This window comes from Desulfosediminicola sp. (assembly GCF_048381775.1).
Taxonomy (GTDB): domain Bacteria; phylum Desulfobacterota; class Desulfobulbia; order Desulfobulbales; family Desulfocapsaceae; genus Desulfopila; species Desulfopila ganghwensis.
Window position 1 is genome coordinate 1 of the sequence record NZ_JBLXGE010000019.1, and the last position, 57,671, is coordinate 57,671.

The 57,671-nt window shown below is 49.1% G+C and carries 46 protein-coding genes and 2 tRNA genes; 15 read left to right on the plus strand and 33 right to left on the minus strand.

The window, feature by feature from the left end; genetic code table 11:
• Nucleotides 1–226: 226 nt before the first annotated feature.
• The 3 genes from ACN5NT_RS22275 to ACN5NT_RS22285 all read right to left on the minus strand — a co-directional run bounded on the left by ACN5NT_RS22275 (nucleotide 227) and on the right by ACN5NT_RS22285 (nucleotide 2,277).
• Nucleotides 227–715, minus strand: a complete 489-nt coding sequence (locus tag ACN5NT_RS22275) for a TRADD-N-associated membrane domain-containing protein (RefSeq protein ID WP_419176939.1) — start codon at nucleotides 713–715, stop codon at nucleotides 227–229.
• A gap of 579 nt (nucleotides 716–1,294) precedes the next feature.
• Nucleotides 1,295–1,819 carry a rhodanese-like domain-containing protein gene (locus tag ACN5NT_RS22280; protein WP_136799890.1) on the minus strand — a complete coding sequence of 175 codons (525 nt, stop codon included), beginning with the start codon at nucleotides 1,817–1,819 and terminating at the stop codon, nucleotides 1,295–1,297.
• Entirely contained in the window at nucleotides 1,816–2,277 is a 462-nt protein-coding gene (locus ACN5NT_RS22285) for a MauE/DoxX family redox-associated membrane protein (protein WP_419176940.1), read from the minus strand. The genes ACN5NT_RS22280 and ACN5NT_RS22285 overlap by 4 nt, the downstream gene beginning before the upstream one ends.
• A gap of 644 nt (nucleotides 2,278–2,921) precedes the next feature.
• Between ACN5NT_RS22285 and ACN5NT_RS22290 the strand changes: the two genes are divergently transcribed.
• Entirely contained in the window at nucleotides 2,922–3,251 is a 330-nt protein-coding gene (locus ACN5NT_RS22290; RefSeq protein ID WP_136799892.1) for a hypothetical protein, read from the plus strand.
• A gap of 150 nt (nucleotides 3,252–3,401) precedes the next feature.
• Here the strand turns inward: ACN5NT_RS22290 and hypD are convergent, their stop codons facing one another.
• The 9 genes from hypD to galE form a co-directional block, all read right to left on the minus strand.
• Nucleotides 3,402–4,457 (minus strand): hydrogenase formation protein HypD, encoded by a 1,056-nt coding sequence (gene hypD, locus ACN5NT_RS22295; RefSeq protein WP_136799893.1) that lies wholly within the window; start codon nucleotides 4,455–4,457, stop codon nucleotides 3,402–3,404.
• Between the two features lie 183 nt (nucleotides 4,458–4,640).
• Complete coding sequence (locus tag ACN5NT_RS22300) at nucleotides 4,641–4,898, minus strand: hypothetical protein (protein WP_136799894.1); 258 nt, start codon at nucleotides 4,896–4,898, stop codon at nucleotides 4,641–4,643.
• 348 nt (nucleotides 4,899–5,246) lie between these two features.
• Nucleotides 5,247–6,599 carry a Ni/Fe hydrogenase subunit alpha gene (locus ACN5NT_RS22305; protein ID WP_136799896.1) on the minus strand — a complete coding sequence of 451 codons (1,353 nt, stop codon included), beginning with the start codon at nucleotides 6,597–6,599 and terminating at the stop codon, nucleotides 5,247–5,249.
• A 1-nt stretch (nucleotide 6,600) separates the two neighbouring features.
• Nucleotides 6,601–7,548 (minus strand): methyl viologen-reducing hydrogenase, encoded by a 948-nt coding sequence (locus ACN5NT_RS22310; RefSeq protein WP_136799897.1) that lies wholly within the window; start codon nucleotides 7,546–7,548, stop codon nucleotides 6,601–6,603.
• Between the two features lie 10 nt (nucleotides 7,549–7,558).
• A complete protein-coding gene (locus ACN5NT_RS22315; RefSeq protein WP_153305574.1) occupies nucleotides 7,559–7,978 on the minus strand; it encodes a hydrogenase iron-sulfur subunit in 420 nt (139 codons plus the stop codon).
• A gap of 55 nt (nucleotides 7,979–8,033) precedes the next feature.
• Nucleotides 8,034–11,081 (minus strand): FAD-dependent oxidoreductase, encoded by a 3,048-nt coding sequence (locus tag ACN5NT_RS22320; RefSeq protein ID WP_419176941.1) that lies wholly within the window; start codon nucleotides 11,079–11,081, stop codon nucleotides 8,034–8,036.
• Between the two features lie 98 nt (nucleotides 11,082–11,179).
• Entirely contained in the window at nucleotides 11,180–12,628 is a 1,449-nt protein-coding gene (locus ACN5NT_RS22325) for a 4Fe-4S dicluster domain-containing protein (protein WP_419176978.1), read from the minus strand.
• A gap of 18 nt (nucleotides 12,629–12,646) precedes the next feature.
• On the minus strand, nucleotides 12,647–13,138 hold the full coding sequence (locus tag ACN5NT_RS22330) for a hydrogenase maturation protease (RefSeq protein ID WP_136799907.1): 492 nt from the start codon (nucleotides 13,136–13,138) through the stop codon (nucleotides 12,647–12,649).
• A gap of 796 nt (nucleotides 13,139–13,934) precedes the next feature.
• A complete protein-coding gene (gene galE / locus ACN5NT_RS22335; protein ID WP_419176942.1) occupies nucleotides 13,935–14,948 on the minus strand; it encodes a UDP-glucose 4-epimerase GalE in 1,014 nt (337 codons plus the stop codon).
• A gap of 291 nt (nucleotides 14,949–15,239) precedes the next feature.
• On the opposite strand from galE, the gene ACN5NT_RS22340 reads away from it, so the two are divergent.
• The 3 genes from ACN5NT_RS22340 to ACN5NT_RS22350 are packed head-to-tail and all read left to right on the plus strand — an operon-like array spanning nucleotide 15,240 to nucleotide 17,883.
• Nucleotides 15,240–15,428, plus strand: a complete 189-nt coding sequence (locus ACN5NT_RS22340) for a tautomerase family protein (RefSeq protein WP_136799901.1) — start codon at nucleotides 15,240–15,242, stop codon at nucleotides 15,426–15,428.
• 5 nt (nucleotides 15,429–15,433) lie between these two features.
• Nucleotides 15,434–17,443 carry an NAD-dependent DNA ligase LigA gene (gene ligA / locus ACN5NT_RS22345; RefSeq protein WP_419176943.1) on the plus strand — a complete coding sequence of 670 codons (2,010 nt, stop codon included), beginning with the start codon at nucleotides 15,434–15,436 and terminating at the stop codon, nucleotides 17,441–17,443.
• 5 nt (nucleotides 17,444–17,448) lie between these two features.
• Nucleotides 17,449–17,883, plus strand: a complete 435-nt coding sequence (locus tag ACN5NT_RS22350; protein ID WP_419176944.1) for an MGMT family protein — start codon at nucleotides 17,449–17,451, stop codon at nucleotides 17,881–17,883.
• 169 nt (nucleotides 17,884–18,052) lie between these two features.
• Here ACN5NT_RS22350 and ACN5NT_RS22355 read toward each other — a convergent pair whose 3' ends face one another.
• From ACN5NT_RS22355 to ACN5NT_RS22365, 3 genes are all read right to left on the minus strand, one after another.
• Nucleotides 18,053–18,964 (minus strand): DMT family transporter, encoded by a 912-nt coding sequence (locus ACN5NT_RS22355; protein ID WP_419176945.1) that lies wholly within the window; start codon nucleotides 18,962–18,964, stop codon nucleotides 18,053–18,055.
• Between the two features lie 467 nt (nucleotides 18,965–19,431).
• Nucleotides 19,432–19,632, minus strand: a complete 201-nt coding sequence (locus ACN5NT_RS22360; RefSeq protein ID WP_419176946.1) for a hypothetical protein — start codon at nucleotides 19,630–19,632, stop codon at nucleotides 19,432–19,434.
• A gap of 112 nt (nucleotides 19,633–19,744) precedes the next feature.
• Nucleotides 19,745–20,692 (minus strand): radical SAM protein, encoded by a 948-nt coding sequence (locus tag ACN5NT_RS22365; RefSeq protein ID WP_419176947.1) that lies wholly within the window; start codon nucleotides 20,690–20,692, stop codon nucleotides 19,745–19,747.
• A gap of 98 nt (nucleotides 20,693–20,790) precedes the next feature.
• Here ACN5NT_RS22365 and ltaE point away from each other — a divergent pair, with 98 nt between their 5' ends.
• Nucleotides 20,791–21,813: a low-specificity L-threonine aldolase gene (ltaE, locus tag ACN5NT_RS22370; RefSeq protein WP_419176948.1), complete on the plus strand. Its 1,023-nt coding sequence runs from the start codon at nucleotides 20,791–20,793 to the stop codon at nucleotides 21,811–21,813.
• 135 nt (nucleotides 21,814–21,948) lie between these two features.
• On the opposite strand, the gene ACN5NT_RS22375 is transcribed toward ltaE, so the two are convergent.
• From ACN5NT_RS22375 to ACN5NT_RS22430, 12 genes are all read right to left on the minus strand, one after another.
• Complete coding sequence (locus ACN5NT_RS22375; RefSeq protein WP_136799655.1) at nucleotides 21,949–22,641, minus strand: orotate phosphoribosyltransferase; 693 nt, start codon at nucleotides 22,639–22,641, stop codon at nucleotides 21,949–21,951.
• Nucleotides 22,638–23,942, minus strand: coding sequence for a hydantoinase/carbamoylase family amidase (locus ACN5NT_RS22380; RefSeq protein WP_419176949.1), 1,305 nt, complete (start codon nucleotides 23,940–23,942; stop codon nucleotides 22,638–22,640). The genes ACN5NT_RS22375 and ACN5NT_RS22380 overlap by 4 nt, the downstream gene beginning before the upstream one ends.
• A 39-nt stretch (nucleotides 23,943–23,981) precedes the next feature.
• Entirely contained in the window at nucleotides 23,982–25,286 is a 1,305-nt protein-coding gene (locus ACN5NT_RS22385; RefSeq protein ID WP_419176950.1) for an amidohydrolase, read from the minus strand.
• 100 nt (nucleotides 25,287–25,386) lie between these two features.
• A complete protein-coding gene (gene dcuC, locus ACN5NT_RS22390) occupies nucleotides 25,387–26,634 on the minus strand; it encodes a C4-dicarboxylate transporter DcuC (protein WP_419176951.1) in 1,248 nt (415 codons plus the stop codon).
• Nucleotides 26,635–26,973: 339 nt separating this feature from the next.
• The gene (locus tag ACN5NT_RS22395; protein WP_136799658.1) at nucleotides 26,974–28,284 is read right to left on the minus strand and encodes a TRAP transporter large permease; all 1,311 of its coding nucleotides are present in this window, start codon (nucleotides 28,282–28,284) and stop codon (nucleotides 26,974–26,976) included.
• Between the two features lie 66 nt (nucleotides 28,285–28,350).
• On the minus strand, nucleotides 28,351–28,755 hold the full coding sequence (locus tag ACN5NT_RS22400; protein ID WP_167495910.1) for a TRAP transporter small permease subunit: 405 nt from the start codon (nucleotides 28,753–28,755) through the stop codon (nucleotides 28,351–28,353).
• A 126-nt stretch (nucleotides 28,756–28,881) separates the two neighbouring features.
• On the minus strand, nucleotides 28,882–29,931 hold the full coding sequence (locus tag ACN5NT_RS22405; RefSeq protein ID WP_136799660.1) for a TRAP transporter substrate-binding protein: 1,050 nt from the start codon (nucleotides 29,929–29,931) through the stop codon (nucleotides 28,882–28,884).
• Between the two features lie 457 nt (nucleotides 29,932–30,388).
• Nucleotides 30,389–31,801: a sigma-54-dependent transcriptional regulator gene (locus tag ACN5NT_RS22410; protein WP_419176952.1), complete on the minus strand. Its 1,413-nt coding sequence runs from the start codon at nucleotides 31,799–31,801 to the stop codon at nucleotides 30,389–30,391.
• The gene (locus ACN5NT_RS22415; RefSeq protein WP_419176953.1) at nucleotides 31,779–33,569 is read right to left on the minus strand and encodes an ATP-binding protein; all 1,791 of its coding nucleotides are present in this window, start codon (nucleotides 33,567–33,569) and stop codon (nucleotides 31,779–31,781) included. The genes ACN5NT_RS22410 and ACN5NT_RS22415 overlap by 23 nt, the downstream gene beginning before the upstream one ends.
• Nucleotides 33,570–33,757: 188 nt before the next feature.
• The gene (locus tag ACN5NT_RS22420; protein WP_419176954.1) at nucleotides 33,758–35,116 is read right to left on the minus strand and encodes a protein kinase domain-containing protein; all 1,359 of its coding nucleotides are present in this window, start codon (nucleotides 35,114–35,116) and stop codon (nucleotides 33,758–33,760) included.
• A gap of 9 nt (nucleotides 35,117–35,125) precedes the next feature.
• Entirely contained in the window at nucleotides 35,126–35,863 is a 738-nt protein-coding gene (locus ACN5NT_RS22425; RefSeq protein WP_419176955.1) for a metallophosphoesterase family protein, read from the minus strand.
• On the minus strand, nucleotides 35,864–37,702 hold the full coding sequence (locus tag ACN5NT_RS22430) for an ABC-F family ATP-binding cassette domain-containing protein (RefSeq protein WP_419176956.1): 1,839 nt from the start codon (nucleotides 37,700–37,702) through the stop codon (nucleotides 35,864–35,866).
• Between the two features lie 318 nt (nucleotides 37,703–38,020).
• Here ACN5NT_RS22430 and ACN5NT_RS22435 point away from each other — a divergent pair, with 318 nt between their 5' ends.
• Both ACN5NT_RS22435 and ACN5NT_RS22440 read left to right on the plus strand, forming a co-directional pair.
• Nucleotides 38,021–39,019, plus strand: coding sequence for a peptidoglycan DD-metalloendopeptidase family protein (locus ACN5NT_RS22435; protein WP_419176957.1), 999 nt, complete (start codon nucleotides 38,021–38,023; stop codon nucleotides 39,017–39,019).
• Nucleotides 39,020–39,090: 71 nt separating this feature from the next.
• Nucleotides 39,091–39,507 carry a bactofilin family protein gene (locus ACN5NT_RS22440; RefSeq protein WP_228721457.1) on the plus strand — a complete coding sequence of 139 codons (417 nt, stop codon included), beginning with the start codon at nucleotides 39,091–39,093 and terminating at the stop codon, nucleotides 39,505–39,507.
• Nucleotides 39,508–39,554: 47 nt separating this feature from the next.
• On the opposite strand, the gene ACN5NT_RS22445 is transcribed toward ACN5NT_RS22440, so the two are convergent.
• On the minus strand, nucleotides 39,555–39,785 hold the full coding sequence (locus ACN5NT_RS22445) for a hypothetical protein (protein ID WP_176360011.1): 231 nt from the start codon (nucleotides 39,783–39,785) through the stop codon (nucleotides 39,555–39,557).
• Nucleotides 39,786–39,808: 23 nt separating this feature from the next.
• Here ACN5NT_RS22445 and ACN5NT_RS22450 point away from each other — a divergent pair, with 23 nt between their 5' ends.
• The gene (locus tag ACN5NT_RS22450) at nucleotides 39,809–40,594 is read left to right on the plus strand and encodes an ATP-grasp domain-containing protein (RefSeq protein WP_136799669.1); all 786 of its coding nucleotides are present in this window, start codon (nucleotides 39,809–39,811) and stop codon (nucleotides 40,592–40,594) included.
• A gap of 202 nt (nucleotides 40,595–40,796) precedes the next feature.
• On the opposite strand, the gene ACN5NT_RS22455 is transcribed toward ACN5NT_RS22450, so the two are convergent.
• Complete coding sequence (locus ACN5NT_RS22455; protein ID WP_136799670.1) at nucleotides 40,797–41,117, minus strand: TusE/DsrC/DsvC family sulfur relay protein; 321 nt, start codon at nucleotides 41,115–41,117, stop codon at nucleotides 40,797–40,799.
• A 547-nt stretch (nucleotides 41,118–41,664) separates the two neighbouring features.
• On the opposite strand from ACN5NT_RS22455, the gene ACN5NT_RS22460 reads away from it, so the two are divergent.
• Together ACN5NT_RS22460 and ACN5NT_RS22465 are read left to right on the plus strand one after the other, a co-directional pair.
• Nucleotides 41,665–43,560 (plus strand): peptidylprolyl isomerase, encoded by a 1,896-nt coding sequence (locus tag ACN5NT_RS22460; RefSeq protein ID WP_419176958.1) that lies wholly within the window; start codon nucleotides 41,665–41,667, stop codon nucleotides 43,558–43,560.
• A 362-nt stretch (nucleotides 43,561–43,922) separates the two neighbouring features.
• A complete protein-coding gene (locus ACN5NT_RS22465) occupies nucleotides 43,923–48,092 on the plus strand; it encodes a DEAD/DEAH box helicase (RefSeq protein WP_419176959.1) in 4,170 nt (1,389 codons plus the stop codon).
• A 121-nt stretch (nucleotides 48,093–48,213) separates the two neighbouring features.
• Here the strand turns inward: ACN5NT_RS22465 and ACN5NT_RS22470 are convergent, their stop codons facing one another.
• The 4 genes from ACN5NT_RS22470 to ACN5NT_RS22485 form a co-directional block, all read right to left on the minus strand.
• On the minus strand, nucleotides 48,214–49,788 hold the full coding sequence (locus ACN5NT_RS22470) for a hypothetical protein (protein WP_419176960.1): 1,575 nt from the start codon (nucleotides 49,786–49,788) through the stop codon (nucleotides 48,214–48,216).
• A gap of 749 nt (nucleotides 49,789–50,537) precedes the next feature.
• The gene (locus tag ACN5NT_RS22475) at nucleotides 50,538–51,002 is read right to left on the minus strand and encodes a cereblon family protein (RefSeq protein ID WP_419176961.1); all 465 of its coding nucleotides are present in this window, start codon (nucleotides 51,000–51,002) and stop codon (nucleotides 50,538–50,540) included.
• A 111-nt stretch (nucleotides 51,003–51,113) separates the two neighbouring features.
• Complete coding sequence (gene cobA, locus ACN5NT_RS22480; protein ID WP_419176962.1) at nucleotides 51,114–52,673, minus strand: uroporphyrinogen-III C-methyltransferase; 1,560 nt, start codon at nucleotides 52,671–52,673, stop codon at nucleotides 51,114–51,116.
• Between the two features lie 282 nt (nucleotides 52,674–52,955).
• Nucleotides 52,956–53,636, minus strand: a complete 681-nt coding sequence (locus tag ACN5NT_RS22485) for an adenylate kinase (protein ID WP_136799884.1) — start codon at nucleotides 53,634–53,636, stop codon at nucleotides 52,956–52,958.
• A 390-nt stretch (nucleotides 53,637–54,026) separates the two neighbouring features.
• Between ACN5NT_RS22485 and ACN5NT_RS22490 the strand changes: the two genes are divergently transcribed.
• From ACN5NT_RS22490 to ACN5NT_RS22510, 5 genes are all read left to right on the plus strand, one after another.
• Nucleotides 54,027–55,331, plus strand: coding sequence for a homoserine dehydrogenase (locus ACN5NT_RS22490; protein ID WP_136799883.1), 1,305 nt, complete (start codon nucleotides 54,027–54,029; stop codon nucleotides 55,329–55,331).
• 12 nt (nucleotides 55,332–55,343) lie between these two features.
• Nucleotides 55,344–56,561 (plus strand): cofactor-independent phosphoglycerate mutase, encoded by a 1,218-nt coding sequence (locus ACN5NT_RS22495; RefSeq protein ID WP_136799882.1) that lies wholly within the window; start codon nucleotides 55,344–55,346, stop codon nucleotides 56,559–56,561.
• Between the two features lie 6 nt (nucleotides 56,562–56,567).
• The gene (locus tag ACN5NT_RS22500; protein WP_136799881.1) at nucleotides 56,568–57,014 is read left to right on the plus strand and encodes an acyl-CoA thioesterase; all 447 of its coding nucleotides are present in this window, start codon (nucleotides 56,568–56,570) and stop codon (nucleotides 57,012–57,014) included.
• 64 nt (nucleotides 57,015–57,078) lie between these two features.
• Nucleotides 57,079–57,155 (plus strand) — tRNA-Met (locus ACN5NT_RS22505).
• A 382-nt stretch (nucleotides 57,156–57,537) separates the two neighbouring features.
• Nucleotides 57,538–57,614: transfer RNA gene (locus ACN5NT_RS22510), tRNA-Met, on the plus strand.
• Nucleotides 57,615–57,671 lie beyond the last annotated feature (57 nt).

The following is a 57,671-nucleotide window of genomic DNA, read 5'->3' on the forward strand; positions in this document are numbered from 1 at the left end:
TTTTCAAATCCTGGAAACACCTCTGGCTTTGTTTTATAGACGCCAATAAATTTTCTATTATCATTTGCGTATACAGTAACACTTAGCAATAGCGTTAGTGTGAAGACGAGATATTTCATTTGTAGTGATAACGTGGATATAACCGGCGAGCTTCAGCGAGTCCGTGTTTATAGTTTTGTTAGCTTCATATATTAATATTATCTTTAGAGACAATATTGTACTGATGCTATTTCTTGGTTGCCAAATGTTCATTGAAGTTTTTCATTATTGCCCTTAAAATTTCGCGCATTTCTAAGTAGCGAAGTTCATTGTTTCGTATATCTACTACTGGTAGTTTTTTTGCCTCATTGTATGCCTTATTCATGTTATTGCACAATAGAAGCTTGAAGTACTCACTTGAAACGTTGTTAAACGTCTCTTTGTATTGTTTTATAAATATGTTACCTAACAACTCACATAATAACCCAGAGATAATAACTATAGACCCTGCCTCAATTGACTTCTTGAAGATTGTTAAATAAATTCCAATAAGAACTGTAATGGCAGCAAGTGAACAGAAACCGACGTTTATGTAAAATAGTATATTTAATTGTTTCTTGATTTTTGTATAATAATCTTTCAGATCTCCTTCATCTAGAAAATTGATATCATCCCTTTTTGCGAATTCTCTATCTGCTTCATTCTCATCTCTTTTTTTGGTTATATCTTGCTGCACTTACTTCTCCATAATTTTTTCAATAGCTAACGTGTAATATGGGACTAGTCCCTTTTTGGGGCAGAACCCCACTCTGTTCGACTCATTTCATCGTCAAAGATTGCGACTTCCTCATAACCTCCCCAAGCAACTTCGCTGCTTCGATAACCGCTATGTAATCGGAATGGCTATGCAAATCTCATCATATGCCACAACACAAAAAGTTACAATAACAAACCTGCCACGTCATAAACGTCCTATAATGCGTAACTATCCGTGATATAGAACTAGTCCCATATCATGCAATTCTGATATTTTCATCAATTTTGAATGTGAGAAAACCCTGCAAATTGGCAGTTAACGCTGTCTTATAATACGCTATATCTCTTGATATAGGACTAGTCCTAATATGTACAGCTATCCAGACATCCTCCAGTTTCCCATGTATTTTCGGCTCCTCTAACTGTCCCATTTTGGAAGCATTCTTTAATTAGCATCTCACGTTGCCCATATTGACTCACTGCAAACAAAAAAGCCACATCCCGCAAGGGATGTGGCTTTATCAACTTTTATCGCAGTGAACCTGAATCAGGCCTAGCCCTACTGCACCTTGGCTACATCATACTTCGCACCTTTCCAGGCAAAAATCCCGCCCGGGTGACGAAGTACGTTGGTATAACCAAGTTTGGCCGCCCACATTGCGCCATTATGACTTCTGGTGCATTTGACGAAGCCGCAATAAACGACAATCTTCTTATTTTTGTCAGGGCCAAGGAGTGCTTCATAGTCAGCAATCGATTTCCCATCTGTTTCTTTAGTATCCCATTCGTTCATGTCCGGAATCGGGAAGAGAAACTGCTTTGCTCCAGGAATATGATTCTTTTTATAGCTGGCCTCATACGGCATGGTATCTATAATCAGCAAATCTTCATCAGCTTCAATGGCCTTTTGCAGCTCTTCAGTGGTAATTACGTCGTAGCCTCCACGCTGAACCTCTCTCGAGAGTTTTACTGCTGAGGCCTCTGTGGTAACCTCTTTTGCAAACTTTGACGTACCAAAAGCAAATGCGTTACTGCAAAAACACAGCGGAACAACTACCAACAGTGCACATAAAATCTTTTTCATGGTCTTTCTCCAAATAAATTAGGAAGTAATCGATATGAATGCCAGAAGCAGTAGGTCATCGGAACACAAAGGAGCAGATCGCGGAGCAGTGCCACTCTAAGACCTGAAAAGGCTTTATGCTCAGCGTCTTCCGGGCCAAAACAACCGCAATCTATATCCAATCCGAGCCAGATACCGTATGTAAGGACAGCTATAAACACAATCATGAGCAGGGCTGTTATCCAAAGACCAGCATTTTCCCCCTTGACCAGGAGAAACGCCGCTACCAACTCCATAACAGGAAGTATAATAGCTGTCGGTAGCAGCAGAAAATCCGGAAGCAGGCCATAAGCCCCAATGATCTCTGCAAACGCAACAGGATTGGCCAGCTTGGGTACTCCGGCCAAAATCATTACTCCGGCCAGCAACCAACGCGACAGTCTATATACCCAGAGGTTGATTCGCTGATACTTTGACATAATTTTTTTGCTCTATTCCCCCACTCACCAGGAAATACTTCACAAAGTACTTTTCTATATTTTTCATACATTTAATCCTGATCTCAATGGCAATATCCCAAAGGTTTATCTATTTGTCAAATCGTCTTTTCCTATTTTAACATGATCAAAGATCAGCCTTTTCTATAGAACTTAGAGGCAACCGCATCCCTCTACTTTTTCGTTATCTGCAAATACCTTTCATCCAGACCCCTATCAACTCCATTCGTTTCCAACGATACCCCATTGACGCAGAAAGTCGGTTAACGGTTCATCCATAAGCCGTATAGAAGGGGAAGTCACTAATACCCCTAAAGTACCTGATTCGTAACCAAACCGATGAGTACAGGTATTCCACCAGGATCAAACAAACCGCTTAGGCCAACCAACACCGAACTGGCATGCGTTTTTATCTGAATTTTCAGGCTCGCTAGCCAATTTTGATCATTTTTCCATTTGGCATTCAGAACCCATAAAGCCTAAAATGGAGGGAGGAACTATGCGGCATCAGGAAGTCCGCAGAGTGGTAGAGAAGGAGATTAGATGTACCCGCCAGCATCCGGCTCTCGAATTTCACACCATCGCGTCGGAATCCTGGCTTCCTCAACTGATTGGCAGGTGGACTTATGGACAAACGTAGATATCAGCGAATCTCCGTTCAAGGCTTGAGTGCGGACATTTCAGACGGGAAAGGTTTTTTTTCCGGCACAGTATCCGATATCTCCCAACTGGGTATATCTCTCAACCATATATCCAGGCATCTCGACAGAGACGCACACATCCTCTCGGTAATAGTTGAAGGCAAAGGCGCCCATTTCAAACTGCTGGTTACACAGAAATGGGAATCAACCAATGGAGAATTCAAGATAATAGGAACCCAGATAGAGACCAGCCCCTGGGACTGGACCGACTTCGTCAGCCAACTCGAACCGGAGGAAGATGACGTCAGGAGTTGATCGGATGGGAGTTCAAAAAAAAACCGGCAGACGGAAAGTTCCGCTGCCGGTTTTTCATTGTCTCTGGATCACCGCGTTTAAAATGCCTGCTGACATATCCTGCCCGGCAGGGCAATCATATCCAGGCTTTTAAATAGCAGGAAATGCAGGTTACAGATTGTATTTAAAATAGGATGCGCAAATCCCCTCACTGGAGATCATACATGGTCCGATCGGGTTCTGCGGAGTACAAGCCATACCAAAAGATGGGCAGTCTGGCGGCAATCCGCGGCCGGAGATGATCATATCACAGTGGCAGGCACAACGTTCCTGCCCTTCTGAAAAGCGTACATTAAAGCGCCTGGTAGCGTCATAAAGCGCCAATTCATCACGAATGATGAATCCACTTTCAGCGATGGTACCAAGGCCTCGCCAGGCTGTATCCACGGCAAAGAAGACCTCCGACACCATTCGACGCGCATTCTGATTTTCTTCAGATGAATAGATTACTGCAGAACTGTTGTCAAACAATGAAACCCCGTGTTGAATCTGGGTCACCATGGCGATCAGACCACGAATAATGTCACTCTCATCAAATCCTGCGATACAACAGGAGAGATCATGCTTTTTGGCGAGCGCTGCATACGCTTCAGTATCAGATATGGTGGTGACGTGATCAGAGCAGAGCAAACCATCGAGATCCAGATCAGGGTCGCGGAGGAGCGTATCTATGGTTGGTGGAAGCAGACGGATGGATGGGATAACGCAGAAATTGTCTATCCCCTCGCTGGCTGCCTCTAAAATAGTCTCTGCAACGGATGGTGCAGTGGCCTCAAAACCTACCGCAGGGTAAACAATCGTCTTATCAGGCTCTGAACGGGCGAGTTCAAGACACTCCCTGGGCGAAGTTATGACTTCTACCCTGGCACCCTTCTCCCGGATGGAAGCCAAAGATTCACGACTACCCGGGACCTGCAATAAATCTTCGCAAGCAGCTGTAATTACATCGCGTTTAAGTGCAACTTTTACAAAAGCATCTATATGGCCTGCCGGCATTACACATACCGAGCACCCGGGGCCTGACACCAATAGCAGTTTCTTCGGAAGTTTTTCACGCAGTCGATACCGCATAATCGCCTGATTATGAGAACCGCACACAACCATGATTCGCATCGGTCTATCGACAAGTTCGTGCAGCCTTTCGAGCAACTGTCCCGGATCTCTCAAATCATCACCTTCTCTTTCAAGGATCTATCTCAAAACAATAAACAGACCAGACAAACTACGGGGCCGAAAGTGGCCCCGTATTATAACTCCCATTGATACCCCATGAATTGATGAAATATCAGGAGATAACTACTATGTTCCAACAGCACTTATCCGTACAATGTCTGGAACCAAGTGACGGAATCAGATAGTTTCCTCTTCCGCTTCTTTTCTCAGGTCTTCATAATTCTTTGACCTGGTGATTTTTTCTTTTTCGAGGAGAGCGATCTCCTCCCTGGTGAGATGAAACATGCCGCAAGCAGGGCAAGTTGCATCGAATTCATCTCCAACAGCACGTGCCTTCAGTTCATCGATTGTCATATGGTCAACATAGCCGCAGACTCCTGAAGGATTCTCAGCCCGAACCTGAACACGCTTTCCCCTCTCACTTCGTTGTGGCATTACGGTCTCCTTTTTCAAGCGACACTGCTACCTCAACTGCTTGCATTCGGCCCATTAGTATACCACGATCCGACAAATCATCATCAAAAAAAGCTGACATTTAAGCGAATGGTGTAACGAACATATGCAAGCACAAGATAACGGGTCATTATTTCACCTGTTCCATCATGAAAAAACAGGCGATTTGCCTAAAAACAGAAAACCGGGTTTCCTCGATATTCTTGCCATGAGGAAGCCCGGTCAGCTCGAACATCAGTTGGTTAACGAATCAACTTCCTTACCTTCGGAGTCGATGATGGATACTGATACAGGTACACCGCCATCCAGGCGGTGGGTGGCACAAGACATTCAGGGGTCGTAGGCCCGGACGGCCATCTCTACCTGGTTGAGCAACCCTTCATTGTAGTTTCCATCCTTGATCAGGGAAGTTGCAGCCTGCTTCACGCTCATATTCATTGGCGCGATATTGTGAGTGGTGCCCACAATCAGGTTCGCTTTCTCAATACAACCGTTTTTATCGGTTACATAATCATGGATCAGGGTACCGCGTGGAGCTTCAACAATACCCACACCGCGTCCCGCTTTCGGCTCTACCTTGGCACGGATGTTCGTATCTGTGATGCCTTCCCACTCCAGAATCTCGATGGTACGCTCACAGGCGTAAACCATCTCGATCAGACGGGCATAATGATAGAGCAGAGTCTGCTGGGCAGGTCTGCCGAACTGCTCACGGAACTGCTGCAGCGCCGCGTTGGCCTGCGGGGTGGAGATCTTGTCACAAACGTTGATTCTGGCCAGGGTATTTGCACGGTAGATACCTTTAGGCGCCGCCAGATTCAGATCAAAACCCTCGTTCCAGGACTTGGCATACGGCATCTTGGAATATGCCCACGGCTCAACATGCTCACCGAGATGATCCGCATACTCTTCGCCTTCGAAATCAATATAGCTTCCGTCAGGCTTCATCAAACGCTGTTTGCCGTCATAGATGCGAAGAGAACCATCTTCACGGTCGACGGTACCCAGAAAGCCTGTGGTAATGTTCCCAAGCTCGCTGATAACGTCCATATACTTTGAAAAAACGTTATTGATGGCGAAATCGAGGGAATAGAGGGAGAAGTCGAGGAGAGTACGTGTGTCTTTCAACAACTCCTGACGCTCACTCTCAAGAAGAGGCTTGGCAAAACCTCCAGTCACACCGGCGATCGGGTGAATCGCCTTGCCGGCAAAACGCTCCAGCATCATCTGGCCGAGCTGACGCATTTTAACAACCTGGGTAGCCAGCTCTGGCGCCGCCTTGGCCACACCAATAACGTTTCGAACCGAATAGTCCGCATCCGGGCCAAGCACGAAGTCAGGAGAGGCCAGGAAGAAGAAGTGCAGGATCTTGTCGTTGATATGTGCCATTACCTGGCACATTTCACGCAGCTTGTGACCTGTCGGGGTCGGGGTAACGCCAAAGGCACCATCAACCGCTTTATTGGAAGCCAGATGATGCATCCAGGGACAGATACCACAGATCCTGTTAACGATGCGAGGGACCTCTTCAGCAGGCCGCCCCTCAATAAATTTTTCAAACCCGCGTAGGGACTGGATGTGGAGGAAAGCATCCTCCACATTGCCACCATCGTCGAGATGGATGGCGATTTTCGCGTGTCCTTCAATGCGGGAGACTGGAGCTATGTTAAGTACAGTTCCCATACTACGCCTCCTCCTCTACTGCTACACGTTTTTTCAGTGGCTTAAGCAATCCATGGGCGCCGGAGAAGCGCAGAATGGAGCGTCTGTCTTCCACTGATTTAAAATCAATCCCGTTACTGGCGAGGGCATTCATCATATCAAGCAGCTGATTGCCGTCTTTACGTACGGGGCCGAAACAACCGCGGCAGGGAACGCGCGCGGAAATACAGCTGGGCGCACCACGCTTGGCGCAGCCGGCTGCGGTTACCGGTCCAAGACAGAGGAAGCCCTGCTCGAGCAGACAACGCATCTCGCTGATAGGTTCCTCAGGGTTGAACTTGGCATTTTTGGTGAAGCGCTTGATCTCTTTCACTTCACCTTTGCCCTCACGCTTGGCAGGGCAACTATCGCAGACAGACTTGGTGGGCAGTACAGGATCACGATTCTCTAGAAGAGAAAAGATCACTTCCGCGATATGGGCCGGGTTAGGTGGGCAACCCGGTAACTGCAGGTCGATCTTGACCTTTTCATCACAGGCGTAAACCCGATCCAACGGTGCGGGTACTTCGATGGTGGGGATCTCCGCACCTGGATCGGTGGTGGGTGTTTTGAAAATATCTTCCCAGCTCTCCTTCAGGTCCTGGCCGTTCATCAGCGCCGGGATACCTCCGTGGGTAGCACAGGAACCGAGGGCGATCAGTACATCACACTTGGCGCGCATCTCTTCGAGCACCTCGAGATGCTCGTGGTTTGCTACACCACCGGTAACGATACCAACCGTGGCCTTGGGGATCGTGAGCACTGTGCCCTCACCCGTCTGGCCAAAATATTTATGATCCATCAGGACCGGGGCATGAACAATATCCAGCGCCTCGGTAATAATGGGGATCAGATCCTCACCGATATTGAGGATCGCGATCTCACAGCCGGAACAGGACCCCAGCCACTCTAAAGCAGTAGTAACTCCCATCTCAACCTCCTTATGCCGCCTCGGCACTTTGACTGTTAATCGGGCCCAACTGCTTGACACGTTTGGTCATATCAGTCACAGCTGCTACAAACTTGTCCGGCTCCGCCGAGGAAACCCAGGCAATCTGAAATCTTTCACTTTCGAATCCGAAGTCCTCAAGCAGGGTGTTGATCATATCGGATCGACTCATCGCTTTATAATTACCATCCAGGTAATGACATTCACCGAGGTGTCAGCCGAGTACCATAACTCCGTCCGCACCTTGATTCAGCGCGTCCAGAACCTGCTCGGGATTAACCATACCCGAGCACATTACCCTTATAATCCGCACGTTTGGCGGATACTGCATCCTGGAAATACCCGCAAGATCAGCAGCGGCATAGGAGCACCAGTTGCAGCAGAATGCAATGATCTTAGGCTCAAAACTCATTTGCTTTACTCCTTGTTACATTCACTGTTTACGTTCAGCATCGACCAGGGGCCCCCTATACTGCAAGGGCCGCCTGAATCTGACTGCTAATCTGTTTCGTGGTAAAGCCGCCTACAAAGACACCACGTTTCGGACATGTTCCCTGGCAAAGGCCACAACCTTTACACTTGGCCTTGTTCACCGAAATGATTTTCTTCCCGGTGCCTGCAACGTCTTCCAGGCTGATAGCGTGGTATGGGCAGACGTCGATACAGAGGGCACAGCCGTCGCAGTTTTCGGCATCAACATTGGCTTTGACCGCATCCATGGAGATGTCGAGCTTGGAGAGCAGGGTCGCAGCACGTGAAGACGCTGCCAGGGCCTGGGCTACTGACTCTTCCATCGGCTTCGGATAATGGGCCAGACCGGCAACGAACATACCATCGGTAGAGAAATCTACCGGTCGCAGCTTCGCATGGGCCTCAAGGAAGAAACCATCGCCATCCACTGGTACCTTGAAGATCTGGGCCAGTTTCTTGGCATCTTCCTTCGGTCGGATGGCAGATGCGAGGATAACCATGTCAGCCTCGATCTTCAGCGGACGATGAAGTACGTGATCCCAGACACTGACGTCGATCTTCTCACCGCGCGCCTCAACCTCCGGCTTACCGTGCAGCTCGTAGTTGATGAAGATAACACCCATCTTACGAGCCTGGCGGTACAACGCTTCACGCTGTCCGTAGGTACGCATATCGCGATACAGGATGTAAACATTACGTTTCGGATCTTCTTTCTTGAGCTCGATCGCGCTCTGTACAGAGTGAGTACAGCAGACTTTTGAGCAGTAGTTGACGTCACCTTCGCGGGAACCGACACACTGAACGAAGACAAATGTACTGGCGTTTCGTACGTGAGTCTCTTTCAGCTCGTGCAGCTTATCGAATTCGATGGAGGTAACAACTTTCTTGATCTTGCGATAGCCGTACTCAATGGGTGAGTAAATTGAGCCACCGGTTGCGATAATGCCGACACCATGTTCGATGGTCTTGGCAAGACCATCTTTGGTCTTGATGGTGGTCTTGAAGTTACCCACAAAGCCATCAACCGTTTTCACCTCAAATCCCTTGTGAATGATGATCTTCTCATTCCAGGTAACCGCATCGACCAGCTTGGCGACTTTGGTCGGGATATGCTCTCCACTCCAGGTGTCCTGCAGATGCAGGGCATTACCACCGAGAGTGTCAGTACGCTCAACCAGATGTACCTCAAAGCCCTGCTCGGCAAGGTTCAAGGCGGAGGTCAGGCCGGAGACACCGCCACCGACGACAAGGCCTTTCTGGGTAATTGGTACATTGAACGGCTTCAATGAAGTGCCGTAGGTGACTTTTGCCGCCGCCATGCGAACCAGATCCTTGGCTTTGTCGGTGGCTAGCTTCGGAGTATCGGAGTGTACCCAGGAGTTGTGATTCCTGATATTGGCCATCTCCACCAGGTATTCGTTGAGGCCAGCTGCCTTTAAGGTCTCACGGAACAACGGCTCATGGGTACGCGGGGTACAGGCCGCAATGACGATCCTGTTCAGATTCTGCTCCTTGATCCTCTTGACGATCATGTCCTGAGTATCCTGGGAACAGGAGAACAGGTTTCTTTCCACGTACACCACATTCGGCAGGGTCGCCGCATATTCTTCTACAGCGGCCACATCGACTGTGCCGGCAATATTCGAACCGCAATGGCAGATAAATACACCAAGACGCGGATCTTCCTTGCTGACATCACGCTCTTCAGGAAAGGTTGCCTCTGTGGAGAGTTCATGACGGGCTGGAGCCAGGACCTGGGAAACGGCTGCCGCCGCTGCAGAGCCTTCAACAACCGACTGGGGAATATCTTTTGGCCCTGCGAAAGCTCCACAGGTAAAAATACCCTCGCGGGAAGTGGTTACAGGCGCAAAATCCGAGGTGGCGGCAAACTTATCGGCGGTCAGCTGGATGCCTGCAACGTCTGCAAGGCCCAGCATCTGCTTGGAGGTCTGAAGGCCTACGGAGAGCACCACCAGATCATAGTATTCCTCGATCTGACGACCCTGCTCATTCACGTAAGATAGTCTCAGGTCACCGGAATCACCTGCAGGCTCAACACCGTTCACTTTACAGCGAACCATGCGGACGCCGGACTCGTTCTTGGCGCGATCCATGTACCTGTCAAATTCTTTACCGTGGGTACGCATATCCATATAGAAAATGGAAGTGGAAATGCCGGGAACGTGATCCTTGGCAATCACCGCCTCTTTCAGGGCGTACATACAACATACGGAAGAGCAGTAACCGTTCCCGCACAGGTTCTCGTCACGGGAGCCGACACACTGCAGAAAGGCTACTTTGTTGACCGGCTTATTGTCGGAAGGACGGATCAGGTGTCCCTCGGTCGGGCCTGAAGCTGAAAGGTAACGCTCAAGCTGCAGCGAGGTAATAACATTGGGGAAATCACCGTAACCCCAGACTCCGGCATCTTTTGGATCATAGGCCTCAAACCCGGGAGCCATGATTACCGCACCGACGTTCACCTCATGAGTTTTCTCGGTATCGTCGAAGTTAATCGCACCGGCATCACAGACCTTCTCACAGAACCCACAGGCACCAGGCTTTTTGAGTCTGATACAATTGTGCGGATCGATCTGATACTTCAGCGGTACTGCCTGAGCATATTTAACATAGATCGCCTTGCGCTTACCGGTGGCAGCATCATACTCGCTGTCCACCTTCTTGGGGCATTTTTCGGTACATGCTCCACAGGCGATACATTTTTCCATGTCCACATAACGTGGCTCTTCTTTTACAGTAACAGTAAAATTACCAGCTTCACCATTGATGGCGGTAATTTCACTTAAAGTCATCAGTTTAATATTCAAGTGCCGACCGCACTCCACCAATTTTGGCGCGATGATTCACATCGAGCAGTCGTTGGTAGGGAAGGTCTTGTCCAACTGGGCCATGGCACCGCCGATGGCCCCTGATTTTTCAATCAGGTAGACATAGTATCCGGAGTCGGCAAGGTCCAGGGCAGCCTGCATACCCGTGACACCGCCACCCACGATCATCACCGACCCAATCTTATTGTCCAGCATGATAGGTGTCTCCTCTCAATATATGTTGCCTGCACAGCCCGGGAACTTCCGAACTGTGCATCAAATTCTTGCCTCATTTCAGTTGCGCCTTGTGAGCACTACTGTTTTTTCGGGATGATGAGCGAATCCGCCACCAGCTCCCAGAGGTATTTCACCTCAATATCCAGATCATATTCCTTAGTGAGCGATTTCATGATCTGGTCGCGACAGTTATGGCATGGCGCGACAATAAGCTCAGCACCTGACTCTGTGATCTGACGGGCCTTGATACGTCCATAAAATACACGCTCTTCGGCGTAAGGCATTGCCCAGGCACCGCCACCGGCACCACAGCAATATGCACCGTTTCTATTTGGATTCAGTTCGCGTACGTCATCCGCACAGGCACTTGCTACTTCACGTCCTTCCTCAAAATATCCCTGGCCAAAAGCCTTGAGGGATTTACGCCCGTAGTTACAAGGGTCATGGTACGCGAGAGGAACGTTGTGCACAGACTTGTCAAGCTCGATACGTCCTTCACGGATGTACTCGAGCAGGAGATCGAATACTGTAACAATCTTGAATTCTTTGAGAGCTTCTGGAAACCATTTGGTCAACCCGGACCGGGTTGCAAAATATGCGTGGCCTCATTCGGGTAGTAGCAGAACCTTACAGTTCAACCTACGCATGTTGTCGACGATGCGGCCAACAACGATTTTCATCGATTCGTCATCACCGGAGAACAGGCCCCAGTTAACACCTTCCCAGTGTTCAGAGGCGATGGTCCAGGACTCACCGGCGGCGTAGAAAATCTTCCACCACCACTTCATGTCATCCGGCTCGGCAAACGGCTCTTTTGAGTTCACCGTTACCAATACCCGTGCACCGTGTACATCCACAGGGGTCACGAACCCGGGACATTCGTCTTCAGCGAGTTCTTCGCCAAGATCTTCCAACAGGAAGACGAAATCGTCTTTGGGGATACCGAGGTTGTTTCCGCGCTCGAGGCACATCTGCACACCTTTGTGGATAGGTCCGGGAACCTGGTTTCTATCCCTGGTCCCACGAATTTTCCGCATCAGTGCTACGATCTGAATGTTTGCAGGACAGGCCTCTTCACACTTGCCGCACATAGTGCATTTCCACGGCCAGCTGGAATCAACCAGCTCCTCATCCATACCAAAATTGGCCATACGGACGATCTTACGCGGGTCGAGTCCGTCGACACCGGCAATCGGACAAGCGGACGAGCAGGATCCACAGGTGAGACACGAATCGGCCCATGATGGATCAAGCACCAAATCGCTTGAGGTATCATTGAGCAGGATCTGTTCGCTTTCAATCTTTTCAATCGGTTTAACTGCTTTTAAATCAACATGGCTGGTAGGGCGGACAAGGGGCTCGCGACCAAACTTCTCGCAGAGGGCCTGGTAGTCCTGAAACCTCATAAGATACTTGCGTCCTGGTCCCTCTTTTGCAGAGAGAGTTCCGGCGTTAATCCAGTTTCTTATGGTGTTCCGATGTACTCCAAATTCCTCGGCCAGCTCACTGACTTTAAATTCGTACATCATAAACGGTCACCTCAATTACTTTTGTTCAGAAAGAATGTGAATTATATGTTCACATGCCACAGGAACGGCAGCAGACATCGCTGGGGTCAAACCCGGAGCAATTTCCTCCGGTATATATTGAACCTGGCCCGCTATGATGACTACGCGGATACCAGTGTGCTGTTCGAGTTCGTGCAGAAGATTTACTGTGGGAAATTGGTGAAGTGAAAAATCGTGGATTTTTTTGGGTGGAATATCGATGGGGTGGATACGAAAAACATCACCGGGAGTTTTTCCTTCGAAATCAACCGCATCTATGATTATAATTGATTCCGGTCGCTCTTCTTCACTTAAAACATAATCGAAGAGATACTCTCTGACCTGCGTACCAGCATCAACGGCTTGTACTCCATCAGGCAGGGTGTGTTTGTTATGCAGTTCTGCAATGACAGCCGGACCAAATCCGTCATCACCCATAATTTCATTTCCACATCCAAAAATCATTGTTGAGCGCATTATTGTTCCCATTGTGCAAAATGTGCCTGGTTGACTAAATTCAGGGCAAACTACCACTCGCTTAACGCACTTTCAAGCTGTTATTTTGAACACTTACACAAGAAACATTCTAAGAGACTGTATTTGCGGCTTATTTACTTTTCTTTTTTTAGAAACCTCGTTTCTCATTGTGTCACAGCGTGGCAGATACCACCCGGGGAGTAACTTTCCCCTTAACCCACAGACTCTTTTGAAGCTCTACAATCCATTGATAGTCTTGCTCAAATAGCATTACTGCCATTTTCACCTATTAGTGTCATAGACGTTTCCAATCCACTCATCTCAGCCAAACACGATGAAACATCAGAAATCCCAGCCCACAACAGCCTAAAGACAATATTTGTATACAATTTCAAACTCGTCCGGTTTCCTGAAACCCGCACCACTACGGAGATAATTGCACAAGGTGCAATTTATGAAACCAAGGTTTCTAATCTCCATCATTGCAGCGAGCTGTTGATTGAAATAGCAAAAGTGCACCATTTTCCATCACGAATCGTTGCGACGTTACAATTTGCACAAAAACCATCAACCGACATTTATGTCTGGATACAGGTAAATAAAGTTACAATGACTCAATTGGAACAGCCTGCTCATCGTTCTCTTTTAAATGAGCTCTCTCCAATTATTACGGGAGGCAGGAAACAGGTCATTTCCGACAACAGGTACACCAAAAGAAAAGAGGCTGCCCGATCAAGTCGGGCAACCTCTTTTCTTTTAGTGAGTTACGGCTGAGCGCAATTCGCTATAACCTGCAAGTACTACATAATCAGTAACCGTTCGGGTTTGCTGTCTGCCAGCGCCAGGTGTCCTCACACATCTCTTTGACTCCCCTCTCCGCCACCCAGTTCAACTCCCTTTTTGCTTTAGCTGGATTTGCATAACATGCTGCAATATCGCCCGCCCTCCTGCCGGAGATAACATAGGGCACCTCACGACAACTAGCCTCGCTGAAGGCCTTGATCATATCGAGAACGCTATACCCCTGACCGGTTCCGAGGTTGTATATGACAACACCCGGCTTCTCCATCAGTTTTTCGATTGCACGTACATGACCCAAAGCCAGATCAACCACATGGATATAGTCCCGTACCCCGGTTCCATCGTGAGTCGGGTAATCATCACCGAATACAGTCACCCGCTCCAGCTTGCCAACAGCCACCTGGGACACATACGGCATCAAATTATTTGGAATCCCATTCGGGTCTTCACCTATCCTGCCGCTCTTGTGCGCTCCCACCGGATTGAAATACCTGAGCAATGCCACATTCCATTCATCATCGCTCACGTTGAGATCCTGCAGAATCTCTTCAATCATTAATTTAGTACGGCCATAGGGATTGGTACACGACAATGGAAAATCTTCTAAGATCGGCACAGATGCAGGGTCACCATAAACCGTTGCCGAAGAGCTGAAGACTATACTCTTCACCCCGTATTCAGCCATAACCTCACAGAGTACGAGGGTACCTGTGAGATTATTATGATAATACCAGAGTGGCTTCTCCACCGACTCGCCGACAGCTTTCAGGCCGGCAAAATGAATTACCGTATCAAATGGAGTCTCGCTGCCTGCAAACACCCGCTGCAAAGCAGCTTTATCCAAGAGATCAACGTGTTGGAACGTCACACTTTTCCCGGTCAGTTCGGCTACCCGCTTAAGCGACTCTTCCTTAGAATTTGAGAGATTATCAACCACTGTAACGGTATGCCCTGCCTCCAGCAGCTCCAGGCAGGTATGACTCCCTATATATCCGGCTCCGCCGGTGACAAGAACATGCATAGCTGTGACCTTTTCTTTAATTTTTTTATCCCTTCATTGAATCATCTTTAAGACATCAGTTACCAGTAACATCTCTATTATAGTCAGCCATATAGTACCTTAATAGCCCTTTAGAACAAGGCAAATTCATAACCTCAGCCAATCTTAACACATCGGATACAGTTGCATACCGGGTGTGAAATATACACTTTGAGAATACACTTTGTCCGCCTGCTGAAAAAGAGTATATTAGCCAGGCATCCCCGGCCTATTCAGGCCTTCCCCTATTCCCTTAATTTAAAAGGATACAACATGCCATACGTAAACATCAGAGTTGCCGGCACTCTTACTAAAGAGCAGAAAGCCGAGATCGCCGAAGGCGTGACCAGTGTTATCTCCAAAGCCGCCAACAAGCCACCTGAGGCAATCCTGATCATGATTGATGAGTTGGAACCCCAAAACATTGCCAAAAAAGGCATCCTGCTTGACCCACCCGAGTAAGATTTATGCAGCCACAAAAACGTATTGAGGAGTTGCACCGGTTGTTGCAAGAGCACGCGCACAAATATTACGTGCTCGATGCACCAACCATCTCCGACAGCGAGTATGACGCGCTTTTTCAGGAGTTACTTGCTCTTGAAAAAGCGCACCCGGAGCTGATTACCCCCGACTCTCCAAGCCAACGGGTTGGCGGTGTAGCCCTCGACAAATTTTCCCAGGTCGAACATCGCTATCCGATGCTGAGCCTGGAAAACGCTTTCAACGATGACGACCTGCGGGAGTTTGAGGCACGACTGCGCCGCTTTCTAAGTCAGGGACTCACTCTTTCCTATGTTGCAGAACCTAAACTTGATGGCCTGGCAGTTGAACTGGTCTATGAAAACGGCCTGCTTGTTCAAGGCTCCACCCGTGGAGACGGCAAGGTCGGTGAAGATATAACAGCCCAACTGAAGACAGTACGATCCATCCCGCTGAGACTCCTGGGTAGCCCGCCGCCCCTTCTTGAGGTGCGGGGCGAGGTGTTTATGGCCCTGGCCGGTCTTGAGAGACTGAATAGCAGCCAGATACGGATGGGCAGGGAACCATTTGCGAATCCGAGAAACGCTGCTGCCGGCTCACTCAGGCAGCTTGATCCGAAAATCACAGCCTCACGGCCACTGGATTTCTATGCCTACGGTGTTTCCCTGCCCGCCGATACCGGCCGGAATGGCCAGTATGATATGCTGCAGTCATTGAAGACTTACGGGTTGCCTGTCAATGAGCATGTCCGAAAGTGCGAAACAATAGAAGCAGTCATTGAAGCCTATCACCAGATGCTTGAGATCCGCCATCAACTACCGTATGAGATTGATGGCATGGTGGTCAAGGTAGATGATTTTGGCCTGCAGGAACGGCTGGGCAATAAAGCCCGGGCACCGCGCTGGGCAACTGCCTGCAAGTTTCCGGCAATTCAGGCTACAACTCTCCTGAGAAGCGTCGAGTTTCAGGTTGGCCGAACCGGTGCCGTGACTCCAGTGGCAATTCTTGAGCCGGTGGTCGTAGGCGGCGTTACTGTAAGTCGGGCCACCTTGCACAATCAGGACGAGATGGAGCGCAAGGACCTGCATATTGGCGACAAGGTCTTTGTCCAGCGTGCGGGTGATGTAATCCCCGAGATCGTCAAGGCGGTGGTCGAGGAACGTGCCGAAGATGCCCAGCCGATTCGGATGCCCGAAAACTGCCCCGTATGCGAGCACCCGCTGGAAAAACCTGCAGGCGAAGCTGTCACCCGCTGTCACAATCCGCACTGTGACGCCCAGCGACTGCGCAGCCTGATCCATTTCACCTCCAAGACCGGGCTGGACATAGAAGGTCTTGGAAAAAAATATGTGGAACAACTGTTCGAGTTGAAGATCATTGAAGATGTTCCTGATATTTTCGGCCTGCATTCCAGACGCCATAAACTTGCCAGCCTCGATGGCTGGGGCCTGAAATCGGCAGATAAGGTCATCGCGGCAATTAACAGCCGCCGCAACCCGCCGCTCAGCAAATTTCTGGCCGCGCTCGGTATCCGTTTCATCGGCGAGGTGAGCGCCACCAGCCTGGAAAACCATTTTCAGGAGCTGGATAAACTTGCTGCCGCCAGCCATGACGAGTTGCTGGAAGTTGATGGAATCGGCGAACAGGCTGCCTCATCCATCGTAGAATATTTCAGCGATGAAAAGGTCCAGGCCATGCTGGTACGCCTGAAGGATGCCGGGGTCAGCCCTGTTGCTATTCAGCCGGTTGCAGGTGAAGGCGGCACAGCACCACTGGCTGACATGGTGATTCTTTTCACCGGCAGCCTGCAGACTATCTCCAGAAGTGAGGCGAAGAAACTGGTCAAAGACAACGGCGGCACCATCGCCACCGGCGTCACCAAGAAAACCACCCATGTGGTGGTGGGTGAAAAGGCTGGTTCCAAGCTGAAAAAGGCTCAGGAGATGAATAAGACTATTCTGACTGAACAGCAGTTTATGGAACTCATCGGCCAATAGCTTTTATGAACCCCTCGGTACGGCATGGTGACATGTCGTACCGCTCCCTTTCTCACTCCTCCTCCCCAACACAAATGCCCTCCCTTTTCACACAAAGAGTCATCGAACTTATCAGCCGAATCCCTAAGGGCAAAGTCACCACCTACGGCTCCATCGCCAGACTTGCTGGTAATTCCGGCGGAGCCAGACAGGTTTCACGGATTCTTCATTCCAGCTCTAAAAAATTTCACCTGCCCTGGCACAGAGTAGTTAATAAAGAGGGAAAAATCTCCCTACCCAAAGGCCGGGGGTATGAGGAGCAAAGAGCGCTTTTAATTCATGAGGGTGTAAAGTTCAACAAGAGACATATTGACCTGGATCGTTACCTATGGACTCCGGAGCAGGGAGAAAACGTCATATTCCCCTTATCACCGGATTATGATGACATGGATTTTAAATGAACAAATGACAGGTAGAGTTTTCAGTTTGAAACTATTACCCCTATCCCCTTGCTCCTCACGCCTGACCTGGTGAGGCTCAGTTTTAGTGGAAATCGGAATACAAAATATCTTTAAACTCATGTAAACACCAGAGCCTGAGCTCTCTTCCGTCGTTACTTCGATTCCAGTCCTATTTAGAACCCTCTGTCTTTACCGGCTGTTTGCGCAAGGCAATCATGCTGTTTGAACTAAAGATCAGCAGAGCTCCCAGCCACCCGACAGCAGTGAGTGCAGGATCTCCGACCAGAACCGGCCCCATTATTGCGGCCATGAGCACCCTGCTGGAGGAGATGATAGACCCTTCTACAGCGGTTACAAAAAGAAACCCATAGGTCAGCAGATACTGCCCAAGAACACCTGCCGCGGAGCAGATGAACAGATAGAAAAACGTGTCGGCATCCGGCCAGTAGATTGCCCCTCTGAAAAGAATAAACATCAACAACGAACCTAGACCGAACATGAAAAACAGTATAGTTTGTGAATCATGATGCCTGCGACTCACATTCAGGTAAATCATTGCCGCAGCAGCGGTAATGCCTGAACATATGCCCCACCAGCTCCCGCTCCTGCTATCGACTGCTGCCGGAGAAAGTACAAGATAAATACCGACAAAGGCGATAACCACCACGATCATTGCGACATAATCACGCTGTTTCTTGAGCACGAACCAGGAAAAGAGCGCCACAAAAAGCGGGTAGGTCATATTCAGAATATTCGCCTCGGCGACTGTGCCCACCTCGACCGCTTTATAAAAGCAGAACACGGCAACACTGTTAGCGACTGTCCTCCCTACAAGATAATGATAGTTCCTGGGCTTAACACGCTCTCTTCTGATCAGCAGAAACACGCAAACAACTATAAAACCAAGAAGAAATCGGGCAAAAACGAAGTAGGAAGTTTCAATATCCGTGTGCGGTTCCGCCCAACGGATGATCACTGTCGCCAGATAAAAGAAAAATGCAGAACAGAAAACTGCAAGCCACCCGAAGACAACCGTAAGGGATGAATTGCCTCGATCTAAATCTTTTGTAATAAAGTTCAAAAAACACCTGCTTGTTTTAAATTCATCTTTAATGAAAGCAGCTTGCCGCTTCTTTTAAAGCTACCCCACTCACACAAGTGAGGATTTTGTAACAGACTGATCTTTCGCATTCCAGCACCAAAGGTTTTCTCCAGTTAAACGAACTCCCCCAAACCAACAATCGATATCATGCAGATTCAGCCGGTTTTTATCTGCCGCCAGGACCTCCCTTCCGGTCGCTGTTATCCTCCACCTCTGCAGAGAATTTGCTTCTGGCGTGGTCAACGTCCCAATATCACATTGAACCAAAGCACAAATGGGAGAAGACAACTCCTCAAGGATCTTCAGAAAACTCCAATCACCCATGAATCTGTGTTCTTCCTGCTGCTGACACCTGGTGAAAAGCTCAGCAAAGTCTTCAAACACGTGTACCTCAGGAACAGCAAACCCTACCTGCTATCTGACGACCAGAGTTGATCGACATAATGTTATTCCGGATGACAGCGTGCATTCTGCATATCAGCCAACTCCTCGTTGCTGGTTCTGAGAACCGAATGCACCGCTTTTCCTGTGGCTTTAATACACTCGATATTGGCCGACTTATCCCAGACTTCATACTCCTTGCCAAGGCGTTGCATAAGCAGCAACATCAGGTGCGGATCGACTTTTGAGCAGAGGCTGCCGCCCACATGCGAAACAAACCAAGATCATATGGACATATCTACACCTTTTCTCCCACCCGTCGCGACAGTTTTTATTTTATAGACCTGGCAGCTTGGGCAGATAACCTTCTGGCTCTTGCTACTCTCTGAACAACATTTTCAACAACCCGCCCAGGTCTCTGGTATCAAGCCGATGCAAACCGAACGATTGGGCCATATCCACTGCATGCCGATACTGCTCAGGGTCGATCCCCGAGGCAATTTCGGCAAACTCCGCCGCCCTACCGCAAGGACGATATTGATCCATAATGTTCAAGTAGCAGTCCTGTGAGATCTGCTCGGCCAGGAATCGTAAAATTTCCTCAGTTTCTGCCTCTCCTCCCGGCATAAGCAGATGACGAACAAGCAGGCCGCGGGTGGCAACCCTTCGACTATCGATCTGCAGATCACCCACCTGACGCTGCATCTCAATCAGGGCACTTCGGGCTACCTCCGGATAATCTTTTGCCTTCATGTACCGCTTCGATGTCTCCGGCTGCCAGAACTTGAAGTCAGGCATGTAGATATCGACTATTCCTTCCAGAAGATGCAACGTCTCCGGTGAATCATAACCACCGCTGTTGTAAACCAGGGGAAGGTTGAGCCCATGTTCGATGGCTATGGGCAGGGCCGCAAGAATCTGTGGTACCAGATGGCTCGGAGTGACAAAATTGATATTATGACAGCCCTGACGTTGCAGCTCGATCATCACTCCGGCAAGCTGGCCATCATCCATCTCATAACAACTGCCCGGATGCTGATGGCTGATATCGTAATTCTGACAGAAGACACAGCGCAGATTACAGCCGCAAAAAAAGATTGTACCCGAACCATCGGTACCGACCAGCACCGATTCCTCACCAAAGTGGGGGGAGTAACTTGCAACCTCCGCCAGTGCGCCAACACCGCAGAAACCACGCTCATCCTCCAACCTGTTTACCCCGCAATTCCTCGGGCAGAGCCGACACTGCTCCAACAGCCCATGACTTTTCCCGATTCGCTCCCCCAGCTCTCCGTTTCGATACAATTTCAGGTATCCGCTTTCCATGACATCCCCCATATATCGACAAAACAAACCTGATCGGCTACTGTTACTCTCTTATTATCCAAAGCCTACCACTTTCTAAACTAATTGTTGAGACTCATATGAAAATCATAGACTTACGAAGTGATACCGTTACCAGGCCGAGTACCGTCATGCGCCAGGCCATGGCCAGTGCCGAAGTTGGCGATGACGTCTACGGCGACGATCCCACCGTCAATGCGTTGCAGGAATATGCCGCCAAACTCCTCGGCTTCGAATCAGCACTCTTTACCGCCAGTGGCACCCAGGCCAATTTCGTGGGCATTATGAGCCATTGCCAGCGCGGAGATGAGTACATCGTCGGTCAGCAGGCCCACACTTACAAATACGAAGGAGGCGGTGCAGCGGTACTGGGCTCCATCCAGCCCCAGCCATTGGAATTCGCGGATGACGGCACCCTTGATCTCGATTTGATCGCAGCCCATATCAAGCCCGATGATTTTCACTTTGCCAGAACCCGCCTGCTTTGCCTGGAGAACACCCAGAACGGACGGGCCTTGCCGCTGCATTATTTTACCAAAGCAAGGGCCTTCTGCGAAACACACCAGCTCAATCTGCACCTCGACGGAGCCAGGCTCTTCAACGCTGCGGTTGCCCAAAAGGTCGATGTAACTGAGATCAGCCGCCACTTCGACTCGGTCTCCATCTGCCTCTCCAAAGGCCTTGGGGCGCCAATCGGCTCAGTACTTTGCGGCTCCAAAGATTTGATCGATAACGCCCGACGCTGGAGAAAAGTTGCCGGTGGCGGTATGCGCCAGGCTGGTATCCTTGCCGCAGCTGGATTGTACGCCTTAAAAAACAATGTTGATCGTCTGGCCGATGACCATGCAAACGCTCAAATTCTCAACGAAGGGCTGAGCAAAATCGAACAGATCAATGTTCTACAGGACCCGGCACAGACCAACATGGTCTTTTTCACCATAGGCAAGGATGATGTTGCTCCGCTTGAAGAAATGCTCAAAACCAATGGCATTATAGCTTCAGTGGGGACCAAAACCCGACTGGTCACCCATCTTGATATCAGCAGGAAAGATGTCGAGAAAGTTATAGAGGTTATAACGGGCTATTTTGAGCAGAAAGGGTGAAAAATATCGTGGTGGGATGTGGAACGTTTAAAGATCAGTCAATGCGAACTTCCCGCCAAGATAATTTCCGGCAGTAAATACAGAACTATTTACTGCCGGAAACTTACGGCTCGATTCAGCCCGGATTTACACCAATCACGAAATAGGACTGCTGGCTCCGCCGTGCTCGGTTGACCAGGTCACTGGATCGTGAAGAAAACGTTCCACCTCATCGATCTCTTTGGTCTGGAAATAGCCTGTCTTCTTACACTGCTCAAGCACATCCCACCAGGTCGCCAGCTGAATTATTGTCAGATCATTTTCTTTCAACAGCGCTTCCGTTTCTGGGAAGATATTGTAATGAAAGACAACAAAAGCGTGGTTCACACTCAAACCTGCCCCTCTTAGGGCCTTACAGAAATTAAGCTTACTCAGACCGTCGGTCGTCAGATCTTCGACGAGCAGGGTTCTCGCACCTTCGCTGAAATCACCTTCAATCTGGGATGCCGGCCCGAATCCTTTGGGCTTTTTCCTGACGTAATGCATGGGCAACATCAACCTGTCTGCCAACCAGGCAGCAAATGGTATACCCGCGGTTTCACCTCCGCAAATCGCCTCGATCGTTTCAAAACCGATCTCCCGGGTTACAGTCGCTGCTGAGAAATCTGTAATTGTGTTACGTATCCTTGGATAGGATATGAGTTTGCGACAATCAATATAAACCGGGCTGGCCCAGCCCGAGGTGAATCTGAACGGTTGGTCAGATCTGAAACAGACTGCGTTGATCTCCAGTAACATTTTCGCGGTCAACTCAGCAATCACATCTTCAGGTGGAAAAATCAGTTTCATAACGGCTCCTTGAGAGTATGGTACATCAGTTCCAGTCCTGCCAGAAAATCATCAAGTTCCAAGGCCTCGTCTGGATTATGCGAACCGTTTTCGTTACGGACAAAAATCATGGCTGTGGGAATTTGCATGTTGGAAAACACCGCCGCATCATGACCTGCGCCACTTGGTATCGTCTCTGCAGGCAAACCAAGTTGCTCGGACTTGGCCTTGAGTCGGTTCACCCATCCTTCATCGATCTTTGCCGGGGCAGTGTAGAGTTTTCTGTCGAATTCAAAACAGACTCCTCTGCCCTTCTCGATATTGGTACATTCAGTTCGCATAAGATGATAAAACGCTTCCAAAGCGTCCACACTCTGGCTACGAATCTCCAGGCAAAATGAAACCTCATCAGGAATCCTGGTCATCGCATGTACTTCTGCATTGGTTGCCACTATACCCGAGGTGACCACAAGATCCAGCCCTCTTTCCAATAATGCCCGCCAATGCTCATCCAGCGTGTTGATGAGTTCAGCCATAGCAAACAGCGCATCCTTCCTCAACCACCGCGGAACAGCACCGGAATGACCTGCCTGACCGCGACAGGTAATAACTTTATGGCGAATGGCCCCTCGAATGCCAGTGACGATTGCCGTAGGCAATTTCCTGGCCACCATCACCGGCCCCTGCTCAATGTGCAACTCAAGGTAGACGGCAATTGAGTTCGGTTCCAGCAAAACTTCTCCCCTGCTGATACGCTCAGTTTCTGCTCCACAACGGGACATCGCCTGGGCAAGATTTTCATTGCCCGCCCGGTTGCCAATGGTTAGGTCCTGCTCTGAAAGTTGCCCGAAGAGCGCACTTGAGCCAATATAAGGTTTACCAAACCAGGCACTCTCCTCACAACGAAACGCCATCACCCTGATATCCTGCCGGGGGATGATTCCTTCAACTTTCATCCTGCTAATGGCCAAGAGCGCGGCAACAACTCCGGCTGCACCATCGTAATTGCCGCCATGGGGTACACTGTCCAGGTGCGAGCCACATACGATGCAAGGCTTCTGTCTGTTTTCTCCGGGTAAAACCACCACCAGGTTGGCTGCACCATCATAGTAGGATTCCAACCCCTTCCTCTCCGCATAGGTCGAGATAAGCTCCATAGCTGCCTGTTCACCCGGGCCGAAAGGCTCCCTGGTTATTCCCGGACCGGCAGTTGAGGTGGCCTTTAGATCGGAAAACAGCTTTTGTGCCTCAGATCGAAAATCCACTTTCTCTTCCAGGTTGTGTTCGGTGTGAGCTCTATCTTCAGCTCTTTCGCCATTCATTAACATTCTCCCAAAACAGGCTGCTTTAACTCACCTTCTTCAGGAGAGTGTTTCAATGACTGTGCTTGCCAACAATTCCACAGCTGGCACCAGACAACTTTCATCAAAGTCGAAATAGAAGTCGTGATGACCTGCGGCAAGCTCTGTCCCCACAACACAATAGGTACCTTCGCCACCTTGATTTTGCACCACACTCATCATGTGAGCAAAATCCTCGCTACCGCTCATGGTAGCGATATCAACCTGGAGATCATTTTCGAAATATTCTATTTTTTCGGCAGCAGCAGCTAATCTCTCAACTGCAGCCCGACTGGAACTGCCACTCCCTGTACCACCCATCAGGCTGAGTTCGTGCTCTACTCCGTACATTGCTGCGGCGCCGGCAATGACCCTCTTTGCACTTTCGAACATAAACTGATCCACCTCAGAGCTTTCTCCGCGTGTTTCAACCTTCATCAGCGCATTGGGGGGAATGACATTTCTGCCAAGGCCCGCTTCAAGCTTACCCACAGTGATTCTGGAGGCACCTTTACTGTGTCGGGTAATGGCATGCAGATTTAGTGCGGCTGAAGAGGCGGCAAGCAAGGCATTGGCTCCCTCTTCAGGTGAACCACCCGCGTGGGAAGGTCTGCCCGTAAAACGTATATCGAACTTTGTCGTAGCAAGAAAATTTTCCGTACCGCAGATCAGCTGACCTTTTGTTCGCGACAAAAAGCCCAGATGCATTCCCAGAATATATTCGACTCCTTCGAGCACTCCGGCATCTACCATCGCTTTTGCCCCTCGAACCCCCTCTTCGGCTGGCTGAAAAATCAGCCGCACTGTTCCGGCTATCTGATCTTTGTAATGGCAAAGTATTTCCGCCAGCGCCAGCCCGACTGCGGCATGACCGTCATGACCACAGGAATGCATGGCATCAGAATGCAGAGAATGAAAATTTTCCCGGAAAGGAAAATGGGCTTCGTCTTCAGCTTCGCAAATATCCACCGCGTCTATATCGAAGCGAAGAGCGAAAATCGGACCAGGTCCACACTTCATGTCCGCAACAACACCAGTCAAGCCGCCAGCCATTCTATTTACCAGATCCGGATCACCCCCCTCCTCAATTGCCCGTTGCATGTGGATATCAAGTTCCTCAAGGGGTGGAACCCCCATCATGCTGGCCTGGTGTATGACATCCGCCCCGATCCGGACAGTGTATCCAAGTTCATTGAGGATTGTTGCTATTTTGGAACTGGTGCGAAACTCTGTCCAGCCTGTTTCTGGATAACGGTGAAAGTCTCTTCGATAAGCAACTAGTTTATCCTTTAAGTCACCAGCAAGCTGGGTCAGGTCGTTCTTCATTTTCTCTCCAAAAGCTGAGGCCATCACTTCCAGCTCAGATTTGGCAGGGCTGGGAGTGATACTATTACTTCAAAATGACAAACGACCTGCCCTTCATTTATCACAGAAAAAAACCAATAAAAAAGAGTGGTAAAACTATTCCGGGAAAATTTCGTTTCACCAGCGCAACCGGATTTACTCCGGCAATACAGGCGCAAACAATTGTGGCACCGGCAAACGGGGAAACCGTTCTACCAATTGCGCCGGCAATAGATGCCATACTCCCCATATTCATGGTCTCCATGCCGTAAAGAAATGCGTGTGGAGCGACTACTTCACTAAAAGCAAATGCTGCAGCATCACCTGAACCGGTCATCACCCCCATCATAAAAGGACCGACAACAGCACCGACTTTCGCAATGCCGGGAGTCGTGGTCATCCAGCTTATAAAAAAGCTCATTAACTCCAGAGATTTCATACCTCGAACAAAAACCGCTACAGCGATTATCAAGCCGATTGCATTGGCATATGCATAGCCCATACCCTGAAAAAACTCTTCGGTTACCTTGCTCGGCGAAGTTCTTGTAATTAAAAGGGCAAAGAGGGTACCCACACACATTGCCTGGGCTACCCCGATACGTAAATCGGGCACTAACCCACTTGAGCCCAAGACCAATATGACTAAAGGGATAAAGGGCGTAATGACATATCCCCAGTTTATCGTTTCAGTACTTTGATTTTCTTTATCTTCGGTATCCTGATCAATTGCGTGTTCATTCTTCCACCTGGCATAAATAACCAGCCAGCCCGCCCCGGCAATCAATCCAAACAGTACAAACAGGCTTTGTGCCTGAACAACCGTATCAGCAGCAACACCTGCGATTTCAGCAACAAAGATGTTCACCGGTAAAAGCGGATTGAGCATACTTCCGAAAGTTCCTGTGAGTATTGCAGCCCCCGCTACAGCCGGATGTATTCCTGCTCTTATCATGAGTGGGATGAGAAAGCAGCCAATGGCTGCTGCGGTATTGCCTGCGCTCATCAAGATCGCATTTACCCCGAAGGTTGTCAGAGTAACCAGAGGGATAATGAACAGGCCATATCCCCGAATCCATGAAAAAGCCGCAAATAGATGCTTTTCACAACCTGTGGCCCGCAAAACAAATCCGAATCCCAGAGATGAGCAAATTGCCTGGATAAGGCTGTCTGTTGCCATCTTGTAGGCAAACTCGTCCAAAACCGTCAGCGGGTCCAGGGCAATTCCCGCCATCAGTAAGCCCGATGCAATCAACAAGAGTCTCGGTTCATATTCCCGAAACAGAAAATAGATTGTTATTACAACTATGAGGATACCTAATACGACATTCATCCTCCACACTCCTGCCACAGAGGACACCCGGATGAGCGGCACCATCGCGGGTATCCGTTGATAGATAAACTGGACCGAGGCAACAATTGTTCCCCCGCCTTTAGTCCCAATATTCTCCATGAGCCGCCAGGAAATAAGGTATACAGAAGATTTACACCTTTTGCTTCTACAAGTTCCAACCTGAAGTTCAAACCTGCATCATCCCATTTCCTGGCCCAGGCATTCAGAGCAGTTGTAAATGGTCTTACGGGGAGAGGATGCGTTACCACTCTCCCCGTAGGACCGGAAGGATTGTGCAAGCCCGGTTCCATAGGCACCAGGCATTATATTCAATTGCGATTACATCATATTATTCGGTAACCAGAGAGCTATCTGAGGCCACATAAAAAGCATCAGGACAACTATGATATCGCAGGCAATGAAGGGTAATACTCCCTTAAAGACCTGTTCCACCCTGGAATTCGTCACCCCTGCCAGGGCAAAGGCGTTCACCCCCACAGGTGGCGTGATTCCAGCAATTTCATTGAGCTTCATCGCAATAACGCAGATCCAGATAGGCTCATAACCAAGATTGACCAGAACTGGAAAAATAATCGGCAAAGTCAAAGCGAAGACCGCCGCCTGATATATTACGGTGCCCAGCAGAAACCACACTGCAATGACACAGATAAAAACGATATGCCGATGCACGTCCCAGGAGGCAAGAAAATTTGCCAAATCCGTTGGTACCCTGGTCATTGCCAGAAAACGGCTGAAATACATTGCCGCAACTATAATAAAAAAGAGCATTGCCGTTGTTCTGGCAGTTTCTCGCAAAGATTCCCTGATCGGTTCGATCTTACGGAGTTTTCCATAGACAAGCCCAAACAGCAACGCGCCAATGGCACCCACGGCACCAGCTTCGTTGGCGGTAAATATACCAGTGTAAATTCCGCCGATAACCAATGATGCGAGCAGCATGATTGGCCAAAGGCCTACGAAGGCTTTAGCTCTGTCCTTTTTGGTAATTTTCAGTTCTTCAGGATGGATTGGGGCAAGCTGAGGGTACAGTTTTGCCCGAATAAACATGTTGAGGGCGTAAATTACAGCAGTAAGTATTCCTGGTATAATTCCGGCAAGAAAGAGTTTGCCCACCGACTGTTCTGTAAATATTGCAAAAAGAATAAACATACCGCTGGGCGGTATCATACAGGCAAAACTACCAGAGCACGCAATAGCTCCAAGTGAATAACTGGCATTGTACTTGTATCGTTTCATTTCCGGATAGGCTAACCTGCCGAAAATTGTTGCAGTGGCAATGGTAGAACCACATATTGAAGCGAATACTGCACAGCCAATGGAAGTAGCAATTGCCAGTGCTCCCGGTATCTTAGCAAATATTTTATGTACGTTTGAATAAGCCAGTTCAGCAAAGCCTCCCCTTGAGGCAAAGGCACCCATCAAGATAAACAGTGGCAAAACACAAAACGTTGGTGAGGCAATTGCGTTGTACAGGGTTTCGCCAAGCAGCGATAATGCAGCATTGAAATTGATCATCACGGTCAGACCAATCAATCCGACCAGGATAAAATCCACACCCATGTGCAACCCGCAGAAGAGCAGCAAAAGCAGAACCAGAATTCCCAGTGTTCCTATTATCGTAAAATCCATGTAAATCAATTCTCCGTTCCGGAATGCATCACTTGTTCTCTCCTTTTCCACGGATGAAAACTGACGCTATACCGGTTTTCGTATTTCTTCGTAAAGGTTGATCATGAGCTGAAGGGTGTACACTATCATGCCGATTGCCATTACAAATTTGACTGGGTAAAGCTTGTAGGTTATCGCACCGGCAATACCTTCCTTATCCACAAACGAAGCCCAGGCATTCTCACACATGGCAAATGTGGCTATAGCGATGGTCACAGTGGCAAGCGTATAGGTCATAATCATGGCCTTTTTCTGATTTTGGGGAGAAAGCATCTCCACCACAGAACCGACACGGACATGACCACGCTCCATTTCACAATTGCCCAGACCAGCGTAGACTGTCCCAACCATCACAAACATGGCCAGTTCCGCCACTCCCATCAGCGGGGTGGAAAATGTTCGGAAAAGGACATCAGTGATCAGAAGAATCATCACCACACTCATCATCCAACCACACATTTCCGCACATATCTTATTGATTGTTCGAATTATTCTATCCAATTCTCTAATCCTCAAAAGATAGCGGCAATGTTCTGTTTGTCACATTGCCGCTTGATATCACTGTTCTTTAGCGAGATAGCCGTTGTTGATTTCAAATACGGTCTCAAGAATCTTTTCAGGTGATTTCGCACCAAGAGCCGTAACCTCTTTACTCCAGGTGTTGAGGTTTTCTTCAATGGTAGGCAAAGACATCCACGCTTTCATGTCTTCAGCGGAAGCATAGGTGAACTTCGCACCTTTCGCTTCCATGCCCTTGATTTCGTCTTCAAGGGTCTGGGGATAGTATTCGGTAAAACGCTGAACTGCATTCTCGCGAGCTTGTGCAACAACTTGCTTCAGTTCGTCAGGAAGCGCCTGATATTTCTTCTCATTCATGGTGATCATGAAAGGCAAGGCGAGCCACATCTGTGGAGCAACCATGATATTAGGAGCAACTTCGTAAAGCTTTGCTCTACTCTGGGCATCCACATTGGTGAGAACGGTATCGATCACGCCAGTCTGCAGTGACATATAACACTCACTGAAGGCAACGGAGGTAGGAACAGCACCGATGGAACCAAGATCAGCAAGTTTCCAGCGACTGGAAGAACGGGCTTTCATACCTTTGAGATCTTTAAAGCTGCTGATCGGCTCTCTGGAACTGAAGGAGTATGGAAGCGCGGAATAGATGTAGACAGGACGCTGTTTGTATTTCAGGAATTCTTCGTTCAGCTCTGGAATGGTTGCGTAGATGTCTTCATACACACCAATCATATTTTCATACTGCGTCGGGCCCTCTTCGAGCATACCTGTCGCACCATTCAGCAACAGACGGTTAGGGTAATAGTTGATGTTGATAAAACCAAAATCAACCACGCCATCCTGTACGCTTTTCAGGATCTCCTTGCCCTTAACAAGGGATTCTGCCCAGTATGGCACAACCTTGATTTTACCATCACTGAGGCTTTCAAGCTCTTCGATGAACTGCTTTTCTGCAACGCCTCGCATGGTATTTTCAGGCGCATTGGTTGCAAAAGTAAATGTGTATTTCTTTGCATAGGCCATGCTCGCGCTGGTTGCTGCGATGCAAAAAGCAGTCAGGCAACTCATTAAAATACGACGTTTCATTCTCTTTCTCCTTTAAGTGAATAGGCCACTTCCCGAAAAACTCCAGAACTGTGCACAGTCTTGGTCACATAGCGATTCCCATCAGAACAGGTGGAAATTCTGATCGCAGTTTATCGATCAACGGCGAAAATAATCTACGGGTTTCACTTGGCAATTTTCATGCCATTGAGAGAAAGACCAGCCATACCATTGATACAGCGCTGTTTTTACATTTTTGTCACACTTTGGTAAACAGCAAAGAGGTATAACGCGCGCCATGGAAAACAATCACGAAAATGCAACAAGAACGGAATAAAGGTGGGTTAACTGCAAGGACAGGAGGTTATAGCTATTCGAAAAGTTATAAGGGTTTGCCGTTAAGGAGTTGTGAATACACTTTCTGGATATCTAAAAATGGAGGCGGGGGCGACCACAGGACCACCCCGCGAAAAATATGTGCTGCCAGAGATAGACAAAATCACTCTTCACTCAGCTTTTTCAGCCTCTTACTGAGGGCTGGCTGGGAAATACCAAGCAACCGTGCTGCAAGAGACTGGTTGCCTCTACTTCTTTTCATGGCTTCCACAACAAGAAGCGAAGCCACCTCTTTCAGTGATGGAAGCTGAATCTCATCATTGAAAACCGAATTGGTTTGAAGAGTCGCTCTGTCATGTACAGGGGCGTGACCGTCGATGACTCGCTTAAAGGCGTCCATGGAAAGCATTCTGCTTTTGTGCAGAGTCATTGCATCAAAGACCATGCCCTTAAACTCACGGATATTTCCGGGAAATGAATAGTTTTCAAGAAGCGGTATCAATTCTTTCGGGTAAGACGGCATCTTTTTGCCAAATTCCTTAGCGGCCTGCGCTAAAAACAAATCAAGCAGAAGAGCAATATCCTCTTTACGTTCCCTCAATGGAGGAATATGAACATGGTGTCCACAAAGCCTGTAATAGAGATCTTTACGGAGTCGGCCCTCTGCCTGACTGGCTGCCAAATCCTGATGTGTAGCTACGATGACCCTGGCATTCATTCTTTTCACAACATCACTGCCCAGAGGAAAATACTCCCCCTCCTGTAACAGACGGAGAAGCTTCACCTGTGAGGCGATACTCAAATCTCCGATTTCATCGAGAAAAAGTGTCCCATATGCTGCTTGTTCCACCATTCCACCCCGACTTTCCTCCGCCCCGGTATAAGCCCCTCGCTTGTGCCCGAAAAGTGTGCTGGAGAAAATATTATCATCAAGACCGGCCACATTCACAGAAACCAGAGGACCGCTGCGACGACTCGCCTTGTGTATCGCCCTGGCAACCAACTCTTTGCCAACCCCACTCTCCCCGGTTATCAAAACCGGACGAGAGCTTACCGCAATAGCCTCAATATACTGAAAAACTGAAAACATCGTGGAGCTTCTCGTAACCAACTCCTCAAAGAGTTCAGGGTTCTCCAGAGCTCCTGTAAAAAAGCGGCTACGCATCTGCCGGTTTTCCCGCTCCAGTTCGGTCGACCTCAAGGCTCGCTGGACCCCTTTTATCAGCCTGTCGACATCATCTGTTTTGACGAAGAAATCGAGCGCACCCTTTTTCATGCTTTTTACCGCGGTATCGACCTGATTCATCCCGCTGACAACAATGACACTTACCTGCGGGAACTCCTCGACAACCATGGCAAGCAGATCCATACCCGATATGTGAGGCATATTCAGGTCGAGAAGCACCAGACCGATATCATTCTGTGATAAAATACTTCGTACTTCACGGCTATCTGAACAGCGATAGACATTGGTTACACCCGCCTCAATGGCTAAGGTCATGGAGATGGTTCTCAACCAGCTGCTTTCGTCATCGACGAGCAACACACCAAAATCAGGATAAAGAGTCTTTTTCATCTGCAATACTCTGGCCTTTCATAACAGGGAGATACATGGATACAGTCGTGCCACGACCAACTTCAGAATCAAATTGAAGTCGCCCACGATGCTCTTTAATTATTTGTTCTGATATGGAGAGCCCAAGGCCGGTTCCCCCCTGCTCTCTTTTCGTTGTGTAAAACGGATCACAAAGGTATACGAGCTGTTCATTGCTTATGCCTACACCGTTATCCTTAACCCGCAGCACCAATTCGCCCCCCGTCTGGTCATAAGAAGTCATCACGATGATATCCAACTCTCGCTCTCCACCAGCCTGCACAGCGTTCATCACCAGATTAATAACAACCTGCTGAACCCTGGAACTGTTGCCGGAAAAATCTGGGAGATTTTCGGCCAACTTAACCTGGATGGTGGCAAAGCGTTTACGCAGTGAACTCTCAAGCAGTCTAAGTGCAGCTTTGACCACCCTATTCAAAGAGGTCGATTCACTCAAATCTATCGAATCCTTTCTGGCAAAATCCTTCAGATCGTTGACAATCTGAACAATTCTCCCCATACCGTCCTCCATCTCGCCATAAATCTGTGCATTCTCCTGCCGCAACATGGAATATGGAAGACCGCCGATGAAAAAATCTCCCTCTTTAGCGTATCGCTCCTCCAGAACCTCGCTTGAAGCCTCGGAGATTCTCTTTAAGGTAGAAAGATTGTGGAGCACAAGGGCCGCAGGGTTATTTATTTCATGGGCTACGCCGGCTACCAGAATGCCAAGAGACGTCATCTTGTCGGCCTGGATAAGCTGGTGGTGCTGTATTGCCAACTCCCTGCTCCTACGTCCAACTTCCCTCTTCAATGAATGATTCCAATAGAATGCCATACAGACCACCAACAGCAGGGGGCTGAAAATAAGCCCCCCTAATTGGACGCTTTTTTCTCGTCTGCTCGGTTCGGAGTTGTCCATTTTCCCGAGCCACTGCTCCTTGATCTCTTTTTGTCTGCCGCTGAGTTCAAGATTCGTGAAACTTTCTCGGACATGCTCCAAAAGCTCAACATTATCCTTGCGGGATGAATAGCCATAACCCAGCTCTGAACGTAATTCACCGACCTGCACGATCCTTGCGTTGGGCCGTTCCTGCTCAAAAAAATCCAACTGCTTGCTTAGCTGCACACCTGGCAAGTGAGTAATCAACACAAAGTCAGCTGCACCATTGCTCAATTGCTTGAGAGCCTCCGCGTGTGAAGAGACAGGAATAAATTCCAGATGGCGATAATCTTCGATTATCTGCTCCAGAAGAGGTGTCTTCCGACTGAGATAGACCCTACCGCTTTTCAATTGATTCAGTGACTGAACTCGTTCAGGATACTCAACGTTGGCAAAAAGCTTTTGACTGTATGCGCTATGACGGAAAAAGGGATAGCTGGTGACACCGCTATCCGCCCTGGTTACCCCCTGCAACAAATCGATATTACCAGCCAGAAACTCCCTTTCAAGCTCAATCGGACCACCTAAAACGATTTCAACTTCAACCTTCATTTCCGCAGCTACCGCTTTGGTAAGGTCGATATTATAGCCAGCCGGTTGATTGTTTTCGTCGAGATATTGATAAGGAGGATTACCCATGCTTCCTCCAACGACTATCTTTTTATATGGAACGTAAAGATGGGCGCCCTGGCGCAAAAGGCCCGGCGTAAATAAGAGTTGAATAGCAAGCAGCAACAAGAAAAAGGCCGGAATGGAAACCCCCAATTCCAGAAAGGTCCCACGCCCCTGCGAATCCACTGCCTGCATACCCTTCACACTTCTATTTTCACCACAAAAACTCAATTAAATGTTCCCAAAAGCTGACAACATCGCCACGGCCCTGACTGAAGAGCAACCGAAAGCAAAACATACCACAGCCAACAAAAAGTCAAAGCATGACTCAGTGCTCAAGACGATTCTCTAATTTTATCCAGGGAAACCTACCGCTACAGAAATCACTCGTCACAGGAAACGGCACACACTGTCGCAGTCCCGTCCTTATCAAGCCTGCCGATATAACTTTCCATTATATCGGCCATCCAGGCGGCCTTTTTGGTGCAATGATCTGCCGACCAGAGCCAGTGTAATCCAGGTTCAAACTGAGGGGGCAGACAAAACTCCCTGTAGGCGGTCGGGGCTCTCAAAATTGATACCAGCTCTTCCACCGTTGGTAAACGCCAGTTGCTCTTAGCCTGAAAGCTATTCAGGTTCAAATGTTCTACATATTCATGCGCCTGTTGCCAATCAAGAGCAAATCCACTCCCGCACCGCTGCCACCAAAGACCGGTTACAGGGTCCTGCAGTAAATGTGGATTGATCGTCTCCAGCGGGTGGTCGAACCACTGTATTGGCCGAAACAGATCATCCAGGCCGTAACGCTGCCGCATATCCTTGTACATTATCCGTGAAGGTATCTCTATCAGTGACTCGGCCGGGATTGGTCTCGCTGCCGCCCCGTTACTCTTCGAGAGCAATGCACATCGATCCTCTGAACCAACCTGCCAATTGCTAAAAAGCTGTTCCAGTGCCACACGCATCTCAAGCGCACTTTGAAACCTCTGCTCCGGATCTTTGGCAATACTCTTCAGCAAAAATTGATCCCAGGCTTCGTCCAGTTCACTATTCAGGCTGCTGGGAACCGCTATTTCCGCACTCATATCGACCAACCGACCGGTCAACATGCGATAGAGCAACACACCTACGGCGTAGAGGTCAGCACGGGCATCAGCTTTTGCAGGGTCACGCTCCTGCTCCGGTGCGGCATAATATGGTGAACCGACCTGCATGCCGGGTATGGACATTTTCTCTTCACCACGAACCCGGGACAGGCCGAAGTCTATAATTTTCACCCGATCATCGTCAGTGAGCATCAGGTTGAATGGCTTGATATCGCGATGAATGATACCGGCAAAATGCAAACGTTCCAACCCCTGCAAAGCCTGTCGCGTGTAGTGCACAGTGCGGGCAATACTTACCTCACGGGAGTCATATTCGACTTCATATGCCTCTCCGATTAGATCACCGATGGAATGGGAGTAGTATTCGAGCACAATGAAAGGTATGCCGTTATCCTCATCACAGTCGATAATTTTAGCGATATGATCGTGGGAAATCTCCCCCATGATCCGCGCTTCCTCTACAAAAATCTCCCGAAGCCTCTGCTCACCCACCAGATCGACAAAAATTTCGTCACGAGGCCGCAGAATTTTTAAAGCAACTATCCTGCCGGTGATCGGCGCACGCGCCTTGTACACCGTTGACATTCCACCACGACCCAGACGCCCGATAATCTCATACCTGCCAGCACGGTTCATCTCTCTCCCCTACTTCAGTCGCTGGGCATATGCCGTTGGAAATCCACGGTTAATAATTTTCACCACGGTCGAATCAATATCATATTCCACCGCGCAAATTTCAAGGATATCGCTGTCACTGTCCCAGATCACGTATTTTGCGCGATTATCACCATTCCGCGGCTGTCCCACGGAGCCACAGTTGATGATATATTTTTTATCCGCCTCAAGTCGATGTTCACCCGGCTCAGGCACAACACGCTCAACCGCTTCCCGAGCCTCAAAAACCAGCTGCAGTTCATGGGTGTGGCCTACAAAGAAACGGGTAAAATCAGACTCCTTAAAAAGTTTTATCACATCCTCACTGCTCATTGAGTAGAGATAACCATTCACCGAATCGGGTGGACAGCCATGTACACAAAGGGCGGTACCGAAGCTTAAAGTCCTGGGCAGATCGCTGCAATACTCGAGGCTGTCCCGGCTGAGAAGGGCCTCAGTGGAGATATTATTCTCCCGTGCCTGGAAGTTCATCCACCGTCTCTCTTTTTTATTGGCCAGCGCAGCTTCGTGGTTGCCGGCCAGCACTTCAAAGCCCTGTTTTCTGACAAGATCAACCACCTCCTGAGGCTCTGGTCCGTAACCGACCAAATCTCCGAGACAGACAACGCGATCCAGCACAGTTATGGCACAACGCTCTTTGAGATCAGCCAGCACTGCCTGTAATGCCTCCATATTGGCATGGATATCTGATAAGAAGGCGATCTTCATCTATTCCTCTGCGTTCCTTTTCTCTTCCAGTTCATCCCAGCGTCCATAGAGTCGTTCCACTTCCATCTGAACTTTTTCAAGTTTCGCCCAGCACTCCGCAGCCTCACTGGGGTCAGAAGAAACTTCCGGCAGCGCCATACGCTGCTGCAGTTCTTCCACTTCCATTTCCGCGTTCATGATCAACTCTTCCATCTGATCATATTCACGCTGATCCATATACGACAATTTGCCCTTTTTCTTCTGGACAGACTTTTTCTTTTTGTCGGAAGTGTTCGGTGCGGTGCTCTTTTTTGCGGTACCTGTAATATCACTTATCCACTGACCGTACTCGGCATAATAGGCAACACCTCCTTTACCATCAAAACCAAGCAACCTGTCACAGACCCTGTCGAGCAGGAACCGGTCATGGGTCACCAGCACCAGCGCTCCTTTAAATTCAGTAAGGCTCTCCTCCAACACATCAAGAGAAGGGATATCGAGATCATTGGTAGGCTCATCAAGCAACAGGATATCTGCTGGTTTACGCATGAGATCGGCAATCAGAATTCGTGCCTGCTCACCGCCGGAAAGTTGGCCAACCGGCGTTTCCAGCTGATCCGTGCGAAACAGAAACTTCTTGGCCCAGGAAACCACATGCAGTGACCGGCCTTGAAAAACAATGGAATCCCCTTCTGGGGCCAGTGCCCTCCGCAGGGTAACATCGGGATCGATACTCTCCCGCCTCTGGTCAAAACTTACAATCTTTACATTGTCGGCAAGCTTCAGATAGCCACTGTCCGGTTTGAAACCGTTCTCATCCGCTGCGGCGGCCATGAGCTGCATGAGCGTAGACTTGCCGCAACCATTACGACCGAGGAGTCCAAGACGGCTGCCGGGTGAGAGGAGTATATCGAGATCGGAAAACAGGGTACGCCCATCATACCCTTTGGTCAGGCCCTTTCCTTCCAGAAGCTTTTTGGTTTTCCTGCCGGTGGCATCGAAGTCTATCTGCACAGCACCGGAGGCACGATTACGTGACTTGACCTTGGCCAACTCACCCTGCAATTTGTGGGCTTCGTCAATTCTGTATTTGGCCTTAGTGGTTCTGGCCTTCGGGCCTCTTTGCAGCCATTCGGTCTCACGGCGCACCTTGTTGGCCAGACGTACCTCCTCCTCTTGTTGGCCTTCAAGAAAAGCAGCCCGCGCTTCGATAAAATCTGAATATCTGCCATCAACCTGAAAAGAACCTTCAGGATACACAGCTGAAAGCTCCACAATTCTGTTGGTGCAGTTCTCGAGAAAGCGCCGGTCATGACTTACCAGTAACCAGGCTTTCGGGCCTTCGAGCAGGCCGCCACCGAGAAGTTTTTCAAGCCAGAGGATACCCTCAATATCAAGATGGTTGGTAGGCTCATCCATCACTAGTACATCCGGGCTGAGCAGCAGCGAACGGCATATGGATAGGCGTTTGCGCCAACCACCGGAAAGCTGCCCCACGGCAATATCACTGTCGGCAAACTCGGCACGGCTGAGCAGTGCGTGGGCTCGATGTAAGCGCTCCGTCTCATCAAATTCGCTGCCTTCCATCGCCTTGATGAGGTTTTCGGCAGCGCTCAAATCATCTTCAAAAAGATCAGACTGGGCAAGATAGGAAAAACGTACATGTTTCTGATATTGAATTTGCCCATTGTCCGGCTCTTCCAGGCCGCAAACTATTCTCAGTAATGTGGATTTTCCTGAGCCGTTAGGGCCAATCAGACCAACACGGTCGCCTTCATGAAGGGTGAAACTTATGTTTCGAAAAAGCTGCTGGGCACCAAAAGATTTACTGATCGAGCTGCAGCTGAGCAGATGACTCATAACACTCTGTTTGAATATTTGTTAAAGAATAAAATACTTGACTCAGAAAATTCAACTTCGCTAGAAGTTCATCAAAGTCCGAACAACCTAAAATGATTAACGCTTTGTGGAAATGGAAAAAATTCCACTAAAAAAGTAAAAATAATAATACTTCATGGCACATTATGGTTTTTTAGAGCTTTTTTGGGCTTGATAAATTGTACTTTGCTGGGTATAGCTATATAGGTTTTGTGGCAATTTCAAGTCATTTGCACGATATATGTAGTTGATATTGTAACAATGGCTCATCAATGTACAACCTTTTTAACAGAAGTTACAATGAACGAACGGCTGCACATTATTATAATGGATGAAAAGGGGAAAATGCTCAAACTCCCCCTGGAGACTAAACGGCTCATCACCTACCTTATCTCCGCCTCAGTAGCAATAGTCATTCTCGTAACATCCTCCCTTTTTTCCTACTCCCTCTTTACCAATAATCGCTCCTTGGATAAAAAGCTCGCCGAGCTTCAATCCAAGGTAGACAGCAGCGATGAAGTTATAAGCGAAATTCAACAAAAAGCCACCACCGAACTCAACGAACTCAATCTGCAGATTGCCTCCCTCAGAATGGATAAAGCCGAGCAGCAGGCGGCCTTCAAAGAGGAGAAAGAGCTTCTTATTTCAACAGCAGTGAGTGAGCTCGAAGAACGCAGTGTCCTGATAGAAACGATCATGCACAACATCGGTGTAAAGGTCCCGGCCCCAAAATCATCCAAAGGTTCACAAAATAGCGGTGGTCCCTTTATCGAGGCCAACCCGGGCATACAGGATGAGCTTCTTTATAAGGCAGACAAATACACCAAACTTATCAAGCAGATCCCCCTCGGCAGTCCCGGAACCGGCCCGATCACTTCTCGCTTCGGTGCGCGACAGGACCCTTTCAACGGCAAGCGCAGCGTCCATGAAGGTCTGGATTTCAGAGGCAAGACCGGAGATAAGATATACGCCACAGCAAATGGTGTCATCAAGCGTGCATTCACCAACGGCAGTTACGGCAAATACGTCGAAATAGATCATCTGAATGGCTACACTACATCTTTTGCCCATATGCACAGTTTCGTTGTGCGTAAAGGCGATCGCGTTCAGCGCGGACAGCTCATCGGCCTGGTAGGCAATACCGGACGCTCAACAGGCCCCCACCTGCACTATGAGGTCAAATACAGAGGGAAACCGGTTAACCCGATAAAGTATATTCAAATTGCTAATTTGCTCAAACCAATAGAGGCCAAGCGGCCACTGGTTAAAGCCACCAAGAGCAAAATAGTCGTAAAATAATTTTCTTGCGTCAATAGATAAAACCAAATAGCATTGCCATGTTTTCAAAAAAAAATAATCCCCAGGAAGAAATGCAAAAGGCAGAAAGCGAAGCTATAGCCTCGATTATCGATAAGACCATGACTATTACCGGTCAGATCTCCTTCCGGGGGAAAACCCGAATTGATGGAGCCATTATCGGTGACGTCAATGGAGAGCATCTCGTATTGAGTGAGACTGGCAAGGTAACTGGTGACATTGTAGCCAGTTCTTTCAACTGCTTCGGCACCCTTGAAGGCAACGTGCAAGCCGGCCTGATCACCGCTCGTAAAAACTGCTCTATTCACGGCAGACTTGAAGCAGGCAGCCTTACTGTTGAGCCTGGCGCAAGTATCGATGGTGAAATTAAAGCAGCTACCAAAGAGCTTTCCGAGACTATTGGTAAAAAACCGACGCCTGCTGCCAAAGCGACCACCCCGGCAGTTGAGGTTCCGGCCAAGAAAAACTGACCCGGTATTTCCAGATTCGTGAAGTAACGGGCAATTGAGAAAGAAATTTATTCTTCAGCCCTATGCCTTTTTCTCAAACCAAAGTAGCGAATCGGTTTAAATGTCCGATTTGTGGTAATGACAAGGATTTCTTTGAGATCACTGACGATGTCATTACCACAACACATTATGTACAGAACCCGGATGGCAGCTTCACCATTGAAGACCGGAATTCCCAATCCATGGGAGATATCAAACTCTTTTGCGGAAACTGCGATGAAGATCTCACCTCCTATCATCAGCGGTTCTCGGAGATGATCTTTTGACCGATCAATCAGTCAGAGTCATCGACAATAATGAATTTTTATTTCAAAACTATCAATCACTCACCTCCTGGCACATAGTCAATTGCCGGCTCCGCCTCATCCCGGGTGAAGAACATCTGCTGATTGACCTCCTCAAACGCGGTATAACGCTGATTCCTTCGGCATCCGCGCAGATCACCAGTCGTTCAAAAGTTCACCAGGCCCGCATTTACAGCGACTTCATGTTGCCCAATACTGTAGCAGTTTATGATGCAAACAGCTTATTGGAAGCAACATCTCTATTTACCAGTCATTCTGTTACGGAAGTAGTCCTCAAAAGAGATCGCAAAAACAGCGGCATAGGCATTCACAGGTTCTCAAACATTGAAGATGTTTACAACCTGGCCACATTCTGCGATATCGAGTTCCCCTTCGTCATTCAACCCCTGGCCCGTGGCTTTCGGGACATTCGCGTGATCCTGCTCGGAGAATACACGGAAGCGTACGAGCGAATAAACAACGGTAATTTTCGCCGCAATCTCCATTGTGGCGGTTCAGCCGCACCTGTTGAAATAACCGACGAGATCAGAGGATTTTGCAGGGACGTGATGGAGCGTGGAGATTTCCCATACGCCCATATAGATTTGATGCTCTTTGATGAAGAGTTGAACGGAAAAACAATCTATCTCACCGAAATCAACCTTCGTGGTGGACTTAGAGGGGCCAGGATAAGCACACCTGACTACCAGAGCCTTACCAGGTCAGTACATGACCGACTGGTCAGAGAATACCTGAACTCTTAAGATGGGCCTCGATTTCCCTTCAGGCCAGAAAATAGTGCCGCAAAGATTTTGCCAACCGGCAATAGTGAACTGATCCCTTAAAATTCCGGCCCAATGGTCGCAAAAAACTCGCGTACCTGACCATGGCCTCAAAAAAAGGGCAAAAAAAAGGGGGTACCGCTTAAGGCACCCCCTTTCAAATCGCGATCTAAATTCTTACGAATTAGACACAACCGGTAGGCTTAGGAAGGCCAGCCATTTTACAAGCTCCCTTACCTGGTCCTGACGGGAACAGCTCGTAGATTCTCTTCAGTGGGAAACCAGTGGTCTTGGAGAGAATACGTACCATAGGAGCGATACCGTTCTTCTTGTAGTACTCCTGAAGAGCGTCAATTACTTTCTGATGCTCATCGGTCAGGTCGCTGATACCCTCAGCACCTTTTACATAATCTACCCAGTTGTCATTCCACTCATCCATACCTTTGAGCAGGAAGCCGTCCTCGTCTACTGTGAAGCTACTTCCATTATGTTCGATTGTTGGCATTTCAAACCTCCTTGAAATTTTATGTTATGGCTTACACCGTTATTAGGCTCTGCTGAAAACTAATATGGCTTATTACTATAGCGAAAAGGGTTTGTCAAGTGAATGACGGATCATTTCTGACACCCAGTTTTACTCTTCTTCAACCATGCGAAATATTGATGCTAATCGACAATTGGCGTAAAATCCAACACGTGCAGATTCATCGATTCCGATAACCTTGAATTGAATCGAATATACGGGTGATAAACTAACACGTCCGTGTTGCGGAATATCACTAGACGATTTTACTGCCTATCTGGCATATGTCCACAACTTTTTTAAGGTATCACTCAAGATTTTTTTTATCACCTTTTTCCAGCACCAAAAGGTTACATTACTGACATTTTCTCTCTTACAATGGTACAGTAGCCTTTCTGATTTTTCCTTGCGAATAAGAAAAAGAAAGAGTAAATCCAACATTTATTTTGTTACTCAATGAATTCTACGAGATGTGTCCGGCGTATGGCCCGGTACATCACACATAATCCAAGCCTAACTGAAAAATCTCATGCTGCAGATACTTCGTAATAAAGCCCAATCAATCGTTATTCAGGCGATTGTCGTCATCATAGCACTCGTTTTTATCTTTTGGGGTGTTGGTTCCAATCTGGATGGAAGTCGTGAATCGGCTATCACCGTAAATGACGAGGAAATCTCCTTCCAGGATTTTCAGATGGCCTACGACAGGGCACATCAGAATCTCGCTGCACAATTCGGCGGCACCCTGCCAAAAGGACTTGCTGAATCTCTTGGTGTCAAGGAACAGGTTATTAGCCAACTCGTTCAGGGTGCTTTGCTCCGCCAGGGAGCAGCTGATATGGGTATCGTCGTCAGCGGTGAGGAAATTCAGGAAACAGTCAAGAGCATGCCGCAGTTTCAGGAAAATGGCTTGTTCAATATTGAAAGATACGAGTCTCTTCTTGCCGCAAACGGACTCACTCCGGTCAAGTTCGAGAGCAACCTGCGCTTTGATATGCTCGCTGAGAAAACAATCAGGGAGATCAGTAAGTTCGCCGCATTGACCAGTGAATACGAAGTCCAGCAGCTGTACCGTCAGGAAAACGAAAAGGTGGCTGTAGATTACGTTCGCATTACCCCTGATCAGTTCACCGACTCCGTTAAGGTAGACGAGGAAGAACTTGCCACATGGTTCGCTGAGGTCCGTGACAACTACCGCAGCAAGCCAATGATGAAACTCAGATACTTCGACTTTTCTTTCTCTGAAGTCGGCAAGAAAATCAATATCGACAACGCCCGCGTTGAAGAATACTACAGCAATAATATTGGCCAGTTCACCACCCCCGAAAAGCGCCACGCACGACACATTCTGCTGACAGCAAACGCTCAGGACAACGAGGAACTGCACCAGGAGAAATCTCAGAGGGCCAAAGAGATTGCAGAACTTGCCGCGGTAAGTGACGATTTCGCGGAACTCGCCCGCCAGTATTCAGAAGGCCCCAGCGGCCCTCAAGGCGGAGATCTTGGATTCTTCAGTCAGGAGCAGATGGTTCCGGAATTTGGTGATGCTGTTTTTGCCATGCAACCCGGTGAAGTCAGCGAGGTTGTGAAAACCGCCTTCGGTTACCATATTATTAAACTGGAGGAGATTCAGCCTGCGGTTACCAAAACTCTTGATGACGCCCGCCCGGAAATCATAGCAACCCTGCAAAATAAAGAAGCGCAGTCAATGGCCTTCCAGATGGCAAACGGAGCCTATGAGGGCATTATCGGCGCAGGCTCCATTCAGGCGTATGCGGAAAACAATCCAACCCAATCCCTGAAAGAGTCTGACTTCTTCGCTGAGAGCGCTCCACCAGCAGATGTGACCCTCGATGCCCAGGCCCTTGCCAAAGCCTTTACCCTTAAAAAAGGTGAACTCAGTTCATTAATCAAGACTGACAACGGCTACGCTATCGTCTTTGCCGACGATATCAAGGAACCCGAGACTCCAACACTTGAGGCAGTTCGAGACCGCGCCACTGAGAATTTTGTTGCCGAAAAAGCTGCAGAAATGGCCGGCCAGGCCGCGGCGGATTTTACCGTAAAACTTACCTCTGAAGCTTCTTTTGAAGAGGTTGCCAAAGAAATGGGCATATCCATACTCAACTCCGGTCTGCTTCAACGCAGAGCGCAGGAACAGGAAAACAGCAATTTCCCGGTGGCTCTCACTCAGCAGGCATTTAAACTCACTAAAGTTGAGCCCTACAGTGAGGAACCTGAGCTAGTCGGAAGTGCTTACTACATCATGTCCTTAAAAGAACGTCAGTCTCCCGAAGTTTCCGGTGAAGAAGATCTTGAACCTTACCGTCAGGCGCTTCTTCGCAGCAAGCAGCAGGAACTGCTGACAGCATTTATTGACAACCTTGAAAAAGACGCCGTGGTCTCAGTCAACAAAAACATCTAATAAATCTCGGCATATAAACTGAAATATCATTAAATATTGCAGCTCCGGCTGCCCGAACATGTTTCATTCCCGTCCCTGTTACTTATTGTGGTAGCAGGGACATTTTGTTTGCTTGATAAAGAATATGTACTTATAAGCATACACACCCTTGTAGTTCATATCTCCCGAACCTTTTTAGTTTCGTACTGTCGAGCAGGTTGTAATACCTGATAATAGCTACGGCTCTACCGATTAAATAGGGAATTTACCCTTTTTTTGGTTCTCTTGCATCGGCGGGGATGATATAGTGCAATGCTTCTCCCCCTCCATTTTCGGGGAAAACAGAAGCTATAATCAGGAGTATCAATTCAATCATAATAATCATGCCAACCGACACCCCTCCTCTTGAACAGTTAGATAAACTTCCTTTTTTTGAGCAGTCCCTCCTTCAGTTTTTATCAATTGTTTACGAGCCTGCCCATACTACCTTGCTGGTTAATTGCCTGCGTAAACTCGATTTTAAAAATCCAAGAGGAAACCGCCCTACTGCAGCGAATCTCAACCACTATTTCTCCAAGTTCGAACAACTTGGGCTGTTAAACGCCGAGCGTCAGGTTATCCCCGAACTCGTCGAGGTGTTAAGCAAGAATGCAGTGAAAGAGGGAACCTTTGCCACATACGCAAATGCCATCCGCAAAGAGGCTCCTGTCTCCTACTATTACGGAAAGTGGTCTACCAGGTGTTGGCGTGCCGTTCGGGAAATGCGCATTGGCATATACACTCAGGATTTTGATCTGATCGAAGAGGCTGCAGAATTTTTAAGCACCCAATGCAGCGAATTGGTAGGCGATATGCCACCCACTGTTCAGGTTGCAACCAGCCCATTTGACGCAGAATGGATTCGCAGCCTGCCAACATCGTTCCAGTTCTACCTTTTCAGCAGTGTCTTGCAGCATAGCCAGGCGCACCTCAAGCCGGCAACCGACATCTTTAATTTCCTTTCGGATGAGAATGAATTCAAACATCTTACCGATGATGAAATCATCCCTTTCCGCCGACTGCTTTTCAATCAACTGCTCTTTCGCGGAGAGCTTGCCAAAGCCGGAGAGCTCATCGATAATTCGCCTGATTCCTTCCATGGCACAGGCGCACTCGGCACGGTTCAGTTTCTGCTTGGCGCCGACGATAACGGGATCGCCGCATTTGATGCGGACAAAGCATTTCTGCAGGAACTCACAGGCTCTGAACGTGTAGCATTTTTCGGTCCAACCGGTCTGTTCTATATTCTCGCCCTGCTCAAAGGTGCCGAGAAAGAGGCGTATAGCGCTATTGCAGACCAGATCAGCAACACCCTGACTCTTTTCCAAAACTCCACAGAGACTGAGGCCTATGAGCACCTCGCTTTTGTGATGAGCTCGCATCTGAATGCGGTTGCACCCGATGAAGAACCGGCTATCGACGATGTCACCCAGCTCTCCAGTCTCTCTGCCGTCTTTGCCGGCCTCTGTCAGTATTGGCTCAACAGTGCCATAGACCCGGAGCTTGAGAACTTCATAGTCGACTCCTACACCAGGGCCAAAGAAAACGGTTACCAGCTCTTTGCCAGTATCTTCACTGAATTACTTGCCAAAACCCTGCACGCATCGGATGAATACCAAGAGGCCCGCGCTCGTATAGAGCAGGAACTCGGCATCATCCCGCTGCTTTCCATCCTGGAGCCGGAGGAGCCATGGAAAAGAAGTCTTGAGGCACTTATCCATGCCACCACCACCGCAAAGGAAGAGCCCCAGAAGACAGTCCGTCTTATCTGGCTGATCGACGTAAATGGCAACACCGCCCAGCTCAGCCCAAGGGAACAGAAACTGTTGCCGACCGGGAACTGGTCCAAAGGTCGTCCTGTTTCACTCTCGCGGCTTTACCAGAGCAGCAAGCTGACCTTTCTCACCCCACAGGACCGAAAGATCTGCAACGCAATCAAAAAAATCCAGAACGCAGAGACCCAGGGGGTCAACTACAACTTTGATATAGACAAAGCACTGCTGGCAATGATCGGCCACCCTCTGCTCTTTCTTGGCCACTCGCCGACCACCCCGGTTGAACTGATCTCCGGTGAACCGGAACTGTTGGTCGAAGAGCGCGGCGACCTTTTGCATATCTGTTTCGCCCAACCCATCACCGCAGATAATATTGCGCTGTATAAAGAGACTCCCACCCGGATCAAAGTGATCAGGATCAGCGACAATCATCGCCGGATCGCACAGATTACCGGCAAAGATGGTCTTACCGTCCCCAAATCTGCCAGCGAACATGTGCTGACCGCCATCGGGAACATCTCCTCTTTTATGACAGTTCACTCTGCCATAGCTACAGACCGGCTGAGCAACGAGCGTAATGACATCACCTTTGTCGAGGCTGATTCAACCATCTATATGCACCTGCTGCCCTACGGCACCGGCTTCAGGCTCGAGATGTTTGTCAAGCCATTCACCGAGGGAGGACACTACCTCAAGCCTGGACAAGGTGTAGAAAATATCATGGCAGAGGTAAACGGCAAGCGTCTTCAGACTCGCAGAAACCTCGCCCTCGAAGAAGAAAAGGCACGTGATATTGAAGAGTTGTGCCCCATCCTTGATTTAGCCATGGATCTCGAGCAGGAAAACGACAGGGAATGGCATTTACAGGACCCGGATGACTGCCTCCAGGCTCTTCACGAACTTCAGGCTATCCGTGACAAGGTAGTAATCGAATGGCCCGAGGGTGAAAAACTGAACATCACCCACCAGGCTTCCATGGAAAACCTGAACCTGAAGATCCGCACCAATCGGCACAACTGGTTCGCCATGAGCGGCCAACTGCAACTTGACCAGGATACGGTCATCGACCTCAAAGACCTGCTCACCAAGATGAAAAACTCATCCGGTCGTTTCATCGAGCTCGGTGATGGCCAGTTCCTCGCTCTTACCCAGGAGTTCATACGTCGCCTCGATGAGATGAACATCTACTCTGAAGGGATGAGCGATGATGACGAAAATGAGATCCTCATCCACCCACTGGCTGCAATGCCTCTGGAAAAGCTCGCTCTAAGAGCGAATACACAGGCCGACAAGGGCTGGAATCAACAGCTTGATAGAATACGTGACGCCCAGAATTTTCTGCCCAAGGTGCCATCGACTTTGCAGGCGGAGCTTCGCGATTACCAGTTCGAGGGTTTCGCATGGCTGGCACGCCTGGCCGAATGGGGTGTGGGCGGCTGCCTTGCCGATGATATGGGCCTGGGTAAAACCATCCAGTCCCTGGCTATCATCCTGAAAAACGCAACTAAGGGACCTTCGCTCGTCGTAGCGCCCACCTCGGTTTCCACCAACTGGATGAGTGAGGTGGTTAAATTTACTCCAACCCTCACTATCAAAACCCTGGCAGGCAAGGACCGCAAATCGATTATCGAGGGGCTCGGCCCGTTTGATCTGCTCATCACCACCTACACCCTGCTTCAGCAGGAAGAGGATCTGTTGAGAGAAGTCCAGTGGCAGACAGTCATTCTCGATGAAGCACAGGCAATCAAAAACGCTGCAACCAAGCGCAGCCGTGCTGCAATGTCGTTGCAGGCCAAGTTCCGCCTCATCACCACCGGCACCCCGATTGAAAACCATCTGGGCGAATTGTGGAACCTGTTCCACTTTATCAACCCCGGCCTGCTTGGCTCGCTCAATAGCTTCAATGAACGTTTTGCCATCCCCATCGAGCGGTTCCAGGATCGTGAAGCACGCCTGAAACTCAAAAAACTGATTCGCCCATTTATTCTGCGCCGTATTAAATCGCAGGTTCTCGATGAGCTGCCATCACGAACCGAGGTTACTCTCAACGTGGAGATGAGCCCCGAAGAGTCGCATTTTTACGAGGCGCTGCGCCAGAACGCCATCGATATTCTGGAAAACAACAAAGAAAAGAAAGGCCGTCACCTGCAGATCCTGACGGAGATCATGAAGCTCCGTCAGGCCTGCTGTAATCCGCGCCTGCTTGATGCAGACACTACGATCTCCAGCGCCAAGCTCAAGGTGTTCTCTTCTGTTGTTGAAGAACTCATCGAAAGCCGTCACAAAGTCCTGGTATTCAGCCAGTTCATCGGCCACCTGAAGATTATTCGCGAGTATCTCGAAGAAAAAGGTATTTCCTACCAGTACCTGGATGGTGCCACCAACTCCAAGCTTCGAAAAGATCGGGTTGAAGCCTTCCAGGCAGGCCAGGGTGATGTGTTCCTGATCAGCCTCAAGGCTGGCGGACTCGGCCTGAACCTCACTGCGGCGGACTACGTTATACATATGGATCCGTGGTGGAACCCTGCGATCGAGGACCAGGCCTCAGACAGGGCTCACAGAATCGGCCAGACTCGACCGGTCACCATTTACCGTCTGGTCTGCAAAAATACCATTGAGGAAAAAATCGTCAGGCTCCATCAGGAAAAGCGCGATCTCGCAGGGAGTTTACTGGAAGGCAGTGACATTAGCGCCAAGATGAGTTCCGAGGAACTCATCGATCTGATCAAAGAAACCTAAGCAAACGCTCCTTCGCACCTACCGCCAACAGCAAAGGCCGGAAGATCATCGCAGATCTCCCGGCCTTTCTCGTGCTCATATCATATATCTAACGTCTCATTTCCTTCACTTTAGTTCAAAGTCAGTGTCCGCCGCCACTACCGCCTGACTCGACGACCGTGGTTGTTTCGTAGACTATGTTGTTCGAGAGATTCACGTCAGGTTCGGTGCCGTCTGCCAATTCAGTGACAATCTCTGCAGTCCATGACAGAACACCAGCTACAGTATCATCCGGCACAAAAGCCGGTGGCCAGGTCATGGTCTCCCCAGCCGGCAGGTCTGCAAAGTCATATGGTACATCGTAAATAATCAACTCTGAATCCTCCATCACAGCAGTCACCCATACCACTCCGCTTGCCGGGGCCGGGCCAACATTTTCAATTGTTACTATTATCTCCCTGTCTTCTGCTCCAGCGACCATACGAACTGGAACCTGCAGCCCGGAATATTCACTGATTCTGACATCGAAGACATCCACGGCTGCGCTAGCCTCACAAGCCTGAGGGGTTTTAAACACATCAGGCACTTCCCAGCTATGCATGAACTCGATAGTGGCACGAGTGTCATCAGCAGCCTGGGCAAATGCCTCGATACCATCCATCACCAAGGCCTGGTCAGCAATCAGTTCTGGAACGGCCGCTAAAATCTCACCCTCTTGTACCTGGAGAGTTTTCGTCAACTTATCCAGGACTACAAGATACTGGAACTTCCCGAGCTCAGGGGCACCTGCAGGGACATAGGCCGGATCAGGAAGCGCATTAAAGTTTGCCGCTCTGTCGTAACTAAAATCATCCAGGTCAAGATAGCAATGCGTAACGGCCTTGATCACTCCCTGAACTTCCTGCCGCATATCGATACAATACCGCCCAGCAAACAGAGCAGAGCCACCGTCTGCAACGTCTCCCGTAAGGTCCATTATTTCGGTCATATACGAGAACACGTCAACTGTCATTTTTCCCTCTTTATCCAGGGCAGCCCCAAGACCGCGCATAGCCATGGTCTCTCGTTCCTCCTGCGAAAAGCCACCGTCGATCCGTGCGTCAAGATTCCCGTCTTTCATCAGTTTCCAGAAAATTGCCAGGTTCTGCAAAGGAGAGTCGATGGTATGGGTTTCCACAGTTCCGAGCCCATCTGCATCAACTACCAACGTCCCATACACTTGTCTGCCAGCAGCATCCGTTGCCAGACAAGCTGCTGTTGTCAAACTATAAAGAGCCTCCTCCAACTGTGCTTCAAGAACATCTATCGGCGATCGGACCAGATTGATCCTGCCAAGCTCAACCTCCATTTGCAGACTTTCACAACCGGCTTGGGGAGCACAGGTTTCCGGATCCACGTTCACCAGGTCGATCAGATCACCAGACTGATTTTCAATTGTTGTGGTACAACCTTCAACTGCTTGGGATGCAATAGGCTGTCGACAAAATCCACTGAAAGCCTGGGTCGCTGTACACTCTTCGAGAAGTCCTTCAGGACACTCACCGTCGGTAAGCAGGGGGACACCGCTGCCGTCCCGGTAAAGAATGACCTGATCGCCATAGTCAGGAGCTTCAACCTCGTCTCCACCGTTATCTGCTGCTCTGACGGACATGTCGCCGCCAAGAATCATGACTGTGGTCAGGAAAAACATCACTAAGTGACCCATTCGCTTTCTCATGACGCGTACCTCCCATGATATTTGAATAGCTATTGAATAAGATCCCCATCGACTACGTGAAATTAGATATCCCCTCACGTATGAGATGAAGATATCTAAATTCTGCTGGGATTTCCTATTCCCTGCTTAATCAGCAGCAAGGGATGTACCAAAACAGTTTAAAAATGGCTTTTGGACAAATGGGAGGAAAGAATGAACTCAAAAACATTTCATTTCTAAATACTTGAGACAGAGAAACACCGGGGTTGGCTGCGTCAACATTGCTTCAAATTTGTGCCATGTCTCACTACTGTAACGTTACTCCCCTGTGTCATGTCTCACTTAGACTTTGTCAGACCGAAAATCAATTTTTACAATATTATCTCAGTACATTATAGATCTGTGTGCGCAGTTTACTATAATTTCTACAATTTTACTGATCCATAGAGAACTGGACCAAAGCTGACGAGATCGACTATACCGATCCGGAGTAACACTCCATTCATCAGGTTTCTGCGGTGAAGAAAGAGATAAGAAATGTAAATTGCTGACAGGTAGTTGCAGGCGCAAAATTTAAGAAGGGTTTGGATGAAGAAGGAGCAGGGCAAAACTACATCATAGCAGGTTTTTCAAATCACATGTTTTTATATTGTAATGCCAATGAATTGGATTAATACGTATATTAGCTCAACATGCACCGTCCGGTAGCCACCCCTGTCTTAACTTCCGGTTTCTCCCTTTTTCCCATCCCAGAGCGAAATCCCTACCACTTACCCCTGCGCAAGACTCTTTAATATCAGTCCGTAAAAAGCCCGGGCTCCGGTAAACTGCCAGCCTAGATGCGAGCCGCATTTCGCACAAACCGCAACCCGCCAGGCATAACCGGAAAACCATGAAAAATCAGAACTGGCGTCTCCAAACAGCGCCACTCCGCTCGCCTCAGCAAAGCAACCAAGCTCAAAAACAATTCCGGCAGGATTGAAAAATGTATGGCGATGGGAACCATTCATCTCGATACTTTGTTTTTCTGAAGTAATCGTATAACTGCAAACCCGGCAGAGTAGGACACGGTGCTCCTCACTCTCTTCTTGGTCCTGGTCATCAACTTCGACCACACGTTGTTCCGCCCCTTCGGGGGTGTCACGAAGATACCGGATATGTTCGGGAAAAGGAAAGGGTTCTGCAAACGACAGGTTCGTCTCAGCAGACAGAATTTGATGAGGTGTTACTGACATATAGGCTCCATGTTACAACCTGTGTTGGTGGACAACCGGCGATAATGGACAATATGCAGAAAGCTTCGACACAGGGGCTGATAAAATCAGCCCCTGTGGTTTTAGACTATACTAGCTCTGCTCGGTAAAGAAATTGGTGATTGCATCCACCAACGCCTGAATGGTGTATTCTTGCGGCTGAATATCTACCTTCAAGCCGTTGTCGGTAACGGTCTTGGCGGTAATCGGGCCTATGGCCGCAATCTTCACACCAGCCAGCAGCTGCTGCAATTCTTCACTGTCTTTAGCTTCAACCATGGTCAGGAAGTTACGTACGGTTGAAGAGCTGGTAAATGTTATCATATCAACATCACCGGCTTCAAGGTCCTCACGCAGAGCATCCTTTCGTCCCTGGGGCGGTATATTCTGGTAAACCGGTGTTACAGTCACCTGGGCACCAGCTCCCCGCAGAGTCTCGGGCAGAATTTCCCGGGCCTGTACTGCTCTGGGAATGAGAATGTTACGCCCCTCGACACCCTGGTCGAGCAGACTCTCGGCGAGTCCCTCTCCGGTGAAGACACTGGGGATAAGATCAGCGTTCAGACCGTACTGCATGAGGTAATCTGCGGTCGACTTGCCAACCACACCGATATCCGGGCCTTTCAGGTCACGCGCATCCAGGCCGCGCTCAAAGAGACGATCGAAGAAATATTTCACACCGTTGAGCGAGGTAAAGAGAATCCAGTGGTACTCATTCAGACGCTCCAGTTCACCGTCAAGCACATCGTAGTTCTCAACAGGCTCGATGTTGATGGTTGAGTACTCAAGACAGTTTGCCCCGGCTTCCTCTAAACCTACCATCAGTTCGCTGGCCTGCTCCCTGGTCCTGGTAACGATAATTTTCTTGCCGAACAACGGCCGTTTCTCATACCAGTCAGTGACCTCTTTCAGCTTGACCACGTCGCCTACGATAATCAAAGATGGTGGGGTAATACCAGCATCGCGAACAATATCCGTAATGGTCTCCAGATTGCCCACAACAGAACGCTGTTCCGGGGTGGATGCCCAGCGTACCACTGCGACCGGAGTCTTGGGGTCACGACCATTCTTGACCAGATTCTCGACAATGGTTGGCAGGTTCTTGATACCCATATAAATTACCAGGGTACCAACGCCGGTGGCCAATTTAGCCCAGTCGATATTGGAGTTCTTCTTGGTTGGATCTTCGTGGCCGGTCAAAAATGCTACAGAGGCAGTGTAGTCGCGATGGGTTATCGGAATACCTGCATAAGTAGCTGCCGCAGTTGCTGAAGTTACACCTGGTACAACCTCGAAAGGAACCCCTGCCTTGAAGAGTTCCTGTACCTCTTCACCGCCTCGACCAAAGATGAATGGGTCTCCACCTTTGAGGCGAACGACTACCTTGCCTTCCTTGGCGTAATCGACCAGCATCTGGTTGATCTCTTCCTGGGTATGGGTATGCTTTACACCGCCACGCTTGCCGGCATAAACCAGCTTGGTGGTCTTAGAGACGTGCTTGAGCAATTTCTTGCTCGCCAGATAGTCATAGACCAAGACCTCTGCCTTCTCAAGCAGGTATTTTCCTCGCACTGTAATGAGTCCGGGATCACCAGGTCCAGCACCTACGAGATATACTTTTCCAACTCTGTTGTTCTTCGTCTGTTCTTCCATAATGAAATACCGATAAACTCCTTACATCGCGGAATCTATCTATGGTCGTTTGAGCGACCTGTAATATTGTTGGGCACCTGGCCCATATACCATAAAAGGCCATCGGGACACTTCCGGTACATCCGACACCCTATGACCTGTCTCCCCGTTTGGGGTTCGATGTTATATAACGCCTCAGCAGTAAGGCAAAAAATAAGGGCACACCTTAAACCTGCGGGTATGCCCTTGTTTGAACTATAAACATGAAATCCATCAATTCTATCAGGATTCCCAAGCGGCTTTCTACAGCTCGCTCATAATGGACTCGGTCACTTCACCGATGGACTTGGAGCCATCTACGGAAATTACTTTCGGGCCGCTGCCGTTCTTGAAGTAATTTACAGCTGCCATGGTGCCGGTCTCTTCGTCGTAATAGATGCCGTGGCGCTTATCGATAGCGTCTTCGTCCTGATCGTCAGCACGGGTATTCAGATCGCCACCGCAAACACGACAAACAAGCTTACCATCTTTTTCCACCGGCTTAATAGCGTCGAAAGCGATGTGATTCGGATGGTTATTGTCGTTTACGCAGAGACGACGACCCATGATACGCTCTTTGGCGATGTCACGATCGAGAACGATCTCGATTACATAATCGAGTGCCAGTCCTTCTTTTTCAAGAGTCTCGGCCAGAGTAACTGCCTGATCCTTGGAACGTGGGAAACCGTCAAGAATCCAACCTGCTTTACAATCATCTTTCTGCAGACGGGCAATCATCATCGGGATAGTGATCTCATCAGGAACCAGGTCACCGCGCTCGATGAATTCTTTGGCTTTCTTGCCAAGCTCGGTTCCACCACCAATGTGCTCTCTGAAAATCGCACCGGACTCGATATGAGGGATATCGTATTTTTTCTGAACGATTGCGCCCTGAGTGCCTTTACCGCTTCCATTCGGTCCGAAAACCAGGATGTTTTTACCCATTGCTTCTCTCCTTATAAGATATATAAAAATAAAAACTGTTCGCTTATTGCGCCCAGTGAAACATCGATAGAATATCCTTCCATTCGACCACACCCCGCCAGGACTTCGACGGAGGAATCAGACGGGTGAAAGTCAATAATCACAATATACTACAGATTATTATCCCACCCGAATCAAAGCAAGGCGTAAATATAGCCTAATTTCATCTCAGAGGCCAGAAAAATATCTGGCTGAACATTTTGACTTTCATCCTTAAAGCGGGTATTTTTTGCCCAATAAATGATCCTCGGAGTTCGTCAGGGGGCTCCGATCCAACATCCCCTTCAGATTGTGCACTCCCCTGCTTTTGCACCAAGTCACAAGCAAACTTCTACATTTTAGCTACAGATTATGAAACAGATCCAAGTAGGTCTTATTGGTTTTGGTACCGTCGGCCGCGGCCTTGCGCAGGCACTGCACGACCAGAGAGAGAGACTCCAGCAAAAAATGGGCGCAGATGTAGTGCTGACCCGTGTTGCAGACATCGGTATCACTGAACTCGGCGAGCCGTTCACCGACGTCACGCTGACCAAAGACGCAAACGATATCTTCAACGATCCCCAGATCGACATCGTAGTTGAGCTGATCGGCGGCATGGAACCTGCCAGAACATTTATGCTGGAGGCTATCGCCAAAGGCAAACATGTCGTTACCGCCAACAAGGCATTACTTTCTATTCACGGCAAAGAGATCTTTGATGCCGCCGTCAAGCAGAACGTAGAGGTGGGTTTTGAGGCCAGTGTCGGCGGCGGTATCCCTATCATAAAGTCGATGAAAGAAGGTTTGGTCGCCAACCGGATCAACTCCATCAAGGGCATCATGAACGGCACCGCAAACTACATCCTCAGCCAGATGACCGACCACGGCATGGCCTTTGAGGAAGTACTGAAAACCGCTCAGGAGCTTGGATTCGCCGAGGCGGACCCAACATATGATGTGGAAGGTATTGACACCGCTCATAAGCTGGCGATCCTGATGACCATAGCCTATGGACTCGATGTGAAACTCGACCACATCAGCGTCGAAGGTATCTCTAAAATCGAACCGATCGATATCGAGTATGCCAGAAAGATCGGCTGCCGCATCAAGTTGCTGGCAATCAGCCGTAACCACATCGACAATGTCGAGGCCCGCGTGCATCCGACCATGGTACCGGAAGATCATATGCTGGCCACCATCGGCGGAGCATTCAACGGCATTCTCGTTAACGGCGATACCGTAGGCGACGTACTGCTCTACGGCCAGGGCGCAGGTATGATGCCCACCGGCAGCGCAGTTGCCGCTGATGTAGCAGATATCAGCCGTAACATCATCGCAGGGTCTATCAATCGTGTACCGGCGCTCTCGTATTTGCCTGAACACATCGGCCAGCCGACCATCACTCCGATGAGCGAGCTTGTCTGCCCATTCTATTTCCGTGTCACCGTACTCGACAAGCCCGGCGTTCTCTCCACCATCACCGGCATTTTCGGCAAGTACGGAATTTCCATTCGCTCTATGATCCAACCCGATCGTGACGCCAACGGCCCCGTTGATATCGTATTCAGAACCCACAGGGCCACCGAGGGAGCTGTTGAACAGGCAATCCAGGAGATCGACGCTCTGGAATTCTGCACCACTCCTACCGTTAAAATTCGCATGCTTAACCCGGAATAACAGCAAGCCCCTATGAAATATGTCATCCTTGTTGGCGACGGTATGGGAGACTATCCCGTCGCCCAGCTCGGCGATAAAACACCGCTCGAAGCTGCCCAGATCCCGACCATTGACGAGCTCTGCAAAAATGGAGAGCTCTTTTTGAACCGAACCGTTCCGGAGGGTTTTCCACCAGGCAGCGACGTGGCCAACATGTCCCTGCTCGGTTATGCGCCGGCCCTCTACTATACAGGCAGATCACCCCTTGAAGCCGCTGCAATGGGAGTTGAACTTGCCGATGACGAGACCGCCTTTCGTTGTAATATGGTTACCCTTGAGCGCGGCTCCGACGGCAGTGTGCAAATGGTTGACTTCAGCGCCGGCCACATCAGCAACGAAGAATCCCATCAGTTGATCACTGCCCTGAATAATGAATGCGCCAATGAGATGTTCACTTTTCACCCGGGGGTGAGCTATCGCCATCTGATGGTATTGAAAGGTGCCCATCCCGGTTTTGAGACTGTGCCTCCGCACGATTATATCGAGCAGAATGTCAGTGAGTTTTTCAACCGGTACCTGCAGGATTCCACCTGGAAAGAACTTATTGAAAAAATAGAGAAAACTCTTGCAGACCATCCTGTCAACCAGACACGGATTGCAGCGGGTAAAGCCCCTGCCAACATGGTCTGGCTCTGGGGAGAAGGAAAGATGCCCAGCGCCCCGCCCTTAACGTCACGTTTTGACATCAGCGGTTCCATGATCAGCGCCGTTGATCTGTTGAAAGGCCTTGGTGTGGTAGGCGGGCTTTCCATCCTGGATATCGAAGGTGCGACCGGCTACATCGATACCAACTATGAGGGCAAGGCCCAGGCAGCTATTGAGAGTCTTAAGGTGCAGGATTTCACCTTTGTCCACCTCGAAGGCCCTGATGAAGCTGGGCACAAGGGCAGCCTTGAGGATAAGATGCAGGCTATCGAGGATTTCGACTCCCGCATCGTCAAGCCGATTCTCGACTATCTGGTGGAGGCGGAGGAAGAGTTCAGAATGGTAGTCACCATGGATCACTTTACACCACTCGCCATACGGACCCACACTACGGATCCGGTACCAACCATCATCTATGACTCCCGTCGCCCTACTCCCGGCTGCGGCCGCGCCTTCAACGAAAAAGAAGCAATCGCCATTGACCGCGAACTTGGCAATGGCATTGAGGCTGGTCATACAATGATCGAAAAACTGCTTGAACAATAACCTATTATGAATGAGCATATCCACAGCAGCAGCGTCAGGGTTCTGTATGGCGATACCGACGCCGGGGGAGTAGTGTACAACGCCAACTACCTCCGATACTTCGAATATGGCCGTACCGAGTTGATGCGGGATTGGGTCTGTGCCTACAGTGACATAGAGAAAATGGGCTTTGTACTGCCGGTGACCGAATGCTGGACCCGGTTCAAGGCCCCGGCCCTCTATGACGACCTGCTGACTATTGAAACTGAAATCCGCGAGCTGACCAGGCTGAAGTGCGCCTTCAACTACCGTATATATCGTGGCGGAGATAATGGAAAACGCAGACTGTTGGTAAAAGGGTACACTGTGCATGTGGCAGTGGACCGGACCGGCAAACTGACCAGACTTCCGCCCGATATCATAAATAAGATTTCGCCCTTTGCCCCGGCGAAACCGGATGATGACGAATATTAGAAATATCGTTTTCACAGTTTTGGATTGACACAAATGTTACATTAGTTATATTATTTTTTTGCAACGCGGGGTGGAGCAGTTTGGTAGCTCGTCGGGCTCATAACCCGAAGGTCGGGGGTTCAAATCCCTCCCCCGCTACCAATGCCAATGGGAAAGGCTTACGATCTTCTGATCGTAAGCCTTTTTTTATTGCTTCATCCCCCTTCTTTGAGGGAGAGCCAATAAAGTTGTTTCTGACCCGGCGTATAACCCAGCGCAGTTGACCGACAGCACTCTCGGCCGGCCACAGTCGACTCTCCTGGACTTGCCATAGCTATTTGCCCCGACCAGCCCTGCTGTTTCGCTTCTGCCTGTTCAGTGGCGCGTGTGCTGCCTGCTGAATGTGATGCAGGAGTATATTTATTTCCCCCCTCATTATCACCCTTGTTTAGCCACTTATGAGATCAGAAGAATAATAAATACTTTTTACCTTCACAATTACGATTGACAGGAAATCCAATGGGTGTATAGTGCACCCTTCCAACGCGGGGTGGAGCAGTCTGGTAGCTCGTCGGGCTCATAACCCGAAGGTCGTAGGTTCAAATCCTGCCCCCGCTACCAAAATTTGAAAAGCGCTTATGGCAATCTGCCATAAGCGCTTTTTTATTGGGAAATTTG

Bases quoted from the DNA above. Each gene is read 5' to 3' on its own strand.
- ACN5NT_RS22280 (WP_136799890.1), bottom strand. From the start codon at position 1,819: ATGAAAAAGATTTTATGTGCACTGTTGGTAGTTGTTCCGCTGTGTTTT.
- ACN5NT_RS22285 (WP_419176940.1), bottom strand. From the start codon at position 2,277: ATGTCAAAGTATCAGCGAATCAACCTCTGGGTATATAGACTGTCGCGT.
- ACN5NT_RS22290 (WP_136799892.1), top strand. From the start codon at position 2,922: ATGGACAAACGTAGATATCAGCGAATCTCCGTTCAAGGCTTGAGTGCG.
- ACN5NT_RS22300 (WP_136799894.1), bottom strand. From the start codon at position 4,898: ATGCCACAACGAAGTGAGAGGGGAAAGCGTGTTCAGGTTCGGGCTGAG.
- ACN5NT_RS22305 (WP_136799896.1), bottom strand. From the start codon at position 6,599: ATGGGAACTGTACTTAACATAGCTCCAGTCTCCCGCATTGAAGGACAC.
- ACN5NT_RS22310 (WP_136799897.1), bottom strand. From the start codon at position 7,548: ATGGGAGTTACTACTGCTTTAGAGTGGCTGGGGTCCTGTTCCGGCTGT.
- ACN5NT_RS22330 (WP_136799907.1), bottom strand. From the start codon at position 13,138: ATGGGAACAATAATGCGCTCAACAATGATTTTTGGATGTGGAAATGAA.
- galE (WP_419176942.1), bottom strand. From the start codon at position 14,948: ATGCATGTTCTTGTCACCGGCGGAGCCGGATATATAGGGAGTCATACC.
- ACN5NT_RS22340 (WP_136799901.1), top strand. From the start codon at position 15,240: ATGCCATACGTAAACATCAGAGTTGCCGGCACTCTTACTAAAGAGCAG.
- ligA (WP_419176943.1), top strand. From the start codon at position 15,434: ATGCAGCCACAAAAACGTATTGAGGAGTTGCACCGGTTGTTGCAAGAG.
- ACN5NT_RS22350 (WP_419176944.1), top strand. From the start codon at position 17,449: ATGAACCCCTCGGTACGGCATGGTGACATGTCGTACCGCTCCCTTTCT.
- ACN5NT_RS22365 (WP_419176947.1), bottom strand. From the start codon at position 20,692: ATGGAAAGCGGATACCTGAAATTGTATCGAAACGGAGAGCTGGGGGAG.
- ltaE (WP_419176948.1), top strand. From the start codon at position 20,791: ATGAAAATCATAGACTTACGAAGTGATACCGTTACCAGGCCGAGTACC.
- ACN5NT_RS22375 (WP_136799655.1), bottom strand. From the start codon at position 22,641: ATGAAACTGATTTTTCCACCTGAAGATGTGATTGCTGAGTTGACCGCG.
- ACN5NT_RS22380 (WP_419176949.1), bottom strand. From the start codon at position 23,942: ATGAATGGCGAAAGAGCTGAAGATAGAGCTCACACCGAACACAACCTG.
- ACN5NT_RS22385 (WP_419176950.1), bottom strand. From the start codon at position 25,286: ATGAAGAACGACCTGACCCAGCTTGCTGGTGACTTAAAGGATAAACTA.
- dcuC (WP_419176951.1), bottom strand. From the start codon at position 26,634: ATGAATGTCGTATTAGGTATCCTCATAGTTGTAATAACAATCTATTTT.
- ACN5NT_RS22395 (WP_136799658.1), bottom strand. From the start codon at position 28,284: ATGGATTTTACGATAATAGGAACACTGGGAATTCTGGTTCTGCTTTTG.
- ACN5NT_RS22400 (WP_167495910.1), bottom strand. From the start codon at position 28,755: ATGATTCTTCTGATCACTGATGTCCTTTTCCGAACATTTTCCACCCCG.
- ACN5NT_RS22405 (WP_136799660.1), bottom strand. From the start codon at position 29,931: ATGAAACGTCGTATTTTAATGAGTTGCCTGACTGCTTTTTGCATCGCA.
- ACN5NT_RS22410 (WP_419176952.1), bottom strand. From the start codon at position 31,801: ATGAAAAAGACTCTTTATCCTGATTTTGGTGTGTTGCTCGTCGATGAC.
- ACN5NT_RS22415 (WP_419176953.1), bottom strand. From the start codon at position 33,569: ATGCAGGCAGTGGATTCGCAGGGGCGTGGGACCTTTCTGGAATTGGGG.
- ACN5NT_RS22420 (WP_419176954.1), bottom strand. From the start codon at position 35,116: ATGAACCGTGCTGGCAGGTATGAGATTATCGGGCGTCTGGGTCGTGGT.
- ACN5NT_RS22425 (WP_419176955.1), bottom strand. From the start codon at position 35,863: ATGAAGATCGCCTTCTTATCAGATATCCATGCCAATATGGAGGCATTA.
- ACN5NT_RS22430 (WP_419176956.1), bottom strand. From the start codon at position 37,702: ATGAGTCATCTGCTCAGCTGCAGCTCGATCAGTAAATCTTTTGGTGCC.
- ACN5NT_RS22435 (WP_419176957.1), top strand. From the start codon at position 38,021: ATGAACGAACGGCTGCACATTATTATAATGGATGAAAAGGGGAAAATG.
- ACN5NT_RS22440 (WP_228721457.1), top strand. From the start codon at position 39,091: ATGCAAAAGGCAGAAAGCGAAGCTATAGCCTCGATTATCGATAAGACC.
- ACN5NT_RS22445 (WP_176360011.1), bottom strand. From the start codon at position 39,785: ATGATAGGAGGTGAGATCTTCATCGCAGTTTCCGCAAAAGAGTTTGAT.
- ACN5NT_RS22455 (WP_136799670.1), bottom strand. From the start codon at position 41,117: ATGCCAACAATCGAACATAATGGAAGTAGCTTCACAGTAGACGAGGAC.
- ACN5NT_RS22460 (WP_419176958.1), top strand. From the start codon at position 41,665: ATGCTGCAGATACTTCGTAATAAAGCCCAATCAATCGTTATTCAGGCG.
- ACN5NT_RS22465 (WP_419176959.1), top strand. From the start codon at position 43,923: ATGCCAACCGACACCCCTCCTCTTGAACAGTTAGATAAACTTCCTTTT.
- ACN5NT_RS22470 (WP_419176960.1), bottom strand. From the start codon at position 49,788: ATGAGAAAGCGAATGGGTCACTTAGTGATGTTTTTCCTGACCACAGTC.
- ACN5NT_RS22475 (WP_419176961.1), bottom strand. From the start codon at position 51,002: ATGTCAGTAACACCTCATCAAATTCTGTCTGCTGAGACGAACCTGTCG.
- cobA (WP_419176962.1), bottom strand. From the start codon at position 52,673: ATGGAAGAACAGACGAAGAACAACAGAGTTGGAAAAGTATATCTCGTA.
- ACN5NT_RS22485 (WP_136799884.1), bottom strand. From the start codon at position 53,636: ATGGGTAAAAACATCCTGGTTTTCGGACCGAATGGAAGCGGTAAAGGC.
- ACN5NT_RS22490 (WP_136799883.1), top strand. From the start codon at position 54,027: ATGAAACAGATCCAAGTAGGTCTTATTGGTTTTGGTACCGTCGGCCGC.
- ACN5NT_RS22495 (WP_136799882.1), top strand. From the start codon at position 55,344: ATGAAATATGTCATCCTTGTTGGCGACGGTATGGGAGACTATCCCGTC.
- ACN5NT_RS22500 (WP_136799881.1), top strand. From the start codon at position 56,568: ATGAATGAGCATATCCACAGCAGCAGCGTCAGGGTTCTGTATGGCGAT.